The organism is Streptomyces sp. NBC_00872 (assembly GCF_045161915.1).
GTDB lineage: Bacteria > Actinomycetota > Actinomycetes > Streptomycetales > Streptomycetaceae > Streptomyces.
Genome location: NZ_CP108806.1, coordinates 7,132,349 through 7,188,850, shown reverse-complemented (window position 1 = coordinate 7,188,850; position 56,502 = coordinate 7,132,349). Strand labels below are relative to the sequence as shown.

52 protein-coding genes and 2 pseudogenes (2 of these 54 only partly in view) are annotated in these 56,502 nt (G+C 70.4%); 27 read left to right on the top strand and 27 right to left on the bottom strand.

All coding sequences use genetic code 11. The annotated features are described in order from the left end of the window. From OG214_RS30745 to OG214_RS30700, 10 genes are all read left to right on the top strand, one after another. Positions 1-1,025, top strand: partial view of a BTAD domain-containing putative transcriptional regulator gene (locus OG214_RS30745; RefSeq protein ID WP_405987665.1) — the 3' portion only. It extends 58 nt beyond the left edge of the window; the window shows 1,025 of its 1,083 coding nt (coding positions 59-1,083); the start codon falls outside the window, past its left edge; the stop codon is at positions 1,023-1,025. Further along, complete coding sequence (locus OG214_RS30740; protein WP_405986562.1) at positions 1,022-1,792, top strand: DUF6585 family protein; 771 nt, start codon at positions 1,022-1,024, stop codon at positions 1,790-1,792. The genes OG214_RS30745 and OG214_RS30740 overlap by 4 nt, the downstream gene beginning before the upstream one ends. 187 nt (positions 1,793-1,979) lie before the next feature. Beyond that, entirely contained in the window at positions 1,980-3,122 is a 1,143-nt protein-coding gene (locus OG214_RS30735; RefSeq protein ID WP_405986561.1) for a DUF4185 domain-containing protein, read from the top strand. 109 nt (positions 3,123-3,231) lie between these two features. Beyond that, positions 3,232-3,654, top strand: coding sequence for a hypothetical protein (locus OG214_RS30730; protein ID WP_382849089.1), 423 nt, complete (start codon positions 3,232-3,234; stop codon positions 3,652-3,654). 4 nt (positions 3,655-3,658) lie between these two features. Continuing rightward, entirely contained in the window at positions 3,659-4,579 is a 921-nt protein-coding gene (locus OG214_RS30725) for a hypothetical protein (RefSeq protein WP_405986560.1), read from the top strand. Positions 4,580-4,869: 290 nt separating this feature from the next. After that, positions 4,870-6,357 (top strand): hydrolase, encoded by a 1,488-nt coding sequence (locus OG214_RS30720; RefSeq protein ID WP_405986559.1) that lies wholly within the window; start codon positions 4,870-4,872, stop codon positions 6,355-6,357. Between the two features lie 226 nt (positions 6,358-6,583). Continuing rightward, positions 6,584-7,666 carry a magnesium and cobalt transport protein CorA gene (locus tag OG214_RS30715; protein ID WP_382850167.1) on the top strand — a complete coding sequence of 361 codons (1,083 nt, stop codon included), beginning with the start codon at positions 6,584-6,586 and terminating at the stop codon, positions 7,664-7,666. A 113-nt stretch (positions 7,667-7,779) separates the two neighbouring features. Continuing rightward, a complete protein-coding gene (locus tag OG214_RS30710) occupies positions 7,780-8,292 on the top strand; it encodes an SRPBCC family protein (protein ID WP_363080441.1) in 513 nt (170 codons plus the stop codon). Between the two features lie 224 nt (positions 8,293-8,516). Continuing rightward, positions 8,517-10,745: an FdhF/YdeP family oxidoreductase gene (locus OG214_RS30705; RefSeq protein ID WP_405987664.1), complete on the top strand. Its 2,229-nt coding sequence runs from the start codon at positions 8,517-8,519 to the stop codon at positions 10,743-10,745. A 134-nt stretch (positions 10,746-10,879) separates the two neighbouring features. Next, the gene (locus tag OG214_RS30700; RefSeq protein WP_363080443.1) at positions 10,880-11,521 is read left to right on the top strand and encodes a hypothetical protein; all 642 of its coding nucleotides are present in this window, start codon (positions 10,880-10,882) and stop codon (positions 11,519-11,521) included. 6 nt (positions 11,522-11,527) lie between these two features. Here the strand turns inward: OG214_RS30700 and OG214_RS30695 are convergent, their stop codons facing one another. Next, complete coding sequence (locus OG214_RS30695) at positions 11,528-12,943, bottom strand: MFS transporter (protein WP_405987663.1); 1,416 nt, start codon at positions 12,941-12,943, stop codon at positions 11,528-11,530. A 170-nt stretch (positions 12,944-13,113) separates the two neighbouring features. On the opposite strand from OG214_RS30695, the gene OG214_RS30690 reads away from it, so the two are divergent. Next, positions 13,114-13,551: a winged helix-turn-helix transcriptional regulator gene (locus OG214_RS30690; RefSeq protein WP_405986558.1), complete on the top strand. Its 438-nt coding sequence runs from the start codon at positions 13,114-13,116 to the stop codon at positions 13,549-13,551. An 80-nt stretch (positions 13,552-13,631) separates the two neighbouring features. On the opposite strand, the gene OG214_RS30685 is transcribed toward OG214_RS30690, so the two are convergent. Further along, complete coding sequence (locus OG214_RS30685) at positions 13,632-14,642, bottom strand: methyltransferase (protein ID WP_363080445.1); 1,011 nt, start codon at positions 14,640-14,642, stop codon at positions 13,632-13,634. Positions 14,643-14,740: 98 nt separating this feature from the next. Continuing rightward, the gene (locus OG214_RS30680) at positions 14,741-15,232 is read right to left on the bottom strand and encodes a PhzA/PhzB family protein (protein ID WP_363080446.1); all 492 of its coding nucleotides are present in this window, start codon (positions 15,230-15,232) and stop codon (positions 14,741-14,743) included. A 205-nt stretch (positions 15,233-15,437) separates the two neighbouring features. Here OG214_RS30680 and OG214_RS30675 point away from each other — a divergent pair, with 205 nt between their 5' ends. After that, positions 15,438-16,277, top strand: coding sequence for a PhzF family phenazine biosynthesis protein (locus tag OG214_RS30675; RefSeq protein ID WP_405986557.1), 840 nt, complete (start codon positions 15,438-15,440; stop codon positions 16,275-16,277). Between the two features lie 52 nt (positions 16,278-16,329). On the opposite strand, the gene OG214_RS30670 is transcribed toward OG214_RS30675, so the two are convergent. From OG214_RS30670 to OG214_RS30655, 4 genes are all read right to left on the bottom strand, one after another. Beyond that, a complete protein-coding gene (locus OG214_RS30670; RefSeq protein WP_363080448.1) occupies positions 16,330-16,671 on the bottom strand; it encodes a hypothetical protein in 342 nt (113 codons plus the stop codon). Continuing rightward, entirely contained in the window at positions 16,668-18,554 is a 1,887-nt protein-coding gene (locus tag OG214_RS30665; RefSeq protein WP_405986556.1) for an anthranilate synthase family protein, read from the bottom strand. The genes OG214_RS30670 and OG214_RS30665 overlap by 4 nt, the downstream gene beginning before the upstream one ends. Continuing rightward, entirely contained in the window at positions 18,551-19,174 is a 624-nt protein-coding gene (locus tag OG214_RS30660; protein ID WP_363080450.1) for an isochorismatase family protein, read from the bottom strand. Before OG214_RS30660 ends, OG214_RS30665 begins: the two co-directional genes overlap by 4 nt. A 95-nt stretch (positions 19,175-19,269) precedes the next feature. Next, positions 19,270-20,268, bottom strand: a complete 999-nt coding sequence (locus OG214_RS30655; RefSeq protein WP_405986555.1) for a ParB and winged helix-turn-helix domain-containing protein — start codon at positions 20,266-20,268, stop codon at positions 19,270-19,272. Positions 20,269-20,992: 724 nt separating this feature from the next. Between OG214_RS30655 and asnB the strand changes: the two genes are divergently transcribed. Then, positions 20,993-22,831: an asparagine synthase (glutamine-hydrolyzing) gene (asnB, locus tag OG214_RS30650; RefSeq protein WP_405986554.1), complete on the top strand. Its 1,839-nt coding sequence runs from the start codon at positions 20,993-20,995 to the stop codon at positions 22,829-22,831. Positions 22,832-22,862: 31 nt separating this feature from the next. On the opposite strand, the gene OG214_RS30645 is transcribed toward asnB, so the two are convergent. Continuing rightward, positions 22,863-23,735, bottom strand: a complete 873-nt coding sequence (locus tag OG214_RS30645) for a DMT family transporter (protein WP_383033834.1) — start codon at positions 23,733-23,735, stop codon at positions 22,863-22,865. Positions 23,736-23,955: 220 nt separating this feature from the next. Between OG214_RS30645 and OG214_RS30640 the strand changes: the two genes are divergently transcribed. Further along, the gene (locus tag OG214_RS30640) at positions 23,956-24,918 is read left to right on the top strand and encodes a pseudouridine synthase (RefSeq protein WP_405986553.1); all 963 of its coding nucleotides are present in this window, start codon (positions 23,956-23,958) and stop codon (positions 24,916-24,918) included. Here the strand turns inward: OG214_RS30640 and OG214_RS30635 are convergent. The 3 genes from OG214_RS30635 to OG214_RS30625 form a co-directional block, all read right to left on the bottom strand. Beyond that, entirely contained in the window at positions 24,912-25,541 is a 630-nt protein-coding gene (locus tag OG214_RS30635; protein WP_405986552.1) for an MBL fold metallo-hydrolase, read from the bottom strand. The two genes, OG214_RS30640 and OG214_RS30635, sit on opposite strands and share 7 nt — an antisense overlap. Continuing rightward, positions 25,541-26,626, bottom strand: a complete 1,086-nt coding sequence (locus tag OG214_RS30630; RefSeq protein ID WP_405986551.1) for an S-(hydroxymethyl)mycothiol dehydrogenase — start codon at positions 26,624-26,626, stop codon at positions 25,541-25,543. Before OG214_RS30630 ends, OG214_RS30635 begins: the two co-directional genes overlap by 1 nt. Positions 26,627-26,715: 89 nt before the next feature. Then, the gene (locus OG214_RS30625) at positions 26,716-27,417 is read right to left on the bottom strand and encodes an FCD domain-containing protein (protein ID WP_363084270.1); all 702 of its coding nucleotides are present in this window, start codon (positions 27,415-27,417) and stop codon (positions 26,716-26,718) included. A gap of 174 nt (positions 27,418-27,591) precedes the next feature. On the opposite strand from OG214_RS30625, the gene OG214_RS30620 reads away from it, so the two are divergent. Beyond that, complete coding sequence (locus OG214_RS30620; protein WP_363084269.1) at positions 27,592-28,104, top strand: gluconokinase; 513 nt, start codon at positions 27,592-27,594, stop codon at positions 28,102-28,104. A gap of 11 nt (positions 28,105-28,115) precedes the next feature. Further along, entirely contained in the window at positions 28,116-29,513 is a 1,398-nt protein-coding gene (locus OG214_RS30615) for a gluconate:H+ symporter (protein WP_363084268.1), read from the top strand. 39 nt (positions 29,514-29,552) lie between these two features. On the opposite strand, the gene OG214_RS30610 is transcribed toward OG214_RS30615, so the two are convergent. From OG214_RS30610 to OG214_RS30590, 5 genes are all read right to left on the bottom strand, one after another. After that, positions 29,553-30,203 carry a cytochrome b/b6 domain-containing protein gene (locus OG214_RS30610; protein ID WP_405986550.1) on the bottom strand — a complete coding sequence of 217 codons (651 nt, stop codon included), beginning with the start codon at positions 30,201-30,203 and terminating at the stop codon, positions 29,553-29,555. Further along, entirely contained in the window at positions 30,145-30,810 is a 666-nt protein-coding gene (locus OG214_RS30605) for a molybdopterin-dependent oxidoreductase (RefSeq protein WP_365900644.1), read from the bottom strand. The genes OG214_RS30610 and OG214_RS30605 overlap by 59 nt, the downstream gene beginning before the upstream one ends. Before the next feature lie 165 nt (positions 30,811-30,975). Beyond that, the gene (locus OG214_RS30600; RefSeq protein WP_363084265.1) at positions 30,976-32,511 is read right to left on the bottom strand and encodes an APC family permease; all 1,536 of its coding nucleotides are present in this window, start codon (positions 32,509-32,511) and stop codon (positions 30,976-30,978) included. Positions 32,512-32,554: 43 nt separating this feature from the next. Then, positions 32,555-33,514: a hypothetical protein gene (locus tag OG214_RS30595; RefSeq protein WP_363084264.1), complete on the bottom strand. Its 960-nt coding sequence runs from the start codon at positions 33,512-33,514 to the stop codon at positions 32,555-32,557. Positions 33,515-33,904: 390 nt separating this feature from the next. Further along, a complete protein-coding gene (locus OG214_RS30590) occupies positions 33,905-35,560 on the bottom strand; it encodes an FAD-binding dehydrogenase (protein WP_363084676.1) in 1,656 nt (551 codons plus the stop codon). Between the two features lie 98 nt (positions 35,561-35,658). Between OG214_RS30590 and OG214_RS30585 the strand changes: the two genes are divergently transcribed. From OG214_RS30585 to OG214_RS30560, 6 genes are all read left to right on the top strand, one after another. Continuing rightward, positions 35,659-36,189 (top strand): NUDIX domain-containing protein, encoded by a 531-nt coding sequence (locus OG214_RS30585; RefSeq protein ID WP_363084677.1) that lies wholly within the window; start codon positions 35,659-35,661, stop codon positions 36,187-36,189. 10 nt (positions 36,190-36,199) lie between these two features. Continuing rightward, complete coding sequence (locus OG214_RS30580; RefSeq protein ID WP_405986549.1) at positions 36,200-36,592, top strand: YidH family protein; 393 nt, start codon at positions 36,200-36,202, stop codon at positions 36,590-36,592. Next, positions 36,592-36,933, top strand: a complete 342-nt coding sequence (locus OG214_RS30575) for a DUF202 domain-containing protein (RefSeq protein WP_363084679.1) — start codon at positions 36,592-36,594, stop codon at positions 36,931-36,933. Before OG214_RS30580 ends, OG214_RS30575 begins: the two co-directional genes overlap by 1 nt. 198 nt (positions 36,934-37,131) lie before the next feature. Next, on the top strand, positions 37,132-38,154 hold the full coding sequence (locus OG214_RS30570) for a phosphotransferase family protein (RefSeq protein ID WP_405986548.1): 1,023 nt from the start codon (positions 37,132-37,134) through the stop codon (positions 38,152-38,154). Positions 38,155-38,161: 7 nt separating this feature from the next. Further along, positions 38,162-39,376, top strand: coding sequence for an acyl-CoA dehydrogenase family protein (locus OG214_RS30565; protein WP_363084681.1), 1,215 nt, complete (start codon positions 38,162-38,164; stop codon positions 39,374-39,376). 215 nt (positions 39,377-39,591) lie between these two features. Then, positions 39,592-39,966: a peptidase inhibitor family I36 protein gene (locus tag OG214_RS30560; protein ID WP_363084682.1), complete on the top strand. Its 375-nt coding sequence runs from the start codon at positions 39,592-39,594 to the stop codon at positions 39,964-39,966. A 92-nt stretch (positions 39,967-40,058) separates the two neighbouring features. Here the strand turns inward: OG214_RS30560 and OG214_RS30555 are convergent, their stop codons facing one another. Continuing rightward, positions 40,059-40,652 carry a TetR/AcrR family transcriptional regulator gene (locus OG214_RS30555; protein ID WP_363084683.1) on the bottom strand — a complete coding sequence of 198 codons (594 nt, stop codon included), beginning with the start codon at positions 40,650-40,652 and terminating at the stop codon, positions 40,059-40,061. Positions 40,653-40,793: 141 nt separating this feature from the next. Continuing rightward, complete coding sequence (locus OG214_RS30550; protein ID WP_405986547.1) at positions 40,794-41,567, bottom strand: SDR family oxidoreductase; 774 nt, start codon at positions 41,565-41,567, stop codon at positions 40,794-40,796. 315 nt (positions 41,568-41,882) lie between these two features. On the opposite strand from OG214_RS30550, the gene OG214_RS30545 reads away from it, so the two are divergent. Beyond that, a complete protein-coding gene (locus tag OG214_RS30545; protein WP_405986546.1) occupies positions 41,883-43,136 on the top strand; it encodes an exo-beta-N-acetylmuramidase NamZ domain-containing protein in 1,254 nt (417 codons plus the stop codon). Between the two features lie 143 nt (positions 43,137-43,279). On the opposite strand, the gene OG214_RS30540 is transcribed toward OG214_RS30545, so the two are convergent. Then, positions 43,280-46,102 (bottom strand): penicillin acylase family protein, encoded by a 2,823-nt coding sequence (locus tag OG214_RS30540; RefSeq protein WP_405986545.1) that lies wholly within the window; start codon positions 46,100-46,102, stop codon positions 43,280-43,282. 258 nt (positions 46,103-46,360) lie between these two features. Here OG214_RS30540 and OG214_RS30535 point away from each other — a divergent pair, with 258 nt between their 5' ends. Beyond that, positions 46,361-46,972: a hypothetical protein gene (locus OG214_RS30535; RefSeq protein ID WP_363079296.1), complete on the top strand. Its 612-nt coding sequence runs from the start codon at positions 46,361-46,363 to the stop codon at positions 46,970-46,972. 107 nt (positions 46,973-47,079) lie between these two features. Here the strand turns inward: OG214_RS30535 and soxR are convergent, their stop codons facing one another. Further along, positions 47,080-47,655, bottom strand: coding sequence for a redox-sensitive transcriptional activator SoxR (gene soxR, locus OG214_RS30530; protein WP_405986544.1), 576 nt, complete (start codon positions 47,653-47,655; stop codon positions 47,080-47,082). 109 nt (positions 47,656-47,764) lie between these two features. Between soxR and OG214_RS30525 the strand changes: the two genes are divergently transcribed. Continuing rightward, a complete protein-coding gene (locus OG214_RS30525; protein WP_363079298.1) occupies positions 47,765-48,226 on the top strand; it encodes a MaoC family dehydratase in 462 nt (153 codons plus the stop codon). A 14-nt stretch (positions 48,227-48,240) separates the two neighbouring features. On the opposite strand, the gene OG214_RS30520 is transcribed toward OG214_RS30525, so the two are convergent. Next, the gene (locus OG214_RS30520) at positions 48,241-48,870 is read right to left on the bottom strand and encodes a TetR/AcrR family transcriptional regulator (RefSeq protein ID WP_363079300.1); all 630 of its coding nucleotides are present in this window, start codon (positions 48,868-48,870) and stop codon (positions 48,241-48,243) included. A 188-nt stretch (positions 48,871-49,058) separates the two neighbouring features. On the opposite strand from OG214_RS30520, the gene OG214_RS30515 reads away from it, so the two are divergent. Then, positions 49,059-50,018: a DMT family transporter gene (locus tag OG214_RS30515; protein WP_405986543.1), complete on the top strand. Its 960-nt coding sequence runs from the start codon at positions 49,059-49,061 to the stop codon at positions 50,016-50,018. Between the two features lie 34 nt (positions 50,019-50,052). On the opposite strand, the pseudogene OG214_RS30510 reads toward OG214_RS30515, so the two are convergent. The 6 genes and pseudogenes from OG214_RS30510 to OG214_RS30485 form a co-directional block, all read right to left on the bottom strand. Next, a pseudogene (locus OG214_RS30510) lies at positions 50,053-50,518 on the bottom strand (alcohol dehydrogenase); the annotation flags it as partial. 4 nt (positions 50,519-50,522) lie between these two features. Further along, a complete protein-coding gene (locus OG214_RS30505) occupies positions 50,523-51,725 on the bottom strand; it encodes a PP2C family protein-serine/threonine phosphatase (RefSeq protein WP_405986542.1) in 1,203 nt (400 codons plus the stop codon). Between the two features lie 365 nt (positions 51,726-52,090). Then, positions 52,091-53,446, bottom strand: coding sequence for an ABC transporter ATP-binding protein (locus OG214_RS30500; protein ID WP_363079304.1), 1,356 nt, complete (start codon positions 53,444-53,446; stop codon positions 52,091-52,093). A gap of 114 nt (positions 53,447-53,560) precedes the next feature. Beyond that, positions 53,561-54,817, bottom strand: coding sequence for an MFS transporter (locus tag OG214_RS30495; protein ID WP_405987662.1), 1,257 nt, complete (start codon positions 54,815-54,817; stop codon positions 53,561-53,563). Positions 54,818-54,950: 133 nt separating this feature from the next. Further along, a pseudogene (locus OG214_RS30490) lies at positions 54,951-55,130 on the bottom strand (pentapeptide repeat-containing protein); the annotation flags it as partial. 75 nt (positions 55,131-55,205) lie between these two features. Further along, positions 55,206-55,835, bottom strand: coding sequence for a TetR family transcriptional regulator (locus tag OG214_RS30485; RefSeq protein WP_383033974.1), 630 nt, complete (start codon positions 55,833-55,835; stop codon positions 55,206-55,208). A gap of 166 nt (positions 55,836-56,001) precedes the next feature. On the opposite strand from OG214_RS30485, the gene hmgA reads away from it, so the two are divergent. Then, positions 56,002-56,502 carry the 5' end (the start) of a homogentisate 1,2-dioxygenase gene (gene hmgA, locus OG214_RS30480; RefSeq protein WP_405986541.1) on the top strand. 828 nt of this gene lie beyond the right edge of the window, so 501 of the gene's 1,329 nt are visible here — the first part of the coding sequence; the start codon lies at positions 56,002-56,004; its stop codon lies beyond the right edge, outside the window.

Below are 56,502 nucleotides of genomic sequence, written 5' to 3'. Positions count from 1 at the left end.
AGCGCGAGGTGCTCCACGCGCTCGGATGCGGCTTGGAGGACGCCGAGATCGCCGACACCCTCGCCCTGCCCGAAGATGTGGTGGCCGGCCGGCTGGGAGGCGTCCTGGTGAAGCTGGGTCTGCGGAACCGGGCCGCCGCCATCGTGCACGCCTTCGACTGCGGTCTGGTCGTACCCGGCCTGGGTCCGCGCGGGCAGGCGGCGGTGCCGGGGGCCGCTTTCCCGGCACGGACGGGACCCGCATCCGGTCCATGGCTTCGGGTCTCCGTACTCGGCCCACTGCGGGTGCGGCTCGCCGGGCGGCCCGTGGACGTCGGCCCGGTCCGCCAGCAGGCCGTGCTGGCGGCGCTGGCGCTGAGCCCCGACCGGTCGGTCAGCCGGCGGCAACTGCTGGACGGCGTATGGGGGACGGAGTCGCCGGGCGGGAACGTCGTACCGGTCTATGTGTACCGGCTGCGCAAGAGCCTGCGCACCGGGGAGTGCCCGGACTCGGTGATCAGGCGCGACCGGTACGGCTACGGACTGGTCCGCGATGTGGTCGAGGTGGACGTGGCGTGCGTGGAGGAACTCGTCACGGCTGCCGGGGCGGCCGAGCGCGCCGGTGATCTGACCGAGGCGGTACGGCTGTGCTCCCGGGCGCTGGAGCTGTTCCGTGGTGAGCCCTTGGCCGGCCTGCCCGGCCCGTCGGCCGAGTCGGAACGGCTGCGGCTCACCGGGCGCAGGGTCGCCTTGGCGCAGCGGAAGGCGGACTGGCAGCTGGAACTCGGCCGGGTCGCCGAGGCGATCGCCGGACTGTCCGCCCTGGCCCTGGAAGAGCCGCTGAACGAACCGGTCGCCGCGCTGCTGATGCGCGCGCTGCGGCGCGGCGGCCGGCGGGCCGAGGCACTGGCCGTCTTCGACCGCACCGGCCGGCGGCTCGCGGACGAGCTGAGGGTGGCCCCGGGCGAACCGCTGCTGCGGGCTCGATGGGCGGTCCTGCGCGGGGACGACGCGGGCACCGGTCGCGGCCGGGCGGGTTCGGCGTGAGCGACGGGACATCCCGCGACCGCGACGAGGAGTTGCTGCTGGCGAGGATCTCCGCGGCGGCCGGCCGCGCACACCTCGGCAGGCGACGCGCCACCTATCGGGCGGAACCGTACGGAGCCACCGCACATGCCGGGCGGGGAGCGGCGACCCGATGGCAGGCGATCCGATGGCCGGCCATCCGGTGGCTTCGGCGGGCCGTCGCGGAGGCCGCGTCCCGCTCGCGGCGGGCCGACGGCAGGGCGGAAGCGAACACGGGCGCACGGCTGGACTTCTACGAGCACGGGATGACGGTCGCGATGACGGCCGCCGTCGACGGGCGGATCCATGTCATCCGCTACGACACCACCGTGGTGCGCCGGCGCAGAGTCCTGTCCCCGCAGGGCGTCGTCCGCGCCCATGTGCTCGTCGATGTCGAGGGTGAGCCGATCGTGCTGCGCGGCGGCGACTTCGGCCGCCCGGAGGTGTGGGGGCCCGAGATCCGCCGGGCCGTCACCGAGGCGCAGGTGCCGCGGGCCCTGGCCGCGCTGGCCGAGGGGGCGCGGCTCGTCTTCGGCCCCGTATGGATCACCAGGGACGAGATCGGCTCCAGGGAGACGTCCCTGCGATGGACGCGGGTCCAGCAGACGGAGATCTTGAACGGTTCCGTCGCGATCCGTGTCGCCGGGCGGTGGCAGGTGCTGGGATCCGTGGCGTCCGGGATCCCGAACGTCTTCGTCCTCCACGCCCTCGCCGGGCACCTGACCGGTGCAGAACGGGACGACGACTGAGGTACGGCCCCGTTTTCACGGCGATTTCACCGACCGCTCCTAGCGTCCGAGAACCGCGTGGCAGGCGGTTACGGCAGGCGGCCCTGACGGCACCGGGCTTCCAGTCCCACCGGGCACACCGACTCGCCCGAACACACCGAACACACCGAACACACTCAACGTACCCAACACATCCGGAGGTTGATCCATGTCTCTTTCCTTTCGGCCGAACCGACGCTCCGTTCTCAAGGCCGGTATGGGGCTCACACTCGCCGGAGCCGGTCTGCCGGCTGCCGCGACGCCTGCCGTGGCAGCCGTGGCGGCCGGGCAGCGCGGTACGCCGCTGTGCGACCAGGCCGGAGACTCGGCGAGTCAGCAGGGCCTGGGCTCCAGCGATCTCGGTATCCCGTACTACCGCGAGCACGACGGAAGCTGGGGCTATGTCTTCGGCGACTCGTGGACGGGGACGCGGCAGAGCGGCGACTACATCGGCTCCCCGGTGATGCTGAACCAGGCGGACTTCGACGCCTCCGGCGCGACACCGATCTCGTTCACCTGGGCCCAGCCGACCGGCGGCCGGGCGGGCCAGCTGTTCGATTACCGGCACGACACGGACAACGGGCACGGCTTCGAGGTGAGCCGTATCCCCAACGACTGCGTCGAGTTCGGCGGCCGCACCTACATCCAGTACACGTCCGTGGCCGTCTGGGGCCCGCCGGCCGGCTATGACGGTTCGCTGATGTCCGGTGTCGCCTACTCCGACGACTACGGGGTGACCTGGAACGACTACGACTACCACTGGGCCGGCGACACCCAGGGTACGAACCAGTCCCTGTACGGCATGTGGTCGTTCGCGGGCATCGACCCCGACGGCTGGCTCTACATCTTCTCCAAGCGCTGGAACGGCACCCACAGGAACACCGCCGACGGGGGAGCCATCCAGCTGTTCCGGATCCGGCCGGACGACTTCCGCGCCGGCGACTTCGGCGCTCAGCAGAACTGGGCCCATCTCGGCGGTTCCTGGCAGTGGACCACCGCGGCGCCGCCGTCGGTCATCCTGACCGGCCACAACACCGGCGAATTCTCCGTGAAGCGGATCGGCGGCACCTACTGCATGAGCTACTTCGACGTCGACATGGGCGCGATCTGCACCCGTACCGCTCCCCGCCCCGACGCCCCGTGGAGCATCCCGGTCCCGCAGATCACCGCCTTGACGGTGCCCAACCTCTACGGCGGCTACATCCACCCCGGCAGCGCGAGCGCGACCTCGCTGACCCTGCTCGTGTCGCAGTGGAACGGCACCCTGGGGCAGCCGTACAGGGTGCTGCAGTTCGACGGCATCAATCCGTGACCGGAGCGGGCGTCTCTTGCTCTGGGGCTCCTCAAATCGAGGGACGCCTCTCCCCTTCGGGCGATATACACGTTGACCCAGGAAATCGAGCGAACGCAGGGGTGCGCCAATGGAATTGGAACTGGCGGAACTGGCGGGTCTGGCCGCGTCGGCGGTGGTCAGCGGAGTGGCGACGGCCGGGTGGGAGGGAGCGCGGCAGGCGATCGGCGAGCTGTGGCGCCGGGTGCACCCCGAGCGGGCGGACACGGTGGTGGCCGAGCTGGGCGAGACACGCGACGAGGTGCTCGTGGCACGGCGGAACGGGGACGAGCGGGCCGAGCTGGAACTCGTCGGAGAATGGCAGGCGCGGCTGCGGCGGCTGCTGGTCGCCAATCCGGAGATGGTGCCCGAACTCCAGCGGCTGATCGACGAGTCGTGGCCCGCCGTCCGCGAGGAGGGACCTCGGGCCGGTGCCGTCACTCTGACCGCGAACGCGTCGGGGAGCTCCCACATCACCATGTCCGGGCGGGACATCAACATCACCAAGGGGTGATCGTTTGAGCTACTCCGGAAGGACCCCGGACGGTTCGGACCGCGACGCCGGCGGCAATGGCGACAGCGGGACACGAATCGATGTACGAGGGGACGGCCAGTCCCGGATCAGGGTGGCCGGCCGTGACATGAACACCACCTACTTCGTGAGTGCCTCGTCGGCGGCGCTCGCCGCGCTCGTGGGCCTCGTGATTCTCGTCGGCATGTGGCAGCCGTGGCAGGAGACGGCGTCGACCGGCGAACAGAACCGCGCGGACACCGGGATCGGTTCGGGTCCCTCCGGCGGGCCCTCCACGGACCCCGCGCCGTACCGGGAGCCGCCGCCCGCCGACGAGGACGACAAGGAGTCGGAGGACCCGGAACCCTCTCCCAGCCCCACCCCCACTCCCAGTGCCAGCCCCAGTCCCAGCCCCTCTCCGACCCCCGACCCGCCGGACCCGGTCGACGTGGCGTTCGCGTCCGCCCGCGTCGGCACCTGCCTCAACGTGTACGACGACGGCTGGGGCAAGCTGAACCACGACTGGCCTTTCGCGGTCGACTGCGGTGCGACCTTCGCCTTCTCGAAGGTGACCATGGTGACGACGTCCGCCTCGAACTGCCCGCAGGGCGCGGGCCGACGGGGCTGGGGTCATGTCAACGACGACGGATCTTCCATCGCGCTGTGCCTCGACCGCGTGTTCGCCGCGGGGCAGTGCTTCCCCGCGACACTGAGCAAGCAGGCCGACGGGTCCCTCCGCGGTGAAGGGCGGCTGTTCAGCGTCTGGGGCTGTGACCGGACGCAGGTGCCGAGCGGCCTGAACGCGATCATGACGATCACGGCGGTGCTGCGTGGGGGCGGCTGCCCTCAGCGGAACGACAGGCAGACGCTCTCCTGGCCGGTCTTCAACGGCGCGGGCAAGGTCTGCGCGGTGCAGAGGACGAACTGAGGGCGCTTTTCGCGTCGGGGCGGCCCGAACGGTTCTCGGGCCGCCCTTACCGTCCGGGTCGTCGGGGCCGTCGGGGCCGCTCGTACCGTTCGGGCCGCCCGTACCGTCCGGGCTGTTCGGGCCGTCCCCGAAGCGGGCGGAGACCGGCGTGCCCCCGGGGACCCATTGTCCGGGGGGATTTTTGCCATGTACCGTTCAAGGGCTCGTCACCCAGCGGCGGTTCGTCCGATGGTCTACGCGCGCAGAGTTTCCCCGCACGCCCACCCCCCTCGTACACGGAGGTTTGACGGATGCTCGGATCAGGGATTTCCCGTCGTCGCAGACTCATCGGCGTCACAGTCGTTCTCGGTGCCCTCGCCGGCGGTACCGCCGCCCAGGCCGCGCAGGCCGTCCCCGCGCCCCAGGGCGCCCAGGCGGCGCCGGCCGCCGCCGCGGCGGCCACCCATCGTGTGCTGTTCGACAACGCCCATGCCGAGACGGCCGGCAACGCCGACTGGATCATCAGCACCAGCCAGCCCGATCCGCTGGGACAGAACCCCTCTCCCTCCTCCGACACCTCCTGGACCGGCGCCCTCTCCTCCTGGGGCGTGGCGCTCCAGCGGACCGGCGACTACAGCCTCAAGACGCTGCCGTCCAGCGGCTCGATCACCTACGGCACAACGAGCGCCACCGACCTGAAGAACTTCGACAGCTTCGTCCTGCCGGAGCCGAACGTTCTGCTGACCTCGGCCGAGAAGACCGCGGTGATGAAGTTCGTACAGGCCGGCGGCGGTCTCTTCCTGATCGCCGACCACACCGGCGCGGACCGCAACAACGACGGTGAGGACGCCGTCGAGATCATCAACGACCTGATGAGCAACAACAGCGTCGACAGCACCAACCCCTTCGGCTTCTCCGTCGACACCCTCACCGTCGGCTCCGACTACCCCACCGCGATCAACGACAGGACCAACCCGGTCCTGCACGGTTCCTTCGGTACGGTCACCAAGAGCCTGATCGCCAGCGGCACCACCGCCACCCTCAGGCCCGCCGACAACCCCAACGTCAAGGGCCTCGTCTACCGGACCGGCTACTCGGGCAACACCGGCGCGTTCTTCGCCACCAGCACCTTCGGCAGCGGCCGGGTCGCGTTCTGGGGCGACAGCTCCCCCATCGACGACGGCACCGGCCAGTCGGGCAACACGCTGTACGACGGCTGGCGGGACTCCGGCGCCACCAATCCCGCGCTCGCGCTCAACGCCACCGAGTGGCTCGCCTCCGGGACCACCGGCGGCGGGGACGACGGGGGCGACGGCGGTGACGGCGGCACCTGCACCGCCGCCCAGCTGCTGGCCAACCCCGGCTTCGAGTCCGGCACCGCCTCGTGGTCGGCCACCAGCGGTGTGATCACCAACAGCAGCTCGCAGCCCGCCCGCACCGGCTCGTACAAGGCCTGGCTCGGCGGTCGCGGTTCGGCCCGCACGGACACCGTCTCCCAGTCCGTCTCCGCCCCGTCCGGCTGCGCCGCGACCTTCAGCTTCTATCTGCACATCGACACCGCGGAGACCGGCACCACCGCCTACGACACCCTCAAGGCGCAGGTGGTGAACAGCTCGGGCACGGTTCTCGCCACCCTGGCCACCTACTCCAACCTCAACGCCGCCTCCGGCTACACCCGGCGCAGCTTCGATCTGAGCGCCTATGCCGGTCAGTCCGTGACGGTCAAGTTCACCGGTGTCGAGGGCACCAAGCTCCAGACCTCCTTCGTCATCGACGACACCGCCCTCAATGTGAGCTGACGCGCGTGAGCTGACTCGTATGGGCCGGTTCGCGTGAACCGGCCCATATGAACCGGCGCCCTTCGGACGAACGCGGACCGCCCGGTCCGGACACTCGCGCGGAACGGGACCGCCCGTATCCCGCGAGTGTCGGGAACCGGGCGGCCAGGTCCTGTCCGGCGGAGTGGTTCCACAACGGCCGGTGGCACACTGGTGGCCTGTTGTCCGAAGGAGCCCCGCCGTGCCGATCATCCGCAATCTCCACCGTGCGGTGAGCCGCGCCTACCGCCGGAAAGTGGATCTGAGCCACCCGGCCCGCTCCCCGCTGGGCAGCACGGTGGTCAACTGCGTGATCTACGAGGAGGGCGCGCGGCAGCCCGACGCCGGCTCGGCGGACGAGGCCCTGCGGCAGGTACGCAAGTCCGGCAAGGGCTTCGTCTGGATCGGACTCTTCGAGCCCTCCGGCACGGAGTTCGCCTGGATCGCCGAGCTGTTCGATCTGCATCCGCTGGCGGTCGAGGACGCGGTGCTCGCCCATCAGCGCCCCAAGGTGGAGCGGTACGACGAGACGCTGTTCGCCGTCTTCAAGACCTGCCACTACGTCGAGCACAAGGAACTCACCGCCACCAGCGAGGTGGTGGACACCGGGGAACTCATGATCTTCACCGGTACCGACTTCGTGATCACGATCAGACACGGCGGGCACGGTTCGCTCGGCCCTCTCCGGGAAGCCCTGGAGGCCGTCCCCCAGCAGCTGGCCAAGGGCCCCGCCGCCGTACTGCACGCCATAGCCGACCAGGTCGTCGACGACTATCTCGCCGTGGCGGACTCCGTGCAGACCGACATCGACAACGCCGAGGCCGAGGTCTTCAGCGAGCACGCCAGTCGCAGCGACGCGGGCCGTATCTATCAGCTCAAGCGTGAACTGCTGGAGCTCAAGAGGGCGGTGGCACCGCTGGACCGGCCGCTCCACGCGCTGGCCACCAAGCCGCTGCCGCCGGTCGGCCCGGACATCCAGCCGTACTTCCGTGACGTCGCCGACCATCTGGCCCGGGTCACCGAGCAGATCACCTCGTTCGACGCCCTGCTCGACTCGATCCTCCAGGCCCATCTCGCCCAGGTGACCGTCGCCCAGAACGAGGACATGCGCAAGATCACGGCATGGGCGGCGGTGATCGCCGTACCGACGATGGTCTGCGCGGTGTACGGCATGAACTTCGACCATATGCCGGAGCTGCGCTGGACCTATGGCTATCCCCTGGCCCTGGGGGTCATCGCCGTCGCCTGTCTCGTGATCCACCGCAGCTTCCGCCGCAACGGCTGGCTCTGATCCTGCCGGGCGCGTCCGCCCGTCCTCCGCGCGAACCGGTCTCCGTGCCGACCGGTCTCCGTGGCACGCGCGCCGACATGCATGGCGATTTGTCCGAGTATCTAATGGACCGTATGCCCGTCATCGAGAAGTCGGTGGACGTCGACGTTCCCATCCGGACCGCCTACAACCAATGGACGCAGCTCGAAAGCTTCCCCCGCTTCCTGGAGGGGGTGGAGAGCATCGACCAGCCCCAGCGCACCCTGACGCACTGGATCGCCCGGGTCGGCGCGGTCACCCGCGAGTTCGACGCGGAGATCGTGGAACAGCGGCTCGACGAGTGTCTGACCTGGCTGATGCTGACCGAGCCCCGGCACAAGGGCACCATCGCGTTCGAACCCCTCGGCTCCGGGCGCACACGGGTGAGCCTGCGGCTGGACCTCGCGCCGAGCGGGATGTTCGGAAGGACCGGGAGCGCGCTGAACCTCGTAGAGCACCGGGTTCACCGGGGCATGGAGGCCTTCAAGGAATTCATCGAGGGACACGGGCGGGAGACCGGCAGCTGGCGGGGTGAGATCCGGGACGGCCGGGTACGGCCGGACCCCGCTCTGGGCGGCCCACGGGTTCCGACCTGGCCCACGGGCTGAGTGTGGCCGCGCCGTACCGCCCGAGCCGTGGCACGTGACTGCCCCTGGCACGTGACCGCCTGTGGCACCTACCCGCCCGTGGCACGGCCCCGACGGGTGCGGTGCCGAGCGAAAGGCTGACGCTTGTGCAGAGAAAACCACCGGTCGCCGACCCGAGCGGTGACGACCCGCGTATCACTCCGCCCAAGACCTGGGCCACGGGTGTGCCCGCGGTGGTGCACGCGATGGAGTACTCACTGGAGGAGACCACGGTCCGGCGCACGGGCCTGACGCTGCTCAACATGAACCAGACCAAGGGGTTCGACTGTCCGGGCTGCGCGTGGCCGGACCCCGTACCCGGGCATCGCCACCGGAACGAGTACTGCGAGAACGGCGCCAAACACGTCAATGACGAAGCCACGTCACGGCGGCTCACCGCTTCGTTCTTCGCGCGGTATTCGGTCGGTGAGCTGGCCGGGAAGTCGGACCGATGGCTCAACCAGCAGGGGCGGCTCACCGAACCCCTGGTGAAGCGGGCCGGTTCGGACCACTACGAGCCCGTCAACTGGAGCGAGGCGCTGGGTCTGCTGGCCGAGGAGCTACGACGGCTGGACTCCCCCGACGAAGCCGTCTTCTACACCTCGGGACGGGCCGGCAACGAGGCCGCGTTCGTGTTTCAGCTCTTCGCGCGCGCCTTCGGCACCAACAATCTGCCGGACTGTTCCAACATGTGCCACGAGTCGAGCGGTGCCGCGCTGCACGAGACGCTGGGCGTCGGCAAGGGGGATGTGAGCCTGCGGGACATCCACCACTCCGATCTGGTCTTTCTGGTGGGCCAGAATCCGGGCAGCAATCATCCGCGGATGCTCACCGCGCTGGAGCGGACCAAGCTCAACGGCGGACATATCGTCGCCGTGAATCCACTGCCGGAGGCGGGACTCATCCGGTTCAAGCATCCGCAGGAGGTCCGCGGTGTGATCGGCCGGGGCACCCGGATCGCCGATCAGTTCCTGCATATCCGGGTCGGCGGCGATCTCGCCTTCTTCCAGGCGCTGAATCTGCTGCTGCTGGAGGCCGAGGACGCCCGTCCCGGCACGGTGCTCGACCATCGGTTCATCGAGGACCACACCAGTGGCTTCACCGAATTCGCCGGGCATCTCCGACGGCTGTCCTGGGACGATGTGCGAACGGCCAGCGGACTCACGCGCGCGGAGATCGAGAAGGTACGCGACCTGGTGCTCCGCAGTGAACGGATCATCGTCTGCTGGGCGATGGGTCTGACACAGCAGAAGTACGGGGTGCCCACGATCCGGGAGATCGTCAATTTCCTGATGCTGCGCGGCAATATCGGAACACCTCGGGCGGGTGCCTGCCCGGTGCGCGGCCACAGCAATGTGCAGGGCGATCGCACCATGGGAATCTGGGAGAAGATGCCGCCGGCGTTCATGGACGCCCTGGGGCGCGAATTCTCGTTCACCCCTCCGGCCGAGCACGGCTGGGACACGGTGGATTCCATCCGGGCCATGCTCGACGGCCGCGCGAAGATCTTTCTGGCCCTGGCCGGCAATTTCGTACGGGCGACACCCGACAGCCGGACGACCGAGAAGGCCATGCGCAAGTGCCGTCTCACGGCGCATATCTCGACCAAGCTGAACCGCTCGCACACGGTCTGCGGTGAGATCGCGCTCATTCTGCCGACGCTGGGCCGCAGTGAGAAGGACAGACAGGCCGGTGGTGAGCAGTTCGTCACCGTCGAGGATTCGATGAGCCAGGTGCACGCCTCGTACGGGCGTCTCGAACCGGCCTCCAAGAAGCTGCTCAGCGAGGTGGCCATTCTCAGCAGACTCGCCCGCCGCACCCTCGGTGAGAGGAAAGCGGGCGACAGGAAGGCGGATGTGCCCTGGGACGACTTCGAGGCGGACTACAACCAGATCCGGCAGCGGATCGCCCGTGTCGTGCCGGGGTTCGACAATTTCAACGAGCGCGTGGTCAAGCCGGGAGGATTCGTCCTGCCCAACCCGGTGAACGAGGGCGTGTTCCCCACCCCGAGCGGCAAGGCGCTCTTCACCACGAACGAGTTGCGGATGCTGCCGGTTCCGGAAGGGCATCTGCTCCTTCAGACATTGCGCTCGCACGACCAGTGGAACACCATCCCGTACACGCTGGACGACCGCTACCGCGGAATCCACGGGTCCAGAAGGGTCGTGCTCGTGAACCCGGCCGACCTCAGGGAACTCGGTCTCGACGACGGCGACCGGGTCGATCTCGTCGGGGTGTGGCACGACGGCGTCGAGCGGCGTGCCGACGATTTCCGGCTCGTCTCGTATCCGACGGCACGGGGGTGCGCCGCCGCGTACTACCCGGAGGCCAATGTGCTGGTACCCCTGGACAGCGTCGCGGAGGTCAGCAACACCCCGACGTCGAAGGGGGTCGTCGTCCGCCTCGAACCCTGTTCGCGGCGGGTGGTGAGCTGACCGTACGGACCGCCCCGGGGCCCGGTGTTCCGGGGCGGTCCGTGTTCCACCGGGCGGCTCCCGCTCCATTTGCGGGGCTGACGGGTGCACAGCATCATCGAATTGACCTGACTCCCCTCCGGAGTGGAGCGCCGATGAGCGTCTCGTTCGCCACGACCACGTTCGCGCCCGTCGTGCTGGGATTCTTCGGCCTCGGTACCGGCTATCTCATCTACGGACCGCAGGAACTCTTCCGGTTCCCGGAGCGGAACACCTCGGTCGACCGGGCGAGCGGGGTCTGGGGAATCTGGCTGCCGGGTTTCTGTCAGTTCATCACGGGCGTCTATCTGTTCGTCGCCCTCGCCTGGTTCGAGACTCTGAAGGAACCGGCCCTCTATACGGCGGCGCTGGCCTTCTCGGCGTACGGCATCCACTGGTTCGCGATGGGCTGGAACCGCTATCAGGGAAATGACGTCCGTCCGAACGGATTCATGTCGATCGCCTTCATCATCATCTCGGTGCTGGGCATGGTGGTCTTCTTCTCGGCCGACTCCTGGCCCCTGGGGGTGCTGTTCGCCGGACTGACCGGGGTCTATGTCGGCGAGTTCTTCGCCAGCTTCCGGATCGGGGCACGGACGCGGCCCGCTGGAACCTCCAACGAGAAGGCGCCGGCGGTGATCAATCCGGGTGAGCGGGCGCTCGGGTTCTTCCATGTCCTCACCGGGCTGTGGCTGATGTATCTCACCTTCGCCACCACGCTCAACATCTCACTGCACTACTCGCTGCCCGGGAGCTGATCGTCTCTACGGGACGGAGGCGGGCTCCTCAGGGGCGGCCTCGGGGGCGGCCTCGGCGGCGCCCGCGCGGGTGCGCAGACCGAACGCGCTGATCAGTGTGGCGATCACGGCCGCGACCAGGGGGACGACCAGGGCGGCCTGATACCCGTCGAGCCGCGCCGCCGGGGACGAGCCGTCCGTCGCCGCGATATTGACCGCTGCCACGGAGGAGAGCCCCAGCGCCGCTCCGAACTGGAAGGAGGTGTAGAGCAGACCGCCGGCGACGCCCTGTTCCTCCTCCGCGATGCCCTCGGTGGCGACGATGGTCAGCGGACCGTACGCGAGGGAGAAGGCCAGTCCCAGGACGATCAGGCTCGGGAACATGGCCGCGTACGTCCAGTCCGCCCGGACCGGCAGGAAGAGTGCGTACGACAGCGAGGCCAGGACCAGTCCGCCGAAGATGACCCGGGCGTTGCCGAACCTCTCGACCAGCCTGGGGGTGAGCGTCGGTGAGAGAACGGCGTCGACGCCGATCACGATCATCGCGAAACTGGTCTGGAGCGTCGACCAGTCACGTAGCTCCTGGAGATACAGGACGACGATGAACTGGAAGCCGAAGAACCCGGCGGCGAAGAGCAGTCCGGCGATATTGGAGCGGACGAGCGCGGCGTTGCGGAAGATGCCCGGACGCACCAGCGGCGAGGCCGACGAACGCTCGATGGCGGTGAACGCGGTGAACAGCAGCAGACTGGCCGCGACCGTGCCGGCCGTCCAGATCGGCGCCGTGTGCGTGGCGCGCTCCACCGCGAACACCAGCAGCAGGATGGCGCCCGTCACGGTGATCGCGCCGCCCGCGTCGACGGACCGCCCGTCGCGGTCGGGGCGGGCCGGCCTGGGGATCAGGGCGAGCGCGGTGACCAGGATGAGCAGGGAAAGGATCACGGGGGCGAAGAACACCCAGCGCCAGTCGACCGCGGCCAGGAGGCCGCCGACGACCAGACCGACGGAGAAGCCGCCGGCGGCGGTGCCGGAGTAGACGAGCAGGGCCTTGTTGCGCCTCGGCCCCTCCTCGAAGCTCGTGGTGATGATCGACAGACCGGCCGGGGTCATGAAGGCCGCCGCGACGCCGGTCACGAACCGGGCGAGGACAAGCATCCACCCCTCGGTGGCGAAACCGCCCAGTCCGGAGAAGAGCAGGAAGACGACCAGCCAGCACAGAAACATCCGGCGGCGTCCGAACAGATCGGCGGCCCGGCCGCCGAGCAGCATGAAGCCGCCGTAGCCGAGCACATACGCGCTCATGACCCACTGGAGTGTGCCCGTGGACATGTCCAGGTCCTCGCGGATCGACGGGAGCGCCACATTGAGCATCGCCACGTCGATGCCCTCCAGGAAGATCGCGCCGCACAGCACGAACAGCACGCCCCAGGCGCGCCCGGTCATACGGTCGGTACCGCTGCCCGACGGGGATCGCAGGGTGGACACAGATGTCTCCTCGTACGCATGGGAAAGGTGGAAGAGATCCGTCCGCGCACGCGGCGCGTCGGCGGTTACGCGGAAGCCTGCCGGTTCCCACTTGTAACCGTCTGAATCCTCGGGCAGGCTGACGGGCCATGGAAGAAGGCACTTCGAAGTCACCGACGCACTGCGCGGATACCGACGGGGACTACGGCATCCTCCAGTGGGACACGCGCGAAGGCTGCGAGGTACGGCAGATCCTCGACCGCGTCGCGGACAAGTGGTCGCTGCTGGTCATAGCGCTCCTGGAACGCCGGACCCTGCGCTTCACGGAACTGCGCAACAGGATCGAGGGCATCAGTCAGCGCATGCTGACGGTGACCCTGCGTCAGCTCGAACGTGACGGGCTCGTCCGGCGGACCGTCCACCCTGTCGTTCCGCCGCGCGTCGACTATGAACTGACCCCTCTCGGGGCGACGCTCCATGCCACGATCCAGGCCCTGGTGACATGGACGGAGGAGCACCAGCACGAGATCGCGGTCGCCCGCACCGAGTACGACCACCGGCTGGAGTACGGCAAAGAGGCTTCCTGATCCGCCGTCAGGGCCCGGAACGCACGAGTGCCGGCCGTGTGGCACGGCCGGCACTCGTTCCGGTGGGGCGGATCGGACGCTCAGGTACGGGGGGCCGCTATGAGGGCCGTGGTCTCCATGGGGAGTTCCGCGATGCGCTCGACGTCGAAGCCGGCCCGGTCGAGAAGTGTCCGGAACTGGTCGACGGAGCGGTGCCGGCCGCCGTTGGTCATCAGCAGATGGAGATCCCACAGCGCGGGCAGCACCGTGGAGTCCTTGTCGGTCACGGTGCGGTCGAGTACGAGCAGCCGGGACCCGGGGCCCGCCATGGCGAGCCGGCAGTGCTGGAAGGCCGCCACGACGGCGTCGTCGGACCAGCCCGCGAGCACCCGGCAGAAGAGATAGACGTCGCCGTCCGGCGGCACGGCCTTGAACATGTCCCCCGCGTGGAGCTCGACCCGGTCGAGACCGACGGTGCCGGAGAGATAGTCGCGGGCGATGGGTATCACATGGTCACGGTCGATGAGCGCGCCGCGGGCATCGGGGGCGGCCTCAAGAATGACGGAGAGAAGGTGGCCGTTGCCGCCACCGCAGTCGACGACGGTCTTGCCGCCGGAGAAGTCGAAGATCTCCGGCACGTAGTCGAAGAAGAGATTGCCGGCCTTCATGGTCCGCTGGAACCGGACGGCCAGGTCGGCGTGGCCGTCGAGATACGAGTAGAGGGGCTGTCCGTAGGCGAGTTCGAAGCCCGCGGTCAGGGTGGTGAAGCACTCCACCGCGTTGCCCCAGGCGGTGTAGAACTCCTCGCCGTAGAGGAGACACATGTCGCGCAGGGTCCCCGGCCGGTCCAGGAGCGCCTCGGCCACCGGTGTGTTCCGGTAGCCGGACTCGTGATCCCCTTCGAACACGCCCATCGCCACCAGGAGACGCATCATCCGGCGGATGCCCTCCTCCTCGGCGCCGGTGGCCTCGGCGAGTTCACCGCTGGTGGTGCGGCCGGCTTCGATGTGATCGGGCAGACCGAGCTTCGCGGCGGTGTGGACGGCCTGTGCCCGCCAGCCCCCGGTGATCAGCTCGACTACTTCTTGGGCCGCCTTCAGATCGGCTTTCACTGCGAACTCTCCAGGATGTCGGGGGGTCACTCCGTCGTGTTTTCACCGGGCCGTCGTGTTCTTCACCGGGCCGTCGTGTCTTCACCGGGCCCCGGGCCTCAGGTGGGAATCTCGCCCCGCCGGATCACCGGAATCTCTATGCCCAGCGCACGGAGCTGGTTGTACGGGTTCATGAATTCCCGGTTCTGCACGATCTTGCCGTCGTCGAGCAGGAACGAATGGATGAAGTGGTTCTTGTAGTGGCCCGGCGGATATCCGGGGAAGAGAATCGCGCCCTCACCGTCGCACTCGACCCAGAACCGGTTGGGATCCTGTGTCTCGAAGATCTCGACGTTGTACCAGACCCAGTCGGGGAAGCATTCCAGCGACCACGCGCCGTGCGCCTTCAGCTTGTCGAGACCGCGCGAGACGATCGGCTCCTCGGTGTCGGCGGTGTACAGGCCGCCACTGCCTTCCTCGGTGAACAGGAGATAGCGGCTCAGCCGCCCCTCGCCCTTCCTGCTCATATAGTCCTCGACCACGGCCCGGTTACGGCGCCGCAGTTCCGCTTCGTCGTCGGACGCCGGTTTGCCGACGGTGGCTTCAGTCATTGCCGGACCTCACAGGGGGACGATGGCGGGTGGCGCCAGGAATTCACTGGCGACTTCCGAGCACCTTATCCGGGCCATCGGGTGTCCAACCGGCGATTTCCTCCCGTTGGACACCCGTATCACGTATCCACATCTTTTGCCGTCCCGCACTTGGACGGACGGCGAATTCTTGCGGGCTCCCTCTTCAGCCCAGTATTTTGCGGGAATGCATGATTATGTAGTGGCCGATGTCTTCACCGACGAACCTCTCTCCGGAAATCCGCTGGCCGTCTTCCTCGACGCCGCCGACCTGTCCACCGCGCAGATGCAGCGACTGGCCCGGGAACTGAATCTCTCGGAGACGACATTCGTCCTTCCGCCCCAGGACGGCGGGGACGTACGGGTCCGTATCTTCACCCCGGTGAACGAGCTGCCGTTCGCCGGCCATCCGGCACTGGGCACCGCGATCGTGCTGGGCGCGACCACCCGGCAGGACCGGCTGCTGATGGAAACCGCCGTGAGTACCGTTCCGTTCGTGTTCGACCGGGGCCCGGACGGCGGGATCCGCTCGGCGTGCATGCGGCAGCCGATCCCGACCTGGGAGCCCTACGCGGAGGTCGACGAGCTGCTCGACGCGCTCGGTGTGAAGTCCTCCGTCCTGCCGGTGGAGGTCTACCGCAACGGGCCGCGCCATGTGTTCGTCGGACTCCACAGTGTGGAGGCACTGTCCGAGGTGCGGCCCGATCTGCGGGCGCTGGCCAGGCATCACGACATGGCGGCCAACTGCTTCGCGGGATCCGGGAGCAGTTGGCGGACGCGGATGTTCTCGCCCGCCTACGGTGTCGCCGAGGACGCGGCGACGGGATCGGCCGCCGGACCGCTCGCGATACATCTGGCACGCCACGGGCTGATCCCGTTCGGGCGCCGGATCGAGATCTGCCAGGGCGTCGAGATGGGCCGCCCCTCCACGATGCTCGCCATCGCCGACGGCGCCGGTGAGCGGGTGGAGATGGTGGAGGTGGCGGGCTCCGCGGTGATCGTGGCCCGGGGGACCTTCCAGGTGTGAGGACCGTCGTGGTCCGCGGCGGAGTCGGGCGCCGCGGACCGGACCTCGCGGATCACGTCTCGTAGACCAGTCCGAGGCCGGACAGCGCCGCTCTGTCGTACGCGCCCTCGACCGTGGCCTCGACCTCGAACCGCACCCGCTCGGTGGGCGGATAGCCGATCAGACGGGCGGCGCGGTGCGGCGGCAGCGACTGCTGCTCGCCGGCTTCCGCCGATTCCCAGAGCATCACCGCTCCCCAGCGGTTCCCCGGGCGGTCGGAGATCCAGAACTTCAGCCGCAGGCCCTTGACCGAGGTCCACTGCGGCACTCCGTCACCGCCCCGCAGATACTCCCGCAGCGAGTCGATGGTCTGCTCGGACCCGGTCAGATCCCACCAGGCGATGGTGACGTTCACGCGCGGAGCACCTCTTCCATATGAGTGGCCCAGATTCGCCGCCCGTCCCGGGTGAGCACCGATTCGGCGTGGAACTGCATCGAGGTGAAACGGGGTCCGCGCAGCGCGTGCACCTCACCGTTCCCGGCGTCCCGGCCGACCTCGACCCGGCCGATACCGGGGACATCGATCTCGTCCGTGTCGCAGCGGGCGGCGAAGGTGTTGTAGAACCCGGCGAGTACGCGCGTGCCGAACAGATCGATCTCACGGCGGGTGCCCTGGCGGCAGTCGTCGCAGCGCGTCACGTCCAGACCGAGGCGCCGGCTGAGCACCTGGTGGCTCAGACAGACCGCGAGGAACGGAAGGCGCCGTTCCAGCAGGGTGCCGATCGCCGTGTGCAGATGGGCGATCCTGGGATCGCCGCCGTCGTTGGGATCGCCCGGTCCCGGACCCATGACGACCAGCTCGTACTCGTCGAGGGAGTACTCCTCGTCGAACCGGCGTACCGTCACCCGCGTTCCCAGGGAGCGGAGCTGATGCCCGATCATCGCGGTGAAGGTGTCCTCGGCGTCGACGACCAGTACGCGACGGCCGGCCAGGGCCGGTGAGGGCCGCTCCCGGGCCGCCGGGCCCGCCCGGCCGGCGGGGCCGTCGGCGAGCCAGAACCGGGCGAGGTCCTCGTTGCGACTGGCCAGCGCCGACCGCACGGCGGGATGGTCACCGAGGCGCCCCTGCCGGTCGCCTTCCAGTGCGGAGAGCAGTCCGGCCGCCTTCGCCCTGGTCTCGGCGGCCTCGGAGACGGGGTCGGAGTGGCGTACGAGTGTGGCGCCCACGCCGATGTCCACCCGGCCCGCGCGGTCGATGTCCGCGGTACGGATCAGAATGGCGGAGTCCAGGGACCGCGCGCCGTCCTCCCGGCCGATCAGGGCCATGACACCGCTGTAGTATCCGCGCCCCTGCGGCTCGTACCGGCTGATGACCCGGCAGGCGCTCTCCAGCGGGCTCCCGGTCACCGTCGGCGCGAAGAGCGTCTCGCGCAGGATCTCCTGCGGTTCCCGGTGGGAACGGCCCTCGATGAGGTACTCGGTGTGCGCGAGCCGTGCCATCTCCTTCAGCCGCGGACCCACGACCCGCCCGCCGGAGTCGCAGACGCGGGCCATCATCTTCAGCTCCTCGTCCAGCACCATGTACAGCTCGTCGCTCTCCTTCTCGTCGGAGAGGAACTCCAGTACGTCGGAGAGCACCGGGCCGCCCTCGGGGTAGCGGTAGGTGCCGCTGACGGGGTTCATCACGGCCGTGCCCGCGCGCAGGCTGATATGCCGCTCCGGGGTGGCGCCGACGAAGGTACGGGCCCCGGTGTGCACGATGAACGTCCAGTACGCGCCCGACTCGCGGGCGCACAACCGCCGGAAGAACGCGAGCGCGTGGGCCGGGTCGTACCCCTCGATGTCCGCGACGAACGAGCGCTTGACGACGAAGTTCGCGCCCTCGCCGGTGCCGATCTCGTCCGCGACGACCCTGCGGACGATCTCCGCGTACTCCTCGTCCGCGATGTCGAATCCGCTGTTCGCGAGGGTGATCGGGACATCGGGGATACGGCTCAGCACCTCGGGCAGCGGCAGCACGGCCTGTTCCGTCACCCGCAGCGCCAGCAGTGGTGCCCCGTCGTCGACACAGGCGAAACCGCGTTCGGCGATCTGGCGGTAGGGGATGATCACCAGAACGTCCTGGCCCTGTCCGCGGGAGTCCGCGGGTACGGGGATCTGGGCGAGGGTGGCCGGCTCCGACAGTTCGCCGAGCAGTACGTCCAGCCGGCCCCGGCCGGTCGTCTCCGGGCGGTGCAGCAGCGCGAAGGGCGGCGGCCGGTCGGCCAGCACCCGGGCCAGCAGGTGATCCCCGGTCATGACAGAACCTGTCTGTGGGTGAGCACCATGGCGCAGCGCTGCGCCGCGTACTCCAGCGCCATGCGATGGTGGCGCCGCGAGAAGTCCCCTATGGCGTCGGCCACCAGAAACGGCTGGATGTCATGGGTGAACGCCTCCACCGCGCTCGCCAGCACCCCCACATGCCCGTACACACCGCAGACGAGAAGCTGGTCGCGCTCCTGTGCCCGCATCCAGTCGAGCAGATCGGAGCGGTGGAACGCGCTGTAGCGCCATTTGGTGAGCCGCCGGTCGTCCGGGCCGGGGGCCAGCGGCTCCACCACCTCCCGGTCCGCCGGGTCCGTACGCATCCCGGGGCCCCAGAAGTCCTTGAGCAGACCCCGCTGTTCGTCGGTCATGCCTCCGGGCTGCGCCGTGTACGCCACGGGTACGCCCAGCTGACGGCACCGGTCGAGGAGTCCGGCGGCGTTCCGTACGAGCGGGTCCCGCACGCTCTCGGGGAACGGGCGCAGGAAGTACCGCTGCATGTCGTGGACCAGCAGTACGGCACGGCGGGGATCGGCGGTCCAGCGGGCGGAGTTGGCGGGGAGATCGGCGGCGCCGGGTAACGTGTAGGGCGTTATGGGGGGAATGCCGGGCATGAGTGGCTCTCTCCTTGAAGAAGGCTTGAGTACCGGCCGGGAAGAACGTCTCGAACGTCGTGGCGCGGGGCGCAATCGCTGGGACCGGACAGGACCTATGCCGAGTGGGGGGCTTTACGGGCCAGTTGCTCGGCGACCACCCGCCAGCCTCTGGCGTACTCCATCGCCGCGTTGGCGATGGCGCGCCGGCGGTGGGCGGGGACGCTGTTCGCGAGGGTCGCCCACTTCTCGCTGCTCATGGCGTGGGCCTCCATCAGCCGCAGCAGGGTGCGCCCGTTCTCGCTGTAGCGGAGCGAGGGATCCGTCCTGAGCCGCTGGACCACCGTGGCGCGGTCCGCGGACTCCTGGCCAGGCCCGGAACCGGCGCGCGCGTCGCCGGAGGCCGGGAGCGGGAGCGAGGGCGGAAGCGGGGACGGAAGCGGGAGCGAGGACGGAAGCGAGGGCGCCTCGCCCGTCCATCGCCCTTCGTCGGGCTCCCGTTCGACCGGGCCCTCCTCACGGAGCAGCCGGGCGCGGACCGACCGTGCCGTCTCCGGTGAGATCCCCACCGCCTTGGCGATCTGGCGGAGGGACAACTCGGGGTTGCGCAGGATCAGTTCGGAGGCGAGCCGGCGTTTCTCCATGGCGTCGGTGGGCCGGACCCGGCCGTCCCTGCCGATCCTGCTGTCCGGCCGGCGCGTCGTCTCGGCGGGGTGCCGGCGACGCACCTCGGCGACCGTCTTGGCGGAGAGTCCGGTGACGGAGGCAGTTAATCGGTCGGACCACTGGGGGTGCGAGGCGATGATGCGCGCGGCGGCGGCCTTGCGGTCGGCCACGGAGAGCGGCAGCCCGCCCGTCAGATTCGCCTGCACCGCGAGCACGAATGCCTCGGCCTCGTCGCCCTCGAACATCCGGGCAGTGATGAACTCCTGCTTGCGCAGTTCGGCGGCGCGAACCCGGTGCAGACCATCGACCACGCGCATGGTCGCGCGGTGCACGACGATCGGCGGGAATTCGCCCGGGGCACCGGCCAGCATTCTGACATGCTCCGGATTCTCCCCCGCGGTTCGCGGTGTGTCGGCGGTCACCAATGACCCGATGACCACCTTGACCACCGGTCCCAGCGTCTTCCGCCGGCGTCCCGGAATCGCGCCCCTGCGTTCATAGGAAAGGCCGCTCTCTCTTCCGAGAGGACCGGCCGTTGAATTCTTCACCATTTACACCCCAACCATCGCAAGGAAATGAGATAAACCTCCGATGAAGATCCGCCGCAAACACTAGGGACTGAATGTCGAGAACGTCAATGTCACAAACGTGGCAGACGGTGCACGCCATCGTGCACACAGGGTGGGCGGCCGTGCCACGTCTGCGGTTCGGTGGAAATTTCGCTCCGGTTCGACAGAAATCCATCCCCGTACGGATACCTGGGCGGACCGCAAGAGACATAACGGCAAAGATTTCGGCAATGGAATCGCGCATTCCGGCAGAGCACCGGTTCTTTCGGTACCGGGACAGCGGTCCGCGACCGCCCCTACGGGATACGGGCGGTCGCGGAAATACGGCGGTGTGCCACTGCTCAGGTCTGCCAGGGAAAATACCGGACCAGCAGGCCGTCCAACTGGCGATTTTCCTCGGCTGGACAGCGTACGGCCGTCGGCGCCGTTCACCGGATCGACCCTGGACAGGCCTCGACGCACAGTGATAAAAGAATTCAAGCAGTCAGGCCAGGTACCGCCATCGCTTTTCGGAAGCATTTCCGCTCCCCTGTTTCTTCCCTGCTTCGCGAGGCTCCCCCCGACGGGATCAGCACCGTCGCACTGCTACCAGGAGTGACCGCTTATGTGTGGAATCGCCGGCTGGGTCTCCTACGACTCCGATCTGAGACAGCGCCGCGATGTACTGGCCGCGATGACCGACACCATGGCCTGCCGGGGCCCGGACGACGCGGGCGTCTGGCTCCGGCCGCATGTGGGACTGGGCCATCGGCGTCTGGCGGTCATCGACCTCGCCGGCGGCAGGCAGCCGATGGAGGTACGGACACCCAGCGGCACCGTCGCCCTGGTCTACACCGGCGAGGTCTACAACTTCACCGAGCTGCGGGCGGAGCTGGAGAGCAAGGGGCACCGGTTCCGTACCGCCAGTGACACCGAGGTGGTCCTGCTCGGCTATCTGGAGTGGGGCGAGGGCCTGGCCGAGCATCTCAACGGCATGTTCGCCTTCGCGATCTGGGACGAGCGCGAGGACAAGCTGCTCATGATCCGCGACCGGCTGGGGGTCAAGCCCCTCTACTACTACCCGACCCCCGACGGCGTCCTGTTCGGCTCGGAGCCGAAGGCGATCCTGGCCAGTCCGGCGGCGCGCAGGGCGGTCGACACCGCCGGTCTGCGCGAGCTGATCGCGTTCACCATGACGCCGGGCTGGGCCCTGTGGAAGGACATGTACGAGGTCGAGCCCGCCACCGTCGTGACCGTCGACGCCCGGGGCATCCGCACCCGCGTCTACTGGAGACTCGACGCCACGGAGCACACGGACGACCAGGAGACGACGGTGGCCAGGGTCGGTGAGCTGATGACCGACATCGTGCGCCGCCAGCTCGTCGCCGATGTGCCCCAGTGCGTACTGCTCTCCGGCGGCCTGGACTCCAGCGCGGTCACCGGGCTCGCCGCGGCCCGGCTGGCGGAACAGGGCGAGCGGCTGCGTACGTTCTCGGTGGACTTCGCCAACAGGGAGGAGACCTTCCGGGCCGACGAGAACTGGGACAGCCCGGACACTCCGTACATCCGCGATGTGGTGGAGCTGGTCGGCTCGGAACACCGCTTCGTGACGCTCAGCCCGCACGAGCTGACCGACCCCGCGCTGCGCCGGGCGGTGATCACCGCACGCGATATGCCGGTCGGTCTGGGCGAGACGGACACCTCGCTGTATCTGCTGTTCAAGGCCATCCGGGCGGAGTCGACGGTGGCCCTGTCGGGCGAGTCGTCGGACGAGGTGTTCGGCGGCTACCGCTGGTTCCACGACCCCGTCGCGGTCAACGCGCCCACCTTCCCCTGGCTCGCCTACCGCAGCCCGATGAGCCAGGACCGGGCCGCGGCGATCCACCCGGATCTGCGCCGCACCCTCGATCTCGACACCTATGTCGCCGACCAGTACGCGACGGCGGTGGCGGCGGTCGAGCACCTCCCGGGGGCCGGCGCCCACGAGCGGCGGATGCGTACGATCGGCAATCTGCATCTGACCCGGTTCGTACGGATGCTGCTCGACCGCAAGGACCGGGTGTCGATGGCGGTCGGACTTGAGGTCCGGGTCCCGTTCTGCGACCACCGGCTGGTCGAGTACGTGTACAACACCCCGTGGTCGCTGAAGAGTTTCGACGGCAGGGAGAAGAGCCTGCTGCGGCACGCCACCGCGCATGTGGTGCCGCCGTCGGTGCAGGGCCGGCTGAAGAGTCCCTATCCCTCCACCCAGGACCCCGGGTACGGAGCCGCTCTCCAGCAGCAGGCGAAAGAGGTGCTCGCCGACCACGACCACCCGGTGTTCACCCTGATCGACCGGGCCTGGCTGACCGATGCCGTCGGGCGGAACGTCACGATGCCGAGCGGCGACCGGCGCGGTCTGGAACGGGTGCTGGACCTGTACCACTGGTTCGACCTCTACCAGCCCGAGATCCATCTCGGCTGAGACACCGGTCCGCGCCCCCGTGGCTCCCGTGTCAGCGGACACGGGGCTGCGGGGGCGGGCCGCCGCCGGCGAGGGGGGACTTGGCCAGATCCACACAGCCCACCGCGATCAGCCCGACGGCCAGGATCTGAGGCACCAGCCACCAGCCGGTGCGCAGGGTCTCGCCGAACAGGAGCACCCCGTAGGTGATGCTGATCAGCGCGTCGCCGAGGGTGAGCATCGGCTGGGAGGCGGCCAGCCAGCCCGCCTGGAGCGCGTTCTGGAGCAGGAACAGCGCGCCCACCCCGGCCACCGCGGTGGCGTAGAGCTGCCAGGAGGAGAACAGCGCCGCGGCCCCGCCCCCGTTGTCGAGCCGGGCCACGGCGTCCTTCATCAGCGCGGCGGTCAGCGCGTAACCGCAGGCCGCGGCGAGGCCGAGCAGGGCGGCACGCGGATTGCCGCGCAGCCGCAGCGCGCAGAGGATCAGTACGGCCTCGAAGACCCCGGTGGCGATCAGCGCCGGGATCCAGGCGTAGCCCCGCACCGAGTCATGGCCTCCGCCGGGGGCCGCGGAGGCCATGCCCAGCGCCAGCCCGCCGGTCACCGCGGCCACGCCGTACCAGACACCGCGCGGCAGCTTGCGATGGAAGACATGTCCGGCGATCAGCAGGGTGGCGGGCAGCTCGATCACGAAGATCGGCTGCACCACGGCGATCGGCCCGGTGGCGAGCGCCACCGCCTGGCACCCCGCCGCCACGATCACCAGACCGATCCCCGCCAGCCACACCTTCTGCCGCAGGAGATGGCTGATCAGCGAGAGCCGCATGGACTCGACATCGGGCGCCGTGGCGGCGGCCCGGCGCTGGAGCACCGAGGCGGAGCCGTTGCTGATCGCGGTCAGGAGGGCGAACAGGACACTGATCACCGGACCATCATGCGGGTCACCGGTGGCGGAACCATGCCATATCACTCCAATCCATCCACCCGAGGGCCGAACGGGTTACCCCTGAGCGGCACACCCAACCCCTCCCCCGGCCGCTCTCCGGGCTCCGCCTCGCGGCCGGGAAGGACCCGCCGGCCTCGGTAGACTCGCGGCGCCGGCGCTCCGTGGGGCGGAAGCCACACCGAAAGGGGCGCGGGGAACCGTGGTACGCAGACATCGACACCCGCCGCCCTCGCCGCTGCCGCAGCGCGACGGGATCGACCCGGTGCGGGTGCGGCTGCCCCCGGATCCCGGCGGGGAGTGGGAGACCGTACGGGATCATCTGGTCGCGCGGTTCGGGGCCGCCATCGGGGCGGAGCGTGTCGACGCGATACTGCGCGCGGGGCGTTTCGCCGGGGTGGACGGTCCGGTGAGGGGTGCGGAGCCGTACACGGCAGGGCGTTATATCTGGTTCCACCGGGATTTCGCCCCCGAGGAGCGCGTGCCGTTCGAGATCGGGATCGTGCACCGGGACGAGCGGATCGTGGTCGCGGACAAGCCGCACTTCCTGGCCACCACACCACGCGGACGCCATGTCACCGAGACCGCGCTGGCCAGACTGCGGCGGGAGCTGGGACTGCCCGAGCTCCAGCCCGCGCACCGGCTCGACCGGCTGACGGCGGGGCTCGCGCTCTTTGTCGTACGGGCCGGGGACCGGGGCGCGTACCAGACGCTGTTCCGGGACCGGCGGGTGCGCAAGGAGTACGAGGCGGTGGCCCCGTACGACCCCGCGGTGGCGCTGCCCGTCACCGTGCGCAGCCGAATCAAGAAGGAGCGCGGGACGCTGGCCGCGCGGGAGGTGCCGGGCGAGCCGAACAGCGAGAGCCGGATCGAACTGCTTGAGCACCTGGGCGGATTCGGCCGGTACCGGCTGTCGCCCGCCACCGGCCGTACCCATCAGCTACGGGTCCATATGAACAGCCTGGGGCTGCCGCTGCTCCATGACCCGGTCTACCCGGTGGTCCTTGAGGAGGTTCCGCCCGACCGTACGGACTACACCCGGCCCCTCCAACTGCTGGCGAAGGTGCTGGAGTTCACCGATCCGCTGACGGGTGAGCCGTACCGTTTCGAGAGCCGTCTCCGGCTCGTACCGCTCACCCGCCTCGACCGGCCGTCCGGTCAGTGACCGCGCTGGATCCACTCTGCCAGATCCGGTGCCTCGGCGCCGATGGTGGTCGAGTCGCCGTGGCCGGTCCGTACGACGGTCTCCGGCGGCAGACCGAGCAGCCGGTCGCGGATCGAGTCGATGATCGTCGGGAAGTGCGAGAAGGACCGTCCGGTGGCGCCGGGGCCGCCCTGGAAGAGGGTGTCGCCGGTGAAGACCGTCGACAGCTCGGGGGCGTGCAGACAGACCGCGCCCGGCGCGTGCCCGGGGGTGTGGAGCACGGTCAGGGTGGTACCGGCGACGGAGAGGGTCCTGCCGTCGGTCAGTTCGCCGTCCGGGAGCCGCTCGGGGTATGTCTGCTTCCACAGCGGCAGATCGTCGGGGTGCAGCAGTACGGGCGCGCCGGTGGCCTCGGCGAGGGCCGGGGCCGCGTCGATGTGGTCGTTGTGCGCGTGGGTGCAGACGATGGCGCGCAGCGTCCGGCCGCCGAGCGCCTCCTCGATGGCGGCGGCGTCGTGCGCGGCGTCGATGACGATCGCCTCGGAGTCGTCGCCGACGATCCAGACGTTGTTGTCGACGTCCCAGGTGCCGCCGTCGAGCGAGAAGGTGCCGGAGGTGACGAGATGGTCGATACGGGCGGTCATCAGAACACCACCACCGAGCGCAGGACATCGCCCTCGTGCATCCGGGCGAACGCCTTCTCCACATCGCCGAGTCCGATGGTCTCGGTGACGAAGGCGGCGAGGTCGATACGGCCCTGCTGGTGCAGATCGATGAGCATGGGGAAGTCACGGGACGGCAGACAGTCGCCGTACCAGGACGACTTGAGGGCGCCGCCGCGGCCGAAGACGTCGAGCAGCGGCAGTTCGAGCCTCATCTCGGGGGTGGGCACACCGACGAGGACGACGGTCCCGGCCAGATCGCGGGCGTAGAAGGCCTGCTCGTATGTCTCGGGACGGCCGACCGCCTCGATGACGACATCCGCGCCGAACCCTCCGGTCAGCTCACGGATCGCCTCGACGGGGTCGGTGGAGCGGGAGTTGACGGTGTGGGTGGCGCCCATCGACTTCGCCGTCTCCAGCTTGCGGTCGTCGATGTCGACGGCGATGATCCGGGCCGCGCCCGCCAGACGCGCGCCGACGACGGCCGCGTCGCCCACACCGCCGCAGCCGATGACCGCGACCGAGTCGCCGCGGCCGACCTGGCCGGTGTTGATCGCGGCGCCGATGCCCGCCATCACACCGCAGCCGAGCAGTCCGGCCACCGCCGGTGAGACGGTCGGGTCGACCTTGGTGCACTGGCCCGCGGCGACGAGGGTCTTCTCCGCGAAGGCGCCGATGCCGAGCGCCGGGGAGAGTTCCGTACCGTCCGTCAGGGTCATCTTCTGCCGGGCGTTGTGGGTGTTGAAGCAGTACTGCGGCCGGCCGCGCAGACAGGCCCGGCAGGCGCCGCACACCGCACGCCAGTTGAGGACGACGAAGTCACCGGGTGCGACCTCGGTGACGCCCTCGCCGACCGACTCCACCACGCCCGCGGCCTCGTGGCCGAGGAGGAAGGGGAAGTCGTCGTTGATCCCGCCCTGCTTGTAGTGCAGATCGGTGTGGCACACACCGCACGCCTGCACCGTCACCACGGCCTCGCCGGGGCCGGGGTCGGGTACGACGATCGTCTCGACCCGTACCGGCTCGTTCTTGCCGGGGGCGATGACCCCTTGCACCTGCTGCGCCATGCCAGGACCTGCCTTTCCTCACCTCTGGGACGGAACCTTCGGCACCACTATCCCGCGCCGGGGCGGGTGCCGGGGGACACCGACGCCCGTCAGGGGGCCAGCACGTCCAGTTCCTGGAGGGCGCCGACGGCGATCTCCCTGGTGAGTTCCTCGGCGCGGGCCGCGTCGCCCTCGCGGACGGCCTCGGCGACACCGACATGGAGGGTCACGGCCGCCGGGTCCGGGTCGTCGAACATCACCTGGTGGTGCGTACGGCCGGTGAGGATCTCGGCGACCACATCGCCGAGCCTGGCGAACATCTCGTTGCCCGAGGCGTTCAGCACCACCCGGTGGAAGGCGATGTCGTGGACGAGATACTCCTCCAGCCGGCGCCCCCGCGAGGTGGCGACCATCCCGAGCGCCTGCTCGGTGAGGGCGGCGCACTGTTCGGGAGTGGCGTGGCGGGCGGCGAGTCCGGCCGCGACCGGTTCGACCGCGGAGCGCAGCACGGTCAGTGAACGGAGCTGGCGGGGCCGGTCCGTACCGGCGAGGCGCCAGCGGATGACCCGCGGATCGTAGACGTTCCACTCCTCGGTGGGACGTACGGTCACGCCCACCCGGCGTCTGGACTCCACGAGGTGCATCGATTCGAGGACGCGGACCACCTCGCGGACGACGGTGCGCGAGACGTCGAAGCGCTGGGCGACCTCGTCGGTGCGGACCACGCTGCCCTCGGGATACTCCCCCGCGGTGATGGCGAGGCCGAGAGTGTCCAGCACACGGGTATGCAGGCCCCGGCCTTCTGTGGTCATGGGGCAAGCCTACGGGGCGGGGTCCCCGGGTAAAAAGTACGACGTTTACATCACAGACTCTTGAATACGTCGTACCTAATGGGTTTCAGTTGCGCGACGGACCCAGCGCGCCCGACCTGGCTCGCCCACGGCGTCCGTGACGGACCGATGTCGAAGAAGACAGCGAGGCAAGCGATGAGCACCCCCCACGTCGTCGTGGTGATGGGCGTGTCAGGAACCGGCAAGACCACGGTCGGGCCCCTGCTCGCCGCCGCACTGGGCGTCCCGTACGCCGAGGGCGACGACTTCCACCCGCCCGCGAACATCGCCAAGATGTCCGCCGGCGTACCGCTGGACGACATGGACCGGTGGCCCTGGCTCGACGCGATCGGGAGCTGGGCCCACGAGCGGGCCGGACTCGGCGGTGTGGTGAGCAGCTCCGCGCTCAAGCGCGCCTACCGCGACCGGCTGCGCGCCGCCGCGCCCGGCGCCGTCTTCCTGCATCTGACCGGCGACCGGGCGCTCATCGGGCGGCGGCTGGCGGAGCGCAAGGGGCACTTCATGCCCGTCGCGCTCCTGGACTCCCAGTTCGCGGCCCTGGAGAACCTGGCGGCCGACGAGGCGGGCGTCGCCGTCGATGTGTCAGGTACCCCACAAGAAATCACCACCCGGGCCGTCGCCGCGCTGCGCCGGCTCGACGAGAACTGAAGGAATCCCCCGTGACCAGTCTCAGTGTCGAGACGCTGGCAGCGGACGCCGTCGAGCCGATCACCTCGGCGGGCAACGCCCAGTTGGGTATAGCCGTACTCGCCGGTATCGCCGTCATCGTCCTCCTCATCACCGTCGTCAAGCTCCATGCCTTTCTGGCCCTGACCATCGGCTCGCTGGCGCTCGGCGCCTTCGCGGGCGCCCCGCTGGACAAGGTCATAGCCAGCTTCACCACCGGCCTCGGCTCCACCGTCGCGGGGGTGGGCGTGCTGATCGCGCTCGGCGCGATCCTCGGCAAACTCCTCGCGGACTCCGGCGGCGCCGACCAGATCGTCGACACGATCCTCGCGAAGGCGAGCGGGCGCGCGATGCCGTGGGCGATGGTCCTCATCGCCTCGGTCATCGGGCTGCCGCTCTTCTTCGAGGTCGGTATCGTGCTGCTGATCCCGGTGGTGCTGCTGGTGGCCAAGCGCGGCAACCACTCCCTGATGCGGATCGGCATCCCCGCGCTGGCCGGGCTCTCCGTGATGCACGGGCTGATCCCGCCGCACCCCGGGCCGCTGGTCGCCATCGACGCGATCGGCGCCAATCTGGGGGTCACGCTGGCGCTCGGTGTGGTCGTCGCCATTCCGACCGTGATCATCGCCGGACCGCTCTTCTCCCGGTACGCGGCGCGGTGGGTGGACATCCCGGCCCCCGACAAGATGGTGCCGCAGCGCGCCTCCGTGGAGTTGGAGAGGCGGCCGAGCTTCGCCGCGACGGTCTCCACCGTGCTGCTGCCCGTGGTGCTGATGCTGGGCAAGGCGCTCGTGGACATCGTCGTGGACGACCCGGAGCACACCGTCCAGCGGGTCGCCGATGTCGTCGGTTCACCGCTGATCGCGCTGCTCGCCGCCGTCGTCGTCGGGCTCTTCACCCTGGGCCGCGCGGCCGGGTTCACCAAGGACCGGATCGCCTCGACGGTCGAGAAGTCGCTCGGCCCGATCGCGGGCGTGCTGCTGATCGTCGGCGCGGGCGGCGGCTTCAAGCAGACGCTGATCGACTCCGGGGTGGGCCGGATGGTCCTGGACATCTCCGAGGACTGGTCGATTCCCGCCCTGCTGCTGGCCTGGCTGATCGCGGTGGCGATCCGGCTGGCGACCGGTTCCGCCACCGTGGCGACCATCTCGGCGGCCGGTCTGGTGGCGCCGCTCGCGGCGGACATGTCCACCTCGCACGCCGCGCTGCTGGTGCTGGCGATCGGCGCGGGCTCGCTCTTCTTCAGCCATGTGAACGACGCGGGGTTCTGGCTGGTGAAGGAGTACTTCGGGATGGACGTCGGTCAGACGATCAAGACCTGGTCGGTGATGGAGACCATCATCTCCGTGGTCGGTCTGGGCTGTGTGCTGCTGCTCTCCCTGGTGTTGTAGCCGGGGCCGGCCGCCGCGGCCGGACCGGGCGGGGCCGGGTCACTCCTCCTTCCACCGGGAGTGCTCCCGCTCCGCCCACGCCCGGTCCACCGACCCGGTGCGCATACCGCGCCGGGCCACCGGATCCCCGTACGCCATCCCGATGTGCCCGATGAGCACGATGCCGATGGCCAGGGCCAGCCAGTCGTGCAGGAAGGTGGCGCTCGTACGCCACACGACCGGGGCGAGACCGGTGAACCACATCAGCAGACCCGTGCCGAGCATCACCAGCACGGCGCCCGCGATCCAGGCCGCGTAGAGCTTCTGTCCCGCGTTGAACTTCCCGGCCGGCCGGGAGCCGGGACGCTCGTCGCGCCGCAGTACGGCACGCAGCCACTCCTTGTCGTACGGCAGGAAGCGGTTGAGCCGGCGCAGATCGGCGCGGAAGGCGCGGGAGCCGAGGCCGAGCAGTACGGGGACCGGCAGCAGCAGCCCCGACCACTCGTGGACGGTGACGACGAGATACCGGCGGCCGACCAGTTCGGCGAGCTGCGGTACGTAGAGACAGCCCGCGGTCACCACGCAGACGAGCATCAGCGCGCCGGTCGTACGGTGCGTCCAGCGCTCGGCGGTGCTGAAGCGCCGTATCCGCTCAGACGGTCGGGGTGTCGTCGCGGCCGTTGGACCTGCCGACCCAGGCGTCGACGTCATAGCCGCGCTCCTCCCAGTAGCCGGGCCTCACCTCGGAGGTGACGGAGATCCCGGAGAGCCATTTCGCCGACTTGTAGAAGTACATCGGCGCCACATAGAGCCGGACCGGGCCGCCATGCGCGTGCCCGATCGCCTCGTCCCGCATCCTCAGCGCCACCAGCACATCGGCGCGCCGGGCCTGCTCCAGCGTCAGGCTCTCGCTGTACGCGCCGTCGAAGCAGGTGAAGCGGACCGCCCCGGCCCCCGGGCGCACCCCGGCCGCGTCGAGGAGGTCCGAGAGCCGTACGCCCTCGAACGGCGTGTGCGGGACGCGCCAGCCGGTCACACACTGCACATCGCGGACCATCCGGGTCTGGGGCAGCTTCCGCAGCGCGTCGAGGGTGTACGTGGTGGGCCGGTCGACCAGTCCGTCGACCGTCAGCCGGTAGGTGTCCGCGTTCTTCCGGGGCACGGAGGCGGTGACGGAGTAGTAGCGGAAGCCGCCGCCGTTGGGCAGCAGTCCGGTCAGACCGGTGGGGTCCTTGTCGGCGGCCGAGCCGAGGAAGGCTTCGAGGCCGCGCTGGAGAGAGGGCGCCGCGACGAGTCCTGCCGCGCCCAGACCGAGCATGGAGAGCACCAGCCGGCGGCCCACGGGGGTGCCTTCGGGCTCGCTCTGTTGAGAGTTCACCCACCGAGGAGAACACCCGCGGCCCCCGGAAACCAGGGGCCGCGGGTACACGTGAGGAATTCGTCAGATCTCAGGTTTCGGATCTCGGGTTTCGGATCCCGGATCTCAGACCCCGGCCGTCTCCGACTCGGCGGCCTTCTCCAGCTGGAAGGCCTCGTTGCCCAGCCCGATACGGGCGTGCACCTCGGGCCTGGCGGAGCGCAGCACCAGTCCGTACACCACCCCGCCGAGCAGCGCCAGCAGGATGATCCCCGGCAGGACCCAGCTCAGCGAGGAGCCGGGGCCCGCGCCGACCAGGACGTCGAAGTCCTTCACCGTGTACACGGCGATCGCCACCAGCGCGAGGCCCGCCAGGGCGGAGGCGGCCAGGCGCGGGGCCTGCGGGCGCCCGGCGCCGCGCCGTACGAAGAAGACGATGACGGCGAAGGAGGCCGCGGCCATCAGCACGATGACACCGAGCGCGCCGACATTGCCCATCCAGGTGAACAGGCGCAGCACCGGCGCGGTCGGATCGCCGACGGGCTTGTCGTCGGTGATCGCGAAGGCGAGCACCACGACGATCGAGAACACGGACTGGAGGGCGGAACCGGAGGCGGGGGCGCCACTGGTCTTGTTCGTCCGGCCGAAGGCGGCGGGCAGCAGCCCCTCGCGCCCCATCGCGAAGGCGTAGCGGGCGACGACATTGTGGAAGCTGAGCAGCGCGGCGAACATACCGGTCACATACAGCACATGCAGGACATCGGTGAAGGTGGCGCCGAGCCGGCTCTCGGTGAGTCCGAAGATCAGTCCGGGCCCCTCCTTGGCGGAGAGGGCGACGATCTCGCCGGGCCCCGCGGCCACGGAGAGCGCCCAGGCGCTCAGGGCCAGGAAGAGCGCGGAGAGACCGACGGCCAGGAACATCACCCGGGAGACGACGACATGCGGGCGGCTGGTCTCCTCGGCGTAGACGGGGGCCTGTTCGAACCCGACGAAGGCGGCGATGCAGAAGCAGAGCGCGGTGCCGATGCCCGCGCCGGTCAGCGCGTCGGGGTTGAACGCGGCGAGGGACAGCCCCTCCTTGCCCGGATCGGCGACCGCGGCGACATCGAAGATCACGACCAGGGCGATCTCGATGAACAGCAGGACTCCGAGGACCTTCGCGTTGAGGTCGATCTTCAGCCAGCCGAGCAGACCGACGGCCGCGGCGGCGACGAGGGCCGGTATCCACCAGACCACGCTCATGTCGAGGTAGGTGGCGAAGAGTCCGGAGATCTCGAAGCCGAAGATGCCGTAGATGCCGACCTGCATGGCGTTGTAGGCGACCAGGGCGACGAGCGAGGCGCCCGCGCCCGCCGTGGGGCCGAGACCGCGGGCGATGTACGCGTAGAAGGCGCCCGCGTTGTGCACATGTCTGCTCATCTCCGCGTATCCGATGCTGAACAGCACCAGGACGACACCGAGGATGACGTACAGCAGGGGCTGGCCGACGACGCCCATGACGCCGTAGACGGCGGACATGACACCGGCGACCGTCAGCAGGGGCGCGCTTGCGGCGAGCACGGAGAGCAGCAGGCCCAGCGTGCCCAGCCGGTCGGCGCGCAGGGCTCGTTCCTGCCCTTTGAAGGTGTTGATCTCGCTCGTGCTCGAACTGCCCGTCGGCATGACAGGGGGTGTCCTTTCGGGGAGGGCGGGATGGTGGGCTGGGTCAGGCGGCGCCGAACGCGGCGTCGCGTGCGGCCGTGAACGCCTTGCGGGGGTCCCGGTCCGGATACGACCAGGGCGCCGGGGTGATGTGCGGGCCGATGCGCTGGAAGAGCGCCGCCGCCTCGGCGGTCCGGCCGTCGAGGAACTGGGCGTGGGCGAGGAAGTTGAGATCGACACGGCCCCGCGGATGCTCCTCGCTCTCCCACTCCAGCCACCAGTCGAAGGCGGTCTTCAGCACCTGGCGGGCGCGGCGCCCGGTCCAGTGACCGGATTCGGCCGGATCGGCGGGCTCGTGTCCCGCCGTCGCGAGCACCCGGTAGCGCTCGGCGTGGGCGACCACGGGAAGGACGGCCAACGGCGAGTCGGCGGGGGCCTGTTCGGCGGCCCAGGAGGCGAAGTCGTACACCTCGTGGAGGGGGTCCTGGCCCGCGTCGGGATGCCGTTCCGCGAGCCGCGCCGCCATCAGGTGGTGCGCGTGGTGGTGTCCGGGGTGGCGGGTCCTGACCTCGTCGAAGAGTCGCGCGGTCTCTTCCTCGGTGCCGAGCGTACGGGCCAGGAGCAGCAGACCGAGCCAGGGGGTGGGATCGGCGGGGGACCTGCGGATCGCCTCACGGCAGGCCTCCCGGGCCTTCGCCTCCTGTTCCTTCCCGCGGAGCGCGGCGACGGCGGTGGCGCAGGCGAGCAGGGTGGCCGCGTCGGAGCTGTCGGGTTCCGCGAGCAGCCAGTCGCGGGTCCAGGCGACGGCACCGGCGGCCTGGGCCAGTACGACGGCCCGGTGGCCCCGCCGGTCCCAGTCGTCACCGGTGGCGGCGAGGAGGGTGCGGGCCTCGGACCAACGGCCCTGGGCCAGTTGGTCTCTTACCGCGCCGAGTTCGGCGTCGTCGAGGGCCGGATCGAAGAACTGGTCGGAACGTGAGCCACGTCTTCGCAAGCGGCCCAGGGGTGGCGGAGGCGGAGACATCCGCGGGGTCCTCCAGGGCACATGAACGAGCGATGATCGCGCACAGCCAACCGGTAGGCGAGGCTTCGCGTCAAGGGCTGTCTTCGGTACGAACCGCCGCCAACTGTTCCGCGTTCCGCCACGGTTGATCCGCTTCTCGTACGGAAGCCCAGCTCAGATGGGTTTCGGCCACCATGGACCATAAGGCGGCGCCCTTCGGCCCGGTGCGCGCGAGTCGCGGAAGTCACGTTGGGAAACGGCCCGATGGCGGGGCGTCAGCCGTCCGGTCCGCGCACCGGCCGCCGCGGCGCCGTCCCGGCCGGCCGGGACGGCGACGTACACGCCGGTCAGGACGGCGGCGTACCTGCCGGTCAGGGCGGCGGCGTACCGGTCGGCCGGCCGACCGGATTGTCAGCCGGTCGCGCGCGCCGCGGCGCGGCCCGCCGTACGGCCGGAGAAGAGACAGCCGCCGAGGAAGGTGCCCTCCAGGGAGCGGTAGCCATGGATCCCGCCGCCGCCGAAACCGGCCACCTCGCCCGCCGCGTAGACACCGGGCAGGGGTTCGCCCGCCGCGGTCAGCACACGTGAGGACAGATCCGTCTCCAGGCCGCCGAGCGACTTGCGGGTGAGGATGTTCAGCCGTACGGCGATCAGCGGCCCCGCCGCAGGATCGAGGATGCGGTGCGGGGCCGCCGTACGGATCAGCTTGTCCCCCAGATATCTGCGGGCTCCCCGGATCGCCGTGATCTGGAGGTCCTTGGTGAAGGGGTTGGCGATCTCCCGGTCGCGCGCGGTGATCTCACGGCGCAGCCGGTCCTCGTCGATCAGCGGCTCCTCGGTGAGCGCGTTCATCCCGCGTACGAGCGCGCCCAGATCCCTCTCCACGACGAAGTCGGCTCCGTTGTCCATGAACGCCTTCACCGGTCCCGGTACACCGGCGCGCGCACGGCCGATCACGCCCCGGACCGACTTGCCCGTGAGATCGGGGTTCTGCTCGGAGCCCGAGAGGGCGAACTCCTTGCCGATGACGCGCTGGTCGAGGACGAACCAGGTGTGGTCGTGGCCGGAGCGCATGATGTGCTCCAGGGTGCCGAGCGTGTCGAAGCCGGGGAAGAGCGGTACGGGCAGCCGGCGGCCCCGCGCGTCCAGCCAGAGCGAGGAGGGGCCGGGCAGGATACGGATGCCGTGCCGGGCCCAGACCGGGTTCCAGTTCTCGATGCCCTCGGTGTAGTGCCACATCCGGTCCCGGTTGATGTGGTGCCCGCCCGCCGCCTCCGTGATGCCGAGCATCAGTCCGTCGACATGCGCGGGCACTCCGGAGAGCAGCTTGCGCGGCGGGGTGCCGAGCCGCTCCGGCCACTGGGCGCGGACCAGCTCGTGATTGCCGCCGATACCGCCGGAGGTGACGATCACGGCCTGTGCCCGCAGTTCGAAGGAGCCGGTGACCGTACGGCCGCTCGCGGTGCCGCGTTCGGCGTCGCTCGGCTCCAGGATCTCGCCGGTGACGGTGTCCACGGCGCCGGCCGTGGCGGCGAGGCCGGTGACCCGGTGCCGGAACCGGAAGGTCACCAGCCCCCGGGCGACGCCCTCGCGCACCCGCCGCTCGAAGGGCGCGACCACCGCGGGCCCGGTGCCCCAGGTGATGTGGAAGCGCGGTACGGAGTTGCCGTGCCCGCTCGCGTCGTATCCGCCGCGCTCGGCCCAGCCCACCACCGGGAAGAACCTCACCCCTCGCGCGTGCAGCCAGGACCGCTTCTCGCCCGCCGCGAAGTCCACGTACGCCTCGGCCCAGGCGCGCGGCCACCGGTCCTCGGGGCGGTCGAAACCGGCCGTACCGAGCCAGTCCTGGAGGGCGAGTTCACGGCTGTCCTTGATCCGCAGCCTGCGCTGCTCGGGCGAGTCCACGAGGAACAGTCCGCCGAAGGACCAGTGCGCCTGACCGCCGAGCGACCGCTCGGGCTCCTGGTCGAGAAGGATGACGGACCGGCCCGCGTCCACCAGTTCGGCGGTGGCGACCAGGCCCGCGAGGCCCGCCCCGATCACGATCACATCAGCGTCGTACGCCATCGTTTCCGTCCTTTGAGAGCACAGTCGAGCACCGGGCCGGGCAGGTGGTCCGATCCTCCGTACGCGTGAGTAACACGTCAACTGGTTGGATGGGGTTCATGAGCGCTGCTGACGAGATCCTGGACGTCGTCGACGAGAACGACCGTGTGGTCGGGCAGGCGCCGCGCGGTGAGATCTACGCGAAGGGCCTGCGGCACCGCTGTGTCTTCGTACTGGTACGGGACCCCGAGGACCGGGTGTTCGTCCATCGCAGGACCGCCGGCAAACTCGCCTTCCCCTCCCTCTACGACATGTTCGTGGGCGGTGTCGTGGGCGCGGGCGAGAGCTATGACGACGCGGCGCTGCGGGAGGCCGAGGAGGAGCTGGGGGTGTCGGGTCTCGACCGTCCCGTACCGCTGTTCCCGTTCCGCTACGACGCGGCGGACGGGTCCTTCCTGGAGAGCGCGTATGTGTACTGGGTGCGCTGCGCGCTGCCGGTGAATCCCCAGGTGGAAGAGATCGCCTGGCACGGTTTCCTGACGGAGGCCGAGCTGGAGCGGCGGCTCGGGGAGTGGGAGTGGGTACCGGACGGCCTCGCGGCGTACGAGCGCTTCAGGGCCTCCCGGGCGCCCCGTCCGCCACGCGCGTAGGGTGCGCCACGTGACCGGGTTTGTACGGAACCTGCGGCTGTGGTTCGCGCCCCGCCGCGTCGGCGACGAGGGCGAGACCCCCGACTACCGTTTCTCGCTGGCCAACGAGCGCACCTTCCTGGCCTGGATCCGTACGGCGCTCGCGCTGGTGGGCGGCGGGTTCGCGGTCGCCCAGTTCCTGCCGGACCTGCGCTGGGGCGTACGGGTCGGGCTCGCGGTGGCGCTGCTCGCGGCCGGGGCGCTCTGCTCGCTGCGCGCGGTCAACCACTGGGTGCGCTGCGAGGTGGCGATGCGGCGCGGGGAGGATCTGCCGGTGTCCGGCTTTCCCACCCTGCTGAGTCTGGCGGTGGGAGTGGTCGCCGTGGTGATGGCGGTCATCGTGGTGCTGGGCCGGGCCGGCTGATGACACCGAGCACCGCTCCGGGGCCTCAGGACCCGGAGCCCGTCCGGGATCCCGGGCTCCAGCCGGAGCGCACCCGGCTGGCCTGGCGGCGTACGACACTCACCTGCACCGTCGTGGCGGTCCTGGCCGCGCGCCAGGCGATCCACGACGGGGGTACGGCCGCCACTCCGGCCGCCGTCGCGTTCATCGCCCTGGTCTGGCTGGGCTTTCTGGCGACGGCCCACCGGCGGGTGCGGGCCCTGGCCACCGCACGTCCCCGGGCGCTGCCGGTGAGCGGCGCCGTCGCGATGACGGTCTGCACCGTTCTGCTGGCGGTGTGCGCGGTGGCGGTCATGATGTGAGCCTCCCCGGCCACCCGTCTGCTTGGGGTCCGTGGCACCGGTCTGCCCGGGTCCATGGCACTGGACGGCATACCGACCGGTCGGCATCATGAGCGGGAGGACGTGCACGGGAGGCCGTACAGCCGGTACGGTTCCGCCCCGTTCTCCATCTTCGTCCTCCTCCTTCCTCCCCCCGACCGCCCACGGAGGTACCGCACCATGAGCCCAGCCCCCCTGCCAGGACTCGATCCCGAGAAACTGCGCGGCCGGCTCGACCTCGTCCGTCCCGGACTGGTGGGCGGGCCCCTGGAGGCACGGCTGATCGAGGGGGGCCGCTCGAATCTGACGTACGCCGTCACCGACGGCACCCGGCACTGGGTGGTCCGCAGGCCTCCGCTGGGCCATGTGCTGGCCACCGCCCATGACATGGCGCGCGAGTTCCGGGTGATCAAGGCGCTCCATCCGACGGCCGTGCCGGTGCCGGAACCGCTGCTGCTCTGCGAGGACGAGTCCGTCCTCGGCGCGCCCTTCTATGTCATGGAGCATCTGGAGGGCACGGCGTACCGCACGGCCGAACAGCTCGCCCCGCTCGGTCCCGAGCGCACCCGCGCCGCCGTCCTCGCGCTGGTCGACACTCTGGTCGAGCTGCACGCCGTCGATCCGGAGGCCGTCGGTCTCGGTGACTTCGGCCGGCCCGAGGGATTCCTCGACCGTCAGCTCCGCCGCTGGGGCAAGCAGCTCGCCGCCTCCCGCGACCGCGCGCTGCCCGGGATCGACGAACTGCACGCCGCCCTCGGCCGCGCGCTGCCCGGCTCGCCCTCCCCCACCGTGGTCCATGGCGACTTCCGGCTCGACAACGTCCTGATGGACGGGGACGACCGGATCACGGGGGTGCTGGACTGGGAGATGTCCACGCTGGGCGACCCGCTCACCGATCTGGGGCTGCTGGTGATGTACAGCACGGGTCTGGGGCTGCCGGACTCACCGGTCAGTACGACGGCGGGGGCGGCCGGCCACCCCGCGCCCGGGGAGCTGGTCGAGCGGTACGCGGCCCGCTCGGGCCGGGACACCTCCGCCATCGCCTGGTACACGGCGTTCGCCTGGTTCAAGCTCGCCGTGATCCTGGAGGGCATCCACTACCGCTACACCCTCGGCCGGACCGTGGGACCCGGTTTCGACCGGATCGGCGATCTCGTCCCCGTCTTCATCGAGCACGGTCTCACCACCCTCCAGGAAGGCTGACCCGTCCATGGATTTCGCATTCGACGCCCGCACCGAAGAACTGCGCGCCAAGCTGCTCGCCTTCATGGACGCGTATGTCCTCCCGGCGGAGGAGGTGGCGCACGAGCAGCGCGCACGGCTGGCCGACCCCTGGGGCACCCCGCCGGTGGTGGAGGAGCTGAAGGCCGAGGCGCGCCGGCAGGGGCTGTGGAATCTGTTCCTGCCCGGCAAGGAGTACGGCGCCGGGCTGACCAATCTCCAGTACGCGCCGCTCGCCGAGATCACCGGACGCTCGCCGCAGTTGGCGCCCACGGCGCTGAACTGCGCGGCGCCCGACACCGGCAATATGGAGGTGCTCGCCCAGTTCGGCACCGAGGAGCAGCGCGAGCGCTGGCTGGAGCCGCTGCTCGCGGGCGAGATCCGATCGGCGTTCGCGATGACCGAGCCCGAGGTCGCCTCGTCGGACGCGACGAACATCCGGACAAGGATCGAGCGTGACGGCGACTCCTATGTCATCAACGGCCGCAAGTGGTACATCTCCGGGGCGATGAACCCGGAGTGCGCGATCTTCATCGTGATGGGCAAGACGGACCCGGACGGCGAGGACGTCCGCCGCCAGCAGTCGATGATCCTGGTACCGCGCGACACCCCGGGGCTCCGGGTGACCCGCGCGATGCGGGTGTACGGCTACGAGGACCACTACCACGGCGGCCATGCCGAGATCGTTTTCGACGATGTACGGGTGCCCGCCACGCATCTCGTGGGTGAGGAGGGCGGCGGTTTCGCGATCGCGCAGGCCCGGCTCGGGCCCGGCCGTATCCACCACTGCATGCGGCTGATCGGCATGGCCGAGCGCGCGATCGAGCTGATGTGCCGACGGGCCGTGTCCCGTACGGCGTTCGGCGGGCCGATCGCCCGGCAGGGCGTCGTACGGAACTGGATCGCGGACGCCCGGGTGACGGTCGAGCAGCTCCGGCTGCTCGTGCTGAAGACGGCCTGGCTGATGGACACGGTCGGCAACCGGGGCGCGCACACGGAGATCCAGGCCATCAAGATCGCCACTCCGCGCGCGGTGGTGGACATCATCGACTCGGCCGTCCAGTTGTACGGCGCCGGCGGGGTCAGCCAGGATTTCCCGCTGGCCGAACTGTGGGCGGCGGCACGGACCTTGCGCCTGGCGGACGGTCCCGACGAGGTGCATCAGCGGTCGCTGGCGCGGCGGGAGCTGAAGAAGTACCTCTGAGGCGTGGGCGTGGACCCGGGCTCGCGTACGGGCTCGGGCTTGGACCTCGGGCGCAGACGCGGGAGCGAGAGGCCGCACGGCACCATCTCGCCACTTATTTCAGCCTTTACGGTGGTTATCACCCCATGGATCTCAATTCGGCCCCTTCTCTGGCTAGCGTCGGCAGCGCTCTAACGACCGCAAGCCGTGCACCGGAGCCACAGGGGGAACCACCCATGCGTCATCGTTCGATCGCCGCCCTCGCCGTGTCCGCCGCCTTCGCGGCGGTCGTCGCCGCCGCGCCCACCGCCTCGGCGGAGCCGAATCCGCCCGGCTGTCCCAAGCAGTACTTCTGCGCCTACTCCGGCGAGGGACAGAGCGGCAGCCTGCTGCTGAAGACCGCGGGCAACTGGTCGGGCGGTGTCGCGGGGGTCCGCTCCGTCTTCAACAACGGCGTCCGCTTCGCCGGCGGCGACCATGTCCAGCTCTCCTGGCGGTACAACGGCCGCGACTGGGGCCAGTGCTTGCACTTCAACCCGGGGCCGGGCGAGTACAAGGCCAACTTCGTCGGTGTCACCGTCACCAAGGTCGTCTGGCGCGGTGAGTGCTGAGCCACCGCCGGCAAAAAAGCTCCTGAGAGGATCCGACAGCAGCCGAGGGACCCCTCAGGGCCCGTCCGTAGGGCCTGTACGGCGCACAGGCCCTACGGACGAAGCGCACGCAGCAGCAGATCCGCGAGATGGTCCGCGACCTGCTGCGGGGAGAGAACGCCGTCCGGCCGGTACCAGGTCGAGAGATGGTGGACCGAGCCGAAGTGGTAGTCCACCACCAGATCGGCGGGGGTGGCGGTGGAGAAGACACCAGCGCGCTGGCCCTCCTCGATCAGCGCGCGGAAGCGCTCGTGGTAGCGGCGCCGCTCGGCCCGTACCTGCTTGTTCTTCTCCGGGCTGAGATGGTGCATCGAGCGGAAGAAGATCGAGGCGTCGTCCAGATTGTCGATCGTCGTCACCACGACATCGGCGGCGGCGGCCCGCAGCCGCCGCTCCACCGGCTCGTCCGCGTCGGCGAAGGCGTCCAGACGCTCCTGCTGGAGACGGAGGACCCGTGCGTAGACCTCCTGGAGGAGATCCTCCTTGGAGCCGAAGTAGTGGTAGAGAGCGCCCTTGGTGACACCCGCCGCCTCGACGATCTCCTGCACCGAGGTGCGGTCGTAGCCGCGCTCCGCGAAGAGCCGGGTGGCGGCGGCCAGCAGCCGTTGCGGGACGGGCACTCCGCCCCCGTCCGTCGTCCTGGCCATGTGCCGCCACCCGCCTTCCGTTCCGTACCGCGCACTGTCCGTCGGAGGAGGCGTGACCCGTGCCCCCTCTGTCCGAGGATCTTCCCACCTCCGGACACGGACGGCTCCGGCGGGAAGTCGATGCCCGTCAGCCACGGCCCGTCACCCCTCGGTCGCCTCCCATTTCCGCTGGACGCGGTTCATCGTGGCCAGCCAGCGGTCGGGGTCGTCCGCGCGCGCCCGGGAGAAGCCGGCCACCTCCGGATGCGGCAGAACGAGGAAGCGGTCCTCCGCCATGGCGGTGAACAGGGCGTCGGCGACCTCCTCCGGTTCGATGGCGGTGGCGGCGAGCACCAGTTCGCCCGCGCTGCCCGAGGCGGTGAGCATGTCCGTACGGACGCCCTGCGGGCAGACGGCGTGCACCCTGAGACCGCGGTGGCGGTAGGTCAGCGAGAGCCACTCCGCGTAGGCCAGCGCGCCGTGCTTGGTGACGCTGTACGGGGCCGCGCCGATCATGGTCAGCAGTCCTGCGGCGGAGACGGTGGAGACGAACCGGCCGGCGCCGCGCTCCAGCCAGTCGGGCAGCAGCGCCCTGACGGCCCGTACGTGCGCCATGACATTGACGTCCCAGGCGGACGACCAGACCTCCTCGCCTGCGAGCGCGTCGCCGGGTGAGCCGACTCCCGCGTTGGCGCAGTAGATGTCGACGGTGCCGCCGAGCGCCTCCCGGGCCTCGGCCACGATCAGGGAGGCATCGCCGGGGACCGCGCGGGCGCCGATCTCCGCGGCGACGGCCGCGGCCTTCTCCGCGTCGAGATCGTTGACCACCACACGGGCGCCCTCGGCGGCGAATCTGCGGGCGAGCGCGGCGCCGATACCACCGCCGGCCCCCGTGACCACGACCCCCGCGTCCCGCACCGTGTCCACCGTACTCATCGGGACCTGCCTTCCGGGCTTCCGGTTCTGCGCCGGCCGCCCCGCGGCGCGCCGACACCGGCAGACTAACCAGTCGGTATGTGGCGAGGGAAGGGAGTGGGCGGGAAGGGAGCGGGACACGGGCGGCCCGCGGACGCGGAGGGTGCAGAGTGGAAGCGGAAGGAGACCCTGGTGGAAAAGGAGACCCCGGGTGGAAGCGGAAGGGAGGCCCGAGGACCAGGGGCCGACCGTGGGCCTCGTTCCGTACGGCGGTTCCTCGCGCTAGCGTGCGTGAGCATGACAGACGACGGACGACCCGATCACGGAGGTAGCGGGATGAGCCTGTCCAGACGGGGTTTGCTGGCCGCCGGTGGCGCCGTGGGGGCCGCGGGGGCGCTCACCGCGGGCGCCTCGCACGCCGCCGCGCGCTCCGGGAGCGCGCCCTCGGTGCGCACGGGCTTCGACCGGCTGGCCGCCGACGGCTACCGGCTGCTGTCGGGGCAGAGCGTCGGCCTGGTCACCAACCCCACCGGGATCACCCGGGACGTACGCCATGTGGTGGATGTGATGCACGGCGACGACCGGGTGGATCTGGCCGCCGTCTTCGGTCCGGAGCACGGCTTCCGGGGGACGGCCCAGGCGGGCGGCTCCGAGGGCCGCCACGACGACCCGGCCACCGGGCTGCCCGTCTACGACACGTACCTCAAGAGCGGGCAGGCTCTCGCGGACATCTTCACCGGGTCCGGTGTGGACACGGTCGTCTTCGACATCCAGGACGCGGGCGCCCGCTTCTACACCTATATCTGGACGCTCTACGACTGTATGGAGGCGGCGGCGCTCGCGGGCAAGCGCTTCGTCGTACTGGACCGGCCCAACCCGGTCACCGGGCGGGCGGCGCTCGGACCCGTCCTCCAGCGGGAGTTCGCGACCTTCGTGGGCCGCGAGCCGATCTCCCAGGCGCACGGTATGACGGTCACCGAGCTGGCGCTGCTCTTCAACGGCGAGTTCCTGGCGGAGCCGGTGGAGCTGACGACGGTGACCATGTCGGGATGGCGCAGGTCCGACTTCTTCGACGCAACGGGACTGCCCTGGGTGCCGCCGAGCCCCAATATGCCGACACCGGACACGGCGCTGGTGTACGCGGGCACCTGTCTGTTCGAGGGGACGAATCTGTCGGAGGGGCGCGGTACGACCCGGCCGTTCGAACTGCTCGGCGCCGAGGGCATCGACCGGACCTGGGCCGAGGCGGCCAACGCGCTGGAGCTGCCCGGGGTACGGTTCCGCGAGGCGTATTTCGCGCCGACCTTCTCCAAGTTCCAGGGGAAGACGATCGGCGGGGTGCAGCTCCATGTCCATGACCGGACGTTGTTCGATCCGGTACGCACCGGGATCGCGCTGCTGGTGACGGCGAAGCGGTCCTGGAGCGGATTCGCCTGGCGTCCCGACAACTGGATCGACAAACTGACCGGCTCGACGCGGGTCCGCACCCTGATCGACGCGGGCGCCGGGACGGACGAGGTGGTCGACGCCTGGCAGGACGAGCTGGCCGCGTTCCGCCGGGTACGGCGCGGCTATCTGCTCTACCGCTGAGCACCGGCCGGTGGCCGGCGTCCACAGCTGAACGCCGGCCGCCGGTCCGGCGTCCCGCGGCTGAGCACCGGGCGCCGGTCCGGACCGCGCGTGTCTGTCACGGTCCGGACCGGCCCCTGGACCGGTCCGCCGGCGTCACCGCGTCAGCGGTGCGACGGGAACTCCACCACCTGCTGGTAGGTCGGCCTGTTCTGCCAGTTGACCGTCGGGTGGGTGATACCGCCGAGCGCCCGGTGGATGATCGCGTCCGTGCACCACTGATCCCCGGCCGAGCAGCTCTCGTCCCCCGGGTAGACCGTGGCCGCGGGCGCCTGCACGGCCGCCTTCAGGGTGGTGAGCAGGGTGTCCCGGCAGGCGCTCAGCCCACCGCCGCCGCAGTAGGTGGTCGCCGTCGGGGCCTGCACCGGATCGCCGAGCACCTGCCTGAGGTCCTTGTCGGCGTAGCCCCACCAGCCGTACTGGAACGCCGAGCCGCTGTGCGCGCCCGTCGGGCCGTGGCTCGACGCCGGTGACTCGTCGATCGAGAGCGACGCGGTGAGCGCCTGGTAGAGCTCGTCCCCGAGTGCGGGCCTGAACTGTGCCTCGACCAGCCGGGGCCACCAGGCGTCCATGATCCGCACGGCGGCGGAGTGACCGTAGGTGTGCGAGCCGGGCGAGGTCTCCTTGCGCTGCGCCCCGGCCGTGCGCCAGGCCTCCAGCTGCTGTACGGCGGTGCTCAGCGCCGGATCGGTGACGGGCGCCGAACGCACCACCCGCAGCAGTTCGGGCAGTACCTGCTCACCGCGCAGATCGGTCACGGCGGCCTCGGCCATCGCCCGGGTGAGGGAGGCACGGGTGACACCGCCGTCCGCGACCAGCCTCCTGACGCGGTCGTCGAGCAGATCGCCCCGGTGCACCGCCCCGAAGCCGAACCCGGCCGCGTCGTACTCCTTCGCCTGCCGGTTGTTCCAGGAGATGTAGTAGTCCTGGCCGACCGACTGGGGATGCTCGGCGAAGGGGGTGTAGGCGGCGGTGTTGTACCGCGGGTCGTAATCCCGCCATTCGTACGCCTGCTCGGCCAGGACGGGCAGCGCGGGATCGACACCGGCCGCCCGCACCGGGTTCATCCCGCTGTTGAAGTAGGCGGCGGTGCGGGAGTCCGCGTAGAACCAGTTGAAGGCGTAGTCGATGTTCGAGGCCGCCCGCTGGAAGGACGCGGCGTCCTTGGTGTACGAGGGGTCGTTGAGCATCTGGAAGCCGATGATCGAGTCCGCCTCGTGCCGGTAGGTGGTGCGCAGCGAGGTGTACGCGAAGGGCTTGCCGCCGATGGTCGCGCGATGGGTGACCATGCCGTACTCGGTGCGCCAGACCTGGAGCCGGTACGAGCCCTCGGCGGTGGAGTCCGCGACGCTCGGCTTCCAGGAGTTGACGCGCTCCATCCTCTCCATCGGGGTGCAGACCGAGCGGTGGAGATAGTGGCTGGACGCCTTGGTGGGCGCCGATCCGTCGGGCTCGCACAGCTCGACGGCATAGGTGTCGGTGATGTCCTGGCCCGAGGAGGTGGCGCTCCAGGCGTAGTCCTGGCCACGGCCCATCTGCACATACATGCCGACTCCGGCGAAGGAGACACCGCGGGCGCTGATCCCGGGACCCTGGAGTTCCTGGAGCATCATGAGCTGTGGCGCGAAATAGCCGGTCTGCGGGCCGAAGACGGCCACGGGGTTGCCGCTCGCGGTGTGCTCGCCGGAGACCAGCAGGGCGTTGGACATCCCCCGCTTGGCGGAGAGCGAGCCCTGCGGGATCACACCGTCGTCGAAGATCCCCTGGGCGGGCCTGAGTTTCGCGGGGGCGCGGACCGGCGCCCTGGTGCCGGTGCCCGCCGATCCCGTCCTGTCGTGCACGAGCTGCTCGGCCTGGACGGAGCCCGCGTCGGGCAGGGCCGTACCACGCGGCTGGGCGGGCTTGCGCGCGTACGGGAAGGCGGTGCCGTCATGGATGGTGAGCACGGCCTCGGGGTCGTCTCGCTGGCGGAAGGACTCCCAGACCCTGGTGCCCTCGACGACGCCGTACTTCTGCTGCGCGGCCAGCAGCGAGAGTGCGGCCTGCACCTCGCCGCCGCCTCCGCCGCCGAACTGGCCGCCGACGACGGACGCGATGGAGATCAGATCGGTGACCTCGAAGGGCTGGATCTCGCCCACGTTGGTGATCGAGTCGATCTTGCCGGTGAGGACGTACTCACCGGGGAAGTACCGCCCGTCCTTGGCCTGTTGGCGGTAGGCGTTGATGCCGTCGACATACGCCTGCGCGTCGGCCATGGCCAGCTCGCCGCGCTCGCCCTCGGTGGTCCTGATCCGCTCGATCTGGGCCTCGTAATCGGCCTCCGTGTACGGGGCCGAGGGCCAGAACTGCTGTTCAAGTCCCTGGTTGGCGAGCGCGCCGCCGGCGAAGGAGGTCAGCTCACCGCGGCCGATGTGCCGGAAGAGATCCATCATCCAGAGCCGGTCCTGGCCCGCGGCGTAACCGGCGCCGAACTCGGTGCCGTAGCGGGTGGTGCCCTTGATGTGCGGAACGCCGGTGCTTCTGTCGCGGGTGATCGTGACGTCCGGGCGCGGGGTGGTGACGGATTCGGCCTGGCCGGCGGGGACACCGAAGGAGGCGTCGTTGAAGAAGTCGGTGAGCTTCTCGTCGGTGAGCCCGCTCTGGCCCGCCACCAGCGCGTCGTACCGCCCGAGTTGGTCGGAGCTGTGCGCGGGGCGGGTGCCGAACACCTGGTGGAGGAGGATGCCGGCGAGCGTGGCGTTGCCGTTCTGTCCTGGCGGCAGGATGTCGTCGCACTGGCTCTGGCAGTGGTCGGTGACGGGGTCCGCGGCGGCCGCGGGCGCGCGGGCGGGTTCGGCGGACGCCCGCGTCTGCGGGATCAGCAGAGCCGCGCCCAGCGCGAACACCGCGGCGGTGGCGGGCAAGAGTCTTCCGGTGCGTCGTCGCATGGATGCTCCTCGGGAGGCCGGTGCGCCGGAGGCTAGCGACGGTCCGACCGCTCAGTAAGATGAACATCAGTCACCTTTTCCGGATCCTCACATCGGCCTTCCTCTGGATCGCCTCTGAAATCGGTTCCGAATGAGAGATGAGAGCTCGAAATCGGCCGGGATGTCCCGGGTATTGAGGCGATCCGGAATTGGATGGAGCCAAACGGGGCAGGCGTACGTCCATTCCTCAACGCCGAACAGCGACGGAGGTGGCATGCGATGGCCGGATTCCGGAGTCTCGCGAGACAGGTGCGCGATCCGCGGTGCGATCTGGCCTTGCGACGGTATTCACTGCGCAAGTGCCTGGAACGGTTTGCCCCTTATGGGCACCGGGCGACCTGGGATCATCTGTGCGCACGGCACAGCATCGAGCCCGAGGACAGGTCACCCGATCCGGTACGGCTGATGGCCGCGCTGGACGAACTGGAGGAGGCGCGGGCCGTCTGGCTCGCGTACGAGGGAGAGTTCGCGGAACGGCGCAAGCGCGAGAAGCACGACGGGCTGAGGCGGCCCGGGAGCTTCGACGACTGGCACCGGCGGACCTGGGGCGGTAACGGTGTGGCCCGCTGCGACGATCCGGCGGTCCATCCGTCCGAGTCGCTGGCCGAGGTGCTGCGCCGGCTGATCTCGGGACTGGAGTCGGAACCCGGCGCGACCTGTCCGGTCTGCGCGGAGAACGGCATCGTCTGGCGACCCGATCTGTCCAACGAGCCCTGGTCGGGACCGGTCTGCCGGGACTGCGGCATCGTCGTGCCGCAGCCGGTCCTGACGGCCGAGGCGCTGGACCGGGCGAAGCGGATACGGCTCAAGGAACTCGCCTCGGTGGCATGAGAACCGCGGGGGCGGGCTCCGAGACGGTGCGCCCCCGCTCCGTCTCCGCCCGCGTTCCCGGCCCGCGCTCTCGTCGTGCGGCCCGCGTTCTCGTCGTGCGGCCCGTGTCAGCGGCAGGCCGCGGCATCGGCGGCGCCCGCGGCATCCGCGCCGGCGTCGGCGGCCGGAGCGGCGTCCGGGGCAGCCGGGGCGGCGTCCGGGGCGGCGGCTTTCCGCGTCTTGGGGGCCCTGCGCTCCGGCAGCAGACGGGAGCCCGTCATCCGCTCGCCGATGACATCGTCCGGGTTGGACAGGACGCAGGTCTCCAGCGAGAGACAGCCGCAGCCGATGCAGTCCGCGAGGTGGTCACGGAGCCTGCCGAGCTGTCTGATGCGCTCGTCCAGCTCCGAACGCCAGGCCGCCGAGAGGCGGGCCCAGTCGTCGCGGTTCGGCGTGCGCTCCTCGGGGAGTTCGGCGAGCGCGTCCCTGATCGTGGCGAGGGGGATGCCCACCCGCTGGGCCGCCCGTACGAAAGCGACCCGGCGCAGCGCGTCACGGCTGTAGCGGCGTTGGTTGCCGCTCGTCCTGCGGCTGCTGATCAGCCCTTTGGACTCGTAGAAGTGGAGCGCGGACACCGCGGCGCCACTGCGCGCGGAGAGTTGTCCGACCGTCAGCTCATGGATCTTCTCGGGAATCTGTGGCACCCCTCGAAGCCTACTGTCCGTCCACGGTGTCCGCGTTGACAGGAGATCCCCGGCCCAGCAAGCTGAGCAAGCGCTTGGACAGAACGAGCCGAGAGGCAGGGAACAGGACATGGCTGAGCCGAGGATCTTCACCTCCGCCGAGGAGCTGCGCGCCGGGGTCGGCGAGCCGCTCGGTCACAGCGACTGGCTGGAGATCGACCAGAAGCGGATCGATCTCTTCGCCGAGGCCACCGGCGACCATCAGTGGATCCATGTGGATCCGGTACGGGCGGCGGCCGGTCCGTTCGGCACGACGATCGCGCACGGCTATCTGACGCTGTCGCTGCTGCCCCTGTTCGTACCGCAGCTCGTCCAGGTGGAGAACGTCACGATGGGCGTCAACTACGGGACCAACAAGGTCCGTTTCCCCTCCCCGGTGCCCGTCGGCTCACGGCTGCGCGCGTCGGCGGTGCTCACGGAGGCCGTGGAGGCGGGCGGCGGTGTGCAGATCACCACCCTGGTGACGGTCGAGCGCGAGGGCGGCGAGAAGCCGGCCTGTGTGGCGGAGTCCGTCTCCCGTTACTACTTCTGACCGCCCCCGGCCGGCTACGCCTTCTGGGCGGAGACCATACGCAGCACGAGGTCGGCGTAGAGCGCGCCGACCTCGTCGGGGGTACGCCGGCCGGCCGCGTTGAACCAGCGCGCGACATCGATACAGAGCGACAGCACCGCGAGCGTGGTGCCCGGCACATCGGGGACGTCGAACTCCCCGTCCCGTACCCCGTCGCCCAGGATGCGCCGTACGGCCGCGTCGCTGCGCCGCCGCAGCCCGACGATCTCCGTACGGTGCTCGGGGGCCAGCGCGTCCAGTTCGTACTGCACGACCCGCGCCGTGGTGTGCCGCTCCGCGTGCCAGCGGACGAAGGACCGTACGGCCTCGGCGAGCCGCTCCGCAGCCGTGCCCCCGCCGTCGGCCGCGGCCGTCAGGATCTCCAGCGCCTTGTCGTGCCCGATCCTGCTGATCCGGTGGAGCAGCTCTTCCTTGGTCTTGTAGTGGATGTAGAGCGCCGCCGGGCTCATCCCCGCGCGGCTCGCGATATCGCGGGTGGTGGTGGCGTGGTATCCGCGCTCGGCGAATGCCTCGACGGCGGCGACCAGCAGCCTTCTGGCCGCCTCCGGCTCGACCTCACCCCACGGAGCGCTCTCGCCGTCCGCCGTCTGTTCCGCCGTACGCATCGCTCACACCTTCCACTCGGCCTCGGCCTGCCGTTCGGCCTGCCACTCGGCAGGACGAACACCATACCCCGAGCTGAGCAAGCGCTTAGAGCCTTCGGCGGGCCTTCGCCGGGCCCGGTACGAGGGGCCGGGCGCCGGGCCGCGCATATCGTATGAGGACCGGGGCGCCGTCCGCGTACCTTCCCCGTATGACGCACTCGCACGCACCCCGTCCGACGCACCCGTCGGACTCCGCACGCCCCTCCCCCGCGACCTGGCTGCCCCTGGCCGCGGCGGGTGTCACCGTCGTGCTCTGGGCCTCGGCCTTCGTCTCGATCCGCAGCGCGGGCGCCGCCTACTCGCCGGGGGCGCTGGCCCTCGGCCGGCTGCTCTCCGGCGGCCTGGTCCTCGGCGCGGTCTGTCTCGTACGGCGCGAGGGGCTGCCGCCGCGGGCGGCCTGGCCCGGTATCGCCGTCTCCGGTGTGCTCTGGTTCGGGCTCTACATGGTGGCGCTCAACTGGGGTGAGCAGGAGGTCGACGCGGGCACCGCCGCGATGATCGTGAACATAGGCCCGGTCCTGATGGCCCTGCTGGGTGTCCGGCTGCTGGGCGAGACACTGCCGCCCCGGCTGGCGGCGGGCATGGGGGTGTCGCTCGCGGGCGCGGTGGGCGTGGGGCTCTCGATGTCGGGCGAGGGCCGTGCCTCGGTGCTCGGTGTGCTGCTGTGCCTGCTGGCGGCGGTGGCGTACGCCGCGGGAGTGGTGGCGCAGAAGCCCTCGCTGGCGCGGGCGAGCGCGCTCCAGGCGACGACCTTCGGCTGTCTGGTCGGCGCGGTGGCTTGTCTGCCGTTCGCGGGACAGCTTGTCGGCGAGGCCGGGAGGGCCCCGCTGCCGGCCACGCTCAACATGGTCTATCTGGGCGTGTTCCCGACCGCGCTGGCCTTCACGACCTGGGCGTACGCGCTGGCCCGTACGACGGCGGGGCGGATGGGCGCGACGACCTACGCGGTTCCGGCGCTGGTCGTGCTGCTGTCGTGGCTGTTCCTGGACGAGGTCCCGGGGCTGCTCACGCTCGCGGGCGGCGCGCTGTGTCTCGCCGGGGTGGCGGTCTCGCGCTCCCGCCCACGCCGTCGTCCCGCCGTCGTCGCACCGCTCAAGGAGGAGGGCTGACAGCGGGTCGCGGCGGGCGGGGCGAGCGGGTCGCGGCGGACCGCAGGACGGCCAGTCCGACCCCGCCGACGCCGAAGACCGCGACGGACTCGCCCGCGCGGACCCGCGCGCGGTGCTGGACGGCGCCGTATCCGGTCAGGACCGCGCAGCCGAGCAGCGCGGTGTCGGTGAGCGGGATCCCCGCGGGGAGCGGCAGCACACAGTTCGCGGCGACGACGGTCTCCTCGGCGAACGCCCCGACGTTCAGGCCGGGGTGGAGTTCCGTGCCGTCGGCGGTACGGGCGTGGACACCGGCCGCGCCCGCGAGGGCGCTGTCGCAGAGCCAGACCTCACCGATCGCGCAGGCGGGGCATGTACCGCAGGACGGGGCCCAGTTGAGGACGACCGCGCATGGTCCCGTCGGACAGGGACAGATCGGAGTCACAGACACCGGCGGCGGCGAGCCGGACCCTGACCCGGCCCTGACCCGGCCCGGGAAGCTCGATCTCCGTGAGCGTGATAGTTCTACGGCGCCAGAGGCCGACGGCGCGTCCACGCGGACGGCACGTTCCATACGGACGGCACGTTCCGCGCGCGCCATAAGTTCTTCGCCTGTGCCGTCAGTTCCCGCAGGCGTTCCATCGCGACGAGCGCCACATCGTCCTGCAACTGCCCGTCCACATGTTTCAGCAGGTCCTTCATCAGGAGTTCCAGAAGCTGGTCGGGGTCGCACCAGCGCAGGCCCGCCAGACGGTCGGACGCCGGATAGAACGTGCCGGTGGAGTCACGGGCCTCCAGCAGGCCGTCGGTGTGGAGGAGCATGACGTCCCCCGGCGCGAGCCGGAAGATGTCGAGGTGATATTCCTCCGCGGAGCCCGCCAGGCCCAGCGGTGGCGCGGGCCGCGTCGAGCGCAGTACCTCCGCGGTCCCGCCCTGGGACCTCAGGGGCGGCGGATGGCCGCAGCTGATCATCCGGACCACATGCGCGTCGTCGGGCACCTCCACCACCAGAACGGTGATGAACCGTTCCCCGCTGTCGCGGTCGGCCACGCCGGCCTCGGTGATATGCCTGCGGACGCTGCCTTCGAGGGAAGCGACCAGTTCCGGCAGGGTGGCGGTCTGGTGCGCGGCCTCCCGGAAGGCGCCCAGCACCGCGGTGGCGTCGTCGACCGCGGGAAGCCCGTGGCCCCTCACATCACCGATGATGAGCCGGACCGCGCCCGGGATCTGCGCCACCGCGTACAGATCGCCGCCGATCTGCGCCTGGGCCGCCGCGGAGCGGTACACGGACGCGATCCGCAGCCGTCCGATCCGGCGGGGCAGGGGACGCAGTACGGCGCGCTGCACGGTGTCGGAGACGGATCTGACCTGGTCGAAGGCCTTGGTGTCCAGCCCCCGCAGAAACCAGAAGAGCAGGACGAGACCGCACACCACGAGCAGATCGATCACATGGATGGGCAGAATCGCCGAGTTCAGCAGACCGTCCCGGATGTCCAGGCCGACCGCGGCCACACACGCGAACGCGGTGATGACACCGGTGACGCCGGGGCCCACGAGTCCGGCGGTCATCGCGGGAACGGCCACCAGGAGCGAGGCCAGATGAATCTCGGGAGAGACGAGAAACCCGGTCACCGTCACCACGCACAGCACCGTCACCGGAAGCACCTTGGGCGCCTGCCACAGCAGTCTCAGGACGAACGGCTGCTCGGCCACCGCGCTGCTCGGCACACGTGAGCGGGTGGCGGCAGCGGCCGCTACGATCCGCGCCCGATTGGCGAGAACGTATTTCGATGTGATCCGGCGGAGTCGTTCCATGGTCTGCGCCTCAAGGCCTGCGTCAGTTCTTGCTGAAACGGACTGCAAGAATTCTCGGTCCTGGGAGAAGCGGTATGGGCCGGCCGTGCCGATGTCCGATCGGGGTGTCCGACGAGTGACAGACGCTCAAAGGCGCTGCCGGTTTCCGGTATTTTCCTGCGTCGCATGTCCGCCCCTGATTCCTGAAGGGTAGTACACAGCCCAGAACAGGGCCTGGGCACCGCCGAGGCCCTGCCGTGGGACGCGTTCCGGAAGCAGCACGTTCCGGAAGAGGAGCCCTAGGCGTCCAGGCCCGGCAGGTTTCTGGGCGCGGGGCAGATACGGCGGCCGAAGTCGTCGAAGACGTAGAGATGGGCGAGATCGACCAGGAGCGGCACCTGGGCGCCCGTACGCAGCCGCATGTCGGGGCCGGTGCGGACGACGAGATCGCTCGCCGTGATGGCCGGACGGTCCGGGCTGTACGCGGGCCCGGCCGCCTCCTCCGGCTCGTCGAGGACCACGACGGGACCCCCGGCACGCCCGGCCGCGCGCTCCCTGAGCCGGGCCAGCACGCCCGTCTTCCGGCCGCCCTTCCCGCGCCGCCGCGATACGGCCCCGGTCCGGGGACTGGCTGATTCGAGGTCGGTCACCACGGCCGGTCTGGAGCCGGTGTTGAGATGCACCAGCGCCTCGTGCCCCTGGTACTCCATGTGCTCGACGATGCCGCTCAGCGCCACCTCACCGGGGCGGGCCTGGCTCGGCGCGGCGATACGGGCCGCCTCGGACCGCAGCCCCACGATGATCCGCCGGCCCTGCTGGACACGGAGCAACTGGTGGTCGGGCCTGAGGGGTTCGGGCAGCGGCAGCCGCTGCCGGCCGAGGTCGATGGACATCCGCCCGTCCAGCGGCGCGTACACCACGGCCTGGAGCAGATTGATCCGCGGGGTGCCGATGAACGCGGCGACGAAGACGTTCTCCGGCAGGGCGTACACCTCGCGTGGCGCGCTGACCTGCTGGAGCACTCCGCCGCGCATCACCGCCACCCGGTCTCCGAGCGACATCGCCTCGGCCTGATCATGTGTCACATAGACGGTGGTGACGCCCAGTTCGGCGGTGAGCTGGGCTATCTCGGCGCGCAGATGGCTGCGCAGCTTGGCGTCCAGATTGGAGAGCGGCTCGTCCATCAGAAAGGCGGAGGGCCGCCGGGAGATGGCGCGTCCCATCGCGACGCGCTGGCGTTCACCGCCGGAGAGCTGGCTCGGGTAGCGGTCGAGCACACTCTCGATACCGAGCATCCTCGCGGTGGCCTGGACCCGCTCGGCGGTGTCCGCGCGGGGGTTCTCCAGCCGGAGCGGAAAGCCGATGTTGTCGCGGTTGGTCATATTCGGGTAGAGAGCGAAGTTCTGGAAAACCATCGCCATGCCCCGCTCCCGGGTCGGCATCAGATTGGAGTACTCGCCGTCGAGCAGCAGATCGCCCTCGGTGATGTCCTCCAGTCCCGCGATCATGCGGAGCACGGTCGACTTGCCGCAGCCCGAGGGGCCGAGAAGCACCACGAACTCGCCGGGCGAGATATCGAGGGAGAAGCGGTCGACGGCGCGCGTGGACCGGCCGTACACCTTGCTGACGCTGTTCAGGGAGATGGCGCGACTCATGGGGTTCCGCCCGGGAGGGAGAGAGGGAGCGGCTGCGACGCCTGAAGTTAGCCGACTACGCGCGGTCAGGGAACGATTCTGGCGAAGTCCCGGAGCGTAGGTACGGAACGGGCATCAGGTACGACGCGCGAAGAACCGGTTCGGCAACCGGTTTCCGTCAAGGGGGGACCGGCGGCGCCCCCGCGGCCCGCCGCCCGGACTCCGCGCACCGAGTCCGGCCGCCGCCAGCAGCAGCGCGCCGAGCATCACGAACGGCGCGGCCGTTCCGGCGACCCCCGCCACCAGACCGGCGGAGGCTGGCGCGGCGACCTGCCCGAGGCGGTTGCCGGTGAGCCGCAGCGCCAGGGCGGTGGAGCGGGCCTCGTCGGGGGCGGCCCGTACGACGGTCGTCATCGACAGCGGCTGGCCCACCCCCAGACAGAACCCGAGCGCGCCGAGCACCAGGGCGAGGCCCCACACCGGTAGGGGCAGGGCGATGCCCGCGCACAGCGTTCCGCCGAGCGCGCAGGTGACGGTGAGCAGGACCGTACGGCCCAGCAGCCGCAGCATCGGCGGCATCACCAGCCGGCAGGCGATGGTGGCGGCGGCGCGCAGGCTGAGCAGCAGACCGATCGTGGCGGGCGCGATCCCGCGCTGCTCACCGATCACCGGCAGATAGGCGGTGAGGACATCGGTCGTGGAGAGCACGGCCAGACTGATGAACATGCCCGCGGGCACGCCCCTGGTCCGCAGTATGCGGCGGACGGACACCTTGGCGGAACGCCCGGAAGCCGTGGACCGCGCTCCCGCCGGACGGGAGGAGCCACCGGGCTCGATCCGCCAGAGCGAGGTGAGGGCGACGGCGGCGGCCACCGCGGAGGCGAGCAGGGCGAGGGCGCTCGTACGGGCCATGCCGACGCCCTGTCCGGAGACCAGCAGCCCGGCGGCGACCGGTCCCGCGAGCTGGCCGAGGGAGGCGCCTATGGTGAAGTGGCCGAAGTTGCGGTCCTGTTCGGCCGGGGCGCTGCGGCGGGCGACGATCGACTGGGCGCCGATGACGAAGCAGAGATGGCCGATGCCCATCAGCGCGCTCCAGACGCCCAGGGCGGTGAGTGAACCCGCCGTACCGCTGAGGGCGCAGCCGGCCGAGATGAGGACCACCCCGGCCACCAGCAGCGGGACACACCGCCCCTGGTCGGTCCTGCGGCCCAGCGGTACGGCGGCGAAGAGCGGAAGCAGCGCGTAGACCGCGGTGATCACACCGATCGCCCGCTCGTCCGCGCCCATGGAGAGCGCCCGGTAGGAGACGGCCGGACGTGCCATCGACACCGCGCCCTGCGCGAAGGCGAACGCGATGACGAGACGGAGGAGCCAGCCCCGCCCGTCGGACACCGGGGCCGCGCGCGGAGCGGGCGCTCCCGGGGCGGGCGCCCCTGGGACCGGCGTCCGTGGCGCGGGTACGTCGGGTACGTCGGGTACGTCGGATTCGGGCACGTCGGAGGCGGGCACGTCGGAGGCGGGCACGTCGGAGGCGGGCACGTCGGAGGCGGGCACGTCGGAGGCGGGCACGTCGGAGGCGGGCACGTCGGAGGCGGGCACGTCGGAGGCGGGCACGTCGGAGGCGGGCACGTCGGAGGCGGGCACCATCAGATGATGCCGGAGAGGATTCCGGCGCCGGGCACCGCCCGCGATGACGGCCGAGCACCGCCCGCGGTGACGTCAGGGCACCGCCGGCGATCACGCCAGGGCCCGTTTCCGGGCGGGGGCGCGGCCACCGGTCTCAGTCGAGTGTCCTGGCCAGATACGCGCGGAGCAGTTCCCGGGTCTCGGCCACGATGGCGGGGTCGCCGGCCGGGTCCGTACGGAAGGCGAGCTGGAGCAGCGCGTCGGCGGCCTCGACGGCGACCAGGACCGTACGCCGCAGCGCCTCGGTGGGCGTCCGGCCGAGATGGGCGGCGAGCAGTCCGGTGAGACGGCCCACGACCCGGAGCCCGGGATCGGACTCCGGATCGGCCGGACCGGTGTCCGGGCCACGGGCCGCCACCCGTGTCCCCAGGGGGAGTTGGGCGCCGAAGTCGACGAGCGCGAAGCCGGGCACGGTGCGCCTCATGGCGAGATATTCGTCCAGTACGGCGTCGATGGCGCCCCGCCAGTCGCGCGCGTCCAGCGATGCCAGCCGCTCGGTGATACGCGCGGCGTAGCTGTCGAGATTGCGCCGGGCGAGGGCGTCGGCCATCGCCCGCTTGTTGCCGAAGAAGCGGTAGACGGAGCCGATGGGGACGCCCGCGCGGGCGGCGACGGCCCGGGTGGAGAGCTGCTCGTATCCCGTCTCGTCGAGGAGTTCGGCGCAGGCGTCGAGGATCCGGGCGAGCCGCTCCGTACTGCGCTGCTGGACGGGGGCCCTGCGCAGTCCGCCGGCCGGCTCCGTGTGCGGGTTCGCTCGCGCTGTCGCGTCCGTGCGGTCGTGTGACACGGACTCCATGATGCCGCGTGGCCCCGTTGACGTGCCGCTGTGACAATCCTACGGTTGTCCATAGGATTACCGGGATCGCCTGAGCAGGGAGCGGACGCGGACGATGAACGGCATCGAGCGGGCACGGAAGACGGCCGAGGACCTGGAGCACTCCCCCGGTTTCGGCAATGAACACACCTCGGAGGCCGTGCCCGGCGCGCTGCCGCTCGGCCGCAACGCCCCCCAGCGGGCGCCCCTCGGCCTCTACGCCGAGCAGCTCAGCGGCAGCGCCTTCACCGAGCCTCGCGCGCACAACCGGCGGTCCTGGCTGTACCGCATCCGTCCGTCGGCCGCGCATCCGCCGTTCGTCCGTATCGCCAACGGCTCGGTCAGAGGCGGCCTGTTCACCGAGACCGTCCCCGATCCCAACCGGCTGCGCTGGAACCCGCTGCCGGACCCGGACCCCGGCACGGACTTCCTGGCCGGGCTCTGGACGCTGGGCGGCAACGGCGACGCGGCCCTGCGTACGGGTATGGCGGTCCACCTCTACCACGCCAACACCGCCATGACCGACCGGGTGTTCAGCGACGCCGACGGCGAGCTGCTGATCGTCCCCGAGCGCGGC

What these genes read in the sequence shown, in the direction of transcription:
- OG214_RS30575 (WP_363084679.1), top strand. Translation starts at nt 36,592, where the DNA reads ATGACACCGAGCACCGCTCCGGGGCCTCAGGACCCGGAGCCCGTCCGG.
- OG214_RS30540 (WP_405986545.1), bottom strand. Translation starts at nt 46,102, where the DNA reads ATGCGACGACGCACCGGAAGACTCTTGCCCGCCACCGCCGCGGTGTTC.
- OG214_RS30625 (WP_363084270.1), bottom strand. Translation starts at nt 27,417, where the DNA reads ATGACCACAGAAGGCCGGGGCCTGCATACCCGTGTGCTGGACACTCTC.
- OG214_RS30720 (WP_405986559.1), top strand. Translation starts at nt 4,870, where the DNA reads ATGCTCGGATCAGGGATTTCCCGTCGTCGCAGACTCATCGGCGTCACA.
- OG214_RS30610 (WP_405986550.1), bottom strand. Translation starts at nt 30,203, where the DNA reads ATGACGTCGACGCCTGGGTCGGCAGGTCCAACGGCCGCGACGACACCC.
- OG214_RS30570 (WP_405986548.1), top strand. Translation starts at nt 37,132, where the DNA reads ATGAGCCCAGCCCCCCTGCCAGGACTCGATCCCGAGAAACTGCGCGGC.
- OG214_RS30590 (WP_363084676.1), bottom strand. Translation starts at nt 35,560, where the DNA reads ATGGCGTACGACGCTGATGTGATCGTGATCGGGGCGGGCCTCGCGGGC.
- OG214_RS30620 (WP_363084269.1), top strand. Translation starts at nt 27,592, where the DNA reads ATGAGCACCCCCCACGTCGTCGTGGTGATGGGCGTGTCAGGAACCGGC.
- OG214_RS30515 (WP_405986543.1), top strand. Translation starts at nt 49,059, where the DNA reads ATGACGCACTCGCACGCACCCCGTCCGACGCACCCGTCGGACTCCGCA.
- OG214_RS30710 (WP_363080441.1), top strand. Translation starts at nt 7,780, where the DNA reads ATGCCCGTCATCGAGAAGTCGGTGGACGTCGACGTTCCCATCCGGACC.
- OG214_RS30665 (WP_405986556.1), bottom strand. Translation starts at nt 18,554, where the DNA reads ATGACCGGGGATCACCTGCTGGCCCGGGTGCTGGCCGACCGGCCGCCG.
- OG214_RS30585 (WP_363084677.1), top strand. Translation starts at nt 35,659, where the DNA reads ATGAGCGCTGCTGACGAGATCCTGGACGTCGTCGACGAGAACGACCGT.
- OG214_RS30705 (WP_405987664.1), top strand. Translation starts at nt 8,517, where the DNA reads ATGGAGTACTCACTGGAGGAGACCACGGTCCGGCGCACGGGCCTGACG.
- OG214_RS30690 (WP_405986558.1), top strand. Translation starts at nt 13,114, where the DNA reads ATGGAAGAAGGCACTTCGAAGTCACCGACGCACTGCGCGGATACCGAC.
- OG214_RS30565 (WP_363084681.1), top strand. Translation starts at nt 38,162, where the DNA reads ATGGATTTCGCATTCGACGCCCGCACCGAAGAACTGCGCGCCAAGCTG.
- OG214_RS30550 (WP_405986547.1), bottom strand. Translation starts at nt 41,567, where the DNA reads ATGAGTACGGTGGACACGGTGCGGGACGCGGGGGTCGTGGTCACGGGG.
- OG214_RS30560 (WP_363084682.1), top strand. Translation starts at nt 39,592, where the DNA reads ATGCGTCATCGTTCGATCGCCGCCCTCGCCGTGTCCGCCGCCTTCGCG.
- OG214_RS30500 (WP_363079304.1), bottom strand. Translation starts at nt 53,446, where the DNA reads ATGAGTCGCGCCATCTCCCTGAACAGCGTCAGCAAGGTGTACGGCCGG.
- OG214_RS30545 (WP_405986546.1), top strand. Translation starts at nt 41,883, where the DNA reads ATGAGCCTGTCCAGACGGGGTTTGCTGGCCGCCGGTGGCGCCGTGGGG.
- OG214_RS30630 (WP_405986551.1), bottom strand. Translation starts at nt 26,626, where the DNA reads ATGGCGCAGCAGGTGCAAGGGGTCATCGCCCCCGGCAAGAACGAGCCG.
- OG214_RS30600 (WP_363084265.1), bottom strand. Translation starts at nt 32,511, where the DNA reads ATGCCGACGGGCAGTTCGAGCACGAGCGAGATCAACACCTTCAAAGGG.
- OG214_RS30700 (WP_363080443.1), top strand. Translation starts at nt 10,880, where the DNA reads ATGAGCGTCTCGTTCGCCACGACCACGTTCGCGCCCGTCGTGCTGGGA.
- OG214_RS30730 (WP_382849089.1), top strand. Translation starts at nt 3,232, where the DNA reads ATGGAATTGGAACTGGCGGAACTGGCGGGTCTGGCCGCGTCGGCGGTG.
- OG214_RS30695 (WP_405987663.1), bottom strand. Translation starts at nt 12,943, where the DNA reads ATGACCGGGCGCGCCTGGGGCGTGCTGTTCGTGCTGTGCGGCGCGATC.
- OG214_RS30675 (WP_405986557.1), top strand. Translation starts at nt 15,438, where the DNA reads ATGCATGATTATGTAGTGGCCGATGTCTTCACCGACGAACCTCTCTCC.
- asnB (WP_405986554.1), top strand. Translation starts at nt 20,993, where the DNA reads ATGTGTGGAATCGCCGGCTGGGTCTCCTACGACTCCGATCTGAGACAG.
- OG214_RS30635 (WP_405986552.1), bottom strand. Translation starts at nt 25,541, where the DNA reads ATGACCGCCCGTATCGACCATCTCGTCACCTCCGGCACCTTCTCGCTC.
- OG214_RS30555 (WP_363084683.1), bottom strand. Translation starts at nt 40,652, where the DNA reads ATGGCCAGGACGACGGACGGGGGCGGAGTGCCCGTCCCGCAACGGCTG.
- OG214_RS30535 (WP_363079296.1), top strand. Translation starts at nt 46,361, where the DNA reads ATGGCCGGATTCCGGAGTCTCGCGAGACAGGTGCGCGATCCGCGGTGC.
- OG214_RS30520 (WP_363079300.1), bottom strand. Translation starts at nt 48,870, where the DNA reads ATGCGTACGGCGGAACAGACGGCGGACGGCGAGAGCGCTCCGTGGGGT.
- OG214_RS30735 (WP_405986561.1), top strand. Translation starts at nt 1,980, where the DNA reads ATGTCTCTTTCCTTTCGGCCGAACCGACGCTCCGTTCTCAAGGCCGGT.
- OG214_RS30680 (WP_363080446.1), bottom strand. Translation starts at nt 15,232, where the DNA reads ATGACTGAAGCCACCGTCGGCAAACCGGCGTCCGACGACGAAGCGGAA.
- OG214_RS30595 (WP_363084264.1), bottom strand. Translation starts at nt 33,514, where the DNA reads ATGTCTCCGCCTCCGCCACCCCTGGGCCGCTTGCGAAGACGTGGCTCA.
- OG214_RS30605 (WP_365900644.1), bottom strand. Translation starts at nt 30,810, where the DNA reads ATGCTCGGTCTGGGCGCGGCAGGACTCGTCGCGGCGCCCTCTCTCCAG.
- OG214_RS30525 (WP_363079298.1), top strand. Translation starts at nt 47,765, where the DNA reads ATGGCTGAGCCGAGGATCTTCACCTCCGCCGAGGAGCTGCGCGCCGGG.
- OG214_RS30660 (WP_363080450.1), bottom strand. Translation starts at nt 19,174, where the DNA reads ATGCCCGGCATTCCCCCCATAACGCCCTACACGTTACCCGGCGCCGCC.